Source organism: Psychrobacter immobilis, assembly GCF_904846065.1.
Classification (GTDB): Bacteria; Pseudomonadota; Gammaproteobacteria; order Pseudomonadales; family Moraxellaceae; genus Psychrobacter; species Psychrobacter immobilis_H.
This window is the reverse complement of sequence record NZ_CAJGZV010000001.1, coordinates 2,364,531-2,422,201: the sequence shown is the minus strand read 5'-3', so window position 1 is coordinate 2,422,201 and position 57,671 is coordinate 2,364,531. Positions and strand designations below refer to the sequence as shown.

Here is a 57,671-nt window from a genome sequence, read left to right as displayed (position 1 = left end):
GGCCACTTGCTTGTCAAACTCTCTTTTCACATACCATTTAAAGCCAAGGGTACGAACCAGTAAATAAATGACGACTGAAACTAGCATCAGCCAAAAGATAATGGTTGAGTAGCCTGTCACAAAAACCAACCCTGCGATCGCTAGTACCACGGTTACCGCCATAATGATCCATTCTTTCATTTTGATACTTTTTAGACCGAAAGAAGGGCTGGCACTGGCAAATAGCTCGTATTGTGCTTGGTGAAATTCTGCCTCGGTTAGGTTTAAGGCGACAGGTTGTAGCGTATAGGGGTACAAGGCCATAAAGGTTTCTCAAATACTTGTATTGAAAGTGTTGGGTTTAAATCGACAAAACGTAGCAGCTACGTCGTACTTGGCTAGAAGTCGAATAAAAGGTATGCGCTTATCTTACCGAAAAGTACCCCTAAATGAAACATATAAGCCGCTCTGTTCGTTGATAGAGGTGATATTAATGGTTTTAACAAAGATGGGCGAGGCTTATTGAGGTAAGCTGAACTTTGAGAGATGTATTTAAAGCAAATATAACTGGCTACGGATAATGAAAGTAATAAATGAAAATTCAATCAGCAGAGGTCAAAACATGGTCAAATCTGCTGTGTCTTGGTATTATAGCGGCTATCACTTATTTTGATAAAATCAGCCCCTTTAAAAACAGTATCTTTAAAAATAACACTTTCGAACCTCTTCCTCACTTCTAGCGTTACAGGCAACTATTATGATTGATCCAAAACTCTTACGCGGCGATTTAAGCGATTTACAACAGCAACTGGCCACTCGTGGTTATGCACTTGACATAGATTTTTGGCAAACGGTTGAGTCAGAACGTAAATCTTTGCAGATCAAAACCGAAGAGTTGCAGTCGAGCCGTAATGCGGGTGCTAAGCAAGTGGGTGCTTTGAAAAAATCAGGCGAAGATGCCAGTGAGCTATTGGCTGAGATGCAGAATGTCAGTGGTGAGATTAAAACAGCCGAAGACGAGCTGCGCACTCTACAAGAGCGTATCAACAAAGCTGCTATGCAAATTCCAAATATTCCAGCAGCTGATGTGCCAGTGGGTACGTCAGAAGATGATAACGTAGAAGTGCGCAAGTGGGGCACGCCTCGTACGTTTGATTTTGAAATTCAAGATCACACTTATATTGGCGAGACACTTGGTATGCTCGACTTTGAAGCCGCGACCAAGCTGACTGGCAGCCGCTTTAATGTACTAAAAGGACAGTTGGCACAAATGCATCGCGCCCTGATTCAATTTATGCTCAATACCCATACCATGAAGTACGGCTATCTTGAAACGTACGTGCCTTATATTGTGAATTCAGACAGCCTAAAAGGTACGGGGCAGTTGCCTAAGTTTGAAGATGATTTGTTTAAGCTCAAAAATCATACAAACAATGAAGACATGGATTTTTATCTTATCCCTACTGCCGAAGTGCCAATGACCAACTTGGTACGTGGCGAGCGTTTGGATATTAGCGAGCTGCCACTTAAGTTTACCGCGCATACGCCTTGTTTCCGTAGTGAGGCAGGCTCACATGGCCGTGATACTCGTGGTTTGATCCGTCAGCATCAGTTTGAAAAAGTTGAGATGGTCAATATTGCTACCGCTGAGCAATCTGATGATTTATTAGAAGCAATGACTGGACAAGCCGAATATATCTTGCAGCAGTTGAACCTACCATACCGCACCGTTCAGTTATGTACGGGTGATATGGGCTTTGCAGCACAAAAGACCTATGACATCGAAGTATGGTTACCGAGCCAAGATACCTATCGTGAAATCTCAAGCTGCTCTAACTGCGGTGATTTCCAAGCGCGCCGTATGGGAACACGTGTCAAAGATGGCAAACAAACCAGCTTGGCACACACGCTAAATGGTTCAGGCTTGGCAGTGGGTCGTACACTATTGGCAGTAATGGAAAATCATCAAAACGCTGACGGTAGTATCACGATTCCAGAAGTATTGCGTCCGTTTATGGGCGGTGCTGAGACTATTTCAGTTTAATATCTATATTGCTTGTACTAGCTGTGAGTTACTAAGATGACTCACAGCTTTTTAATATAGGGTGGTTTGATAAAACTGATATGAATAATTATTAAACACAAACGATTCTGTCATACCATTTCTTGGCTAGCCTCATAGCAAATATGTTAATATTACACTTTGATTTTATAGTCTATAACTTAGGGACGCATTTGGCGTCCTTATGCTTATACTCCTTTGAGTAAACTCTCCTCTTAGCCCAATACTAGGACACTCTATGCCAGCTCCAATTAGCGAACGTAAATTAGCCAATGCCATCCGTGTACTGTCGTTTGATGCGGTTCAAAAAGCCAACTCTGGACATCCAGGCGCGCCAATGGGTATGGCCGATATTGCCGAAGTTTTGTGGCGCAAGTTTTTGAAGCACAACCCAACCGATCCACAGTGGCACAACCGTGACCGCTTTGTATTATCGAACGGTCATGGCTCGATGCTTATTTACTCATTGCTGCATTTATCTGGTTATGACGTCAGCGTTGATGATTTGAAAGGTTTCCGTCAGTTGCATTCAAAAACTCCAGGTCATCCTGAGCTTGGCTATACACCAGGTGTTGAGACAACTACTGGTCCACTAGGTCAAGGTATCGCCAATGCCGTTGGTTTTGCAATTGCAGAAAAAACTTTAGCCGCGCAGTTTAATCGTGACGGCCATAACATCGTTGACCATAATACCTATGCGTTCTTAGGCGATGGTTGCTTGATGGAAGGTATCAGTCATGAAGTTTGCTCATTGGCTTGCACGTTAGGTCTTGGCAAGCTGGTCTTCTTCTATGATGACAATGGTATCTCTATCGATGGTAATGTCGAAGGCTGGTTCACAGATGATACGCAAGCGCGTTTTGAGTCTTATGGCTGGCAAGTTATCAAAGTAGATGGTCATGATGCTGATGCAATCACGCAAGCAACTGAACAAGCGCTAAAAGAGACTGCTAAACCAAGTCTACTGATTTGCAAAACCACGATCGGTGCAGGTAGCCCGAACAAGCAGGGTCTAGCAGCCAGTCATGGTGCTCCGTTAGGTGATGACGAAATCGCTTTGACTCGTGATGCATTGTCTTGGAAGCATGCCCCGTTTGAATTAGATGATGAAATCTATGAAGCATGGGATGCTAAAGCCAAAGGCGACGTCCAACAGAAAAACTGGGATGCTGATTTTGACGCTTATAAGAAAGCCTATCCTGAACTGGCGTCTGAGCTATTGCGTCGTCTAAATGGTGATCTGCCTGCTGACTTTGATAGCCAAGCACAAGCCTATATTCAGCAAACGCAAGAAGCGGGTGGCGATGTTGCTAGCCGTAAAGCCAGTCAAAACGCCATCAATACCTTACAGCCCTTATTACCAGAATTACTAGGTGGTTCAGCGGATCTGGCTGGCTCGAACTTGACGCTATTCAAAGGCGCTAAAGGCATCGAAAAAGACGCTGATGGCAACTACATCTATTATGGTGTACGTGAGTTCGGTATGACCGCGATTGCTAATGGCATCGCATTACATGGCGGCTTTATCCCTTACGTAGCAACGTTCCTAATGTTTATGGAATATGCACGTAACGCAGTACGCATGGGCGCATTGATGAAACAGCGCGTTATCCATGTCTATACGCATGACTCTATCGGTCTGGGTGAAGATGGCCCAACGCATCAGCCAGTTGAGCAATTGACTAGCCTACGTACTACGCCAAATCTACGCACATGGCGTCCGTGTGATGCGACTGAATCTGCAAGCGCTTGGGTAGAAGCCATCAAGTCTGAAAACAACCCGTCAGCGTTAATCTTTAGCCGTCAGAGCTTGCCACATCAAGCACGTGATAGCAAGCAAGTAGCGAACATCACCAAAGGCGGTTATGTACTTGCGAAAGAGCAAGGTGAGCTACAAGCCATCATCATCGCGACTGGTTCAGAAGTCGGCCTAGCGATGGAAGCTTACGAAACGTTGAGCGCAAATGGTGTTGGCGTCCGCGTGGTCTCTATGCCATGTGCTGAGATTTTCGTTGAGCAAGATGCTAGCTATCGCGACGCCGTATTGCCTGCCAATATCCGCGCTCGCGTCGCAGTAGAAGCGGCGCATGTAGATTACTGGTACAAGTTCGTTGGTCTAGATGGCAAAATCATCGGTATGACCACTTATGGCGAATCTGCTCCTGCAGATCAGTTATACAAAGAGTTTGGTATCACTACCGACGCTGTGGTTGAAGCGGTAAATAGTTTGGTGTAATAAACCTAACTTAGTTAGCGTTTAAAAAAAAGAGCTACCGGAGAAATCTGGTGGCTTTTTTTTATGGTTGAATTTTAGTTTTGGAGCTAATACTGTTTTATTATAGCCATAAATTCAATTATAGTTAACATACTTTAAAGCTTACATTATTGGGGGTATTATGATTTGGCTTATTTCTATTGGTATAATTATTTTATTACTTTTTTTATATCAGGCTTATGAAAATAGCAGGAAAGCAGCAGCTGAGGAAAAATTGAAGATAAATTTCAATATTTTTTTAACAAATAACTATAAAGATATTGAATATGCAAGTTTCGCTTTGGCTAAATATTCTCAAGGTGGAATGTGGACGACTGGTTTATCGGTTGATGACGTTTATATCAACAAGGCAAAACACCCAAAAATTAAAAAAGTCATAGATGATTCTGAAAAATCAGGATTTGGAAGTTACTGGATTTGTAAAAAATTATCCTCAGAAGCTATTAAAATTAGAGATAAATCTTTTAAGAATTTTCTAGAAAATAATGGTCATGATCTAGAGGAAGCTATTAGCTACCTAGTATCTATTCGAGAGAGCTTTGTAGGAGGAGTTTGCCATGCATTTGAAATTGAAGAAGCTACAAAAAATTGTGAGATAATTACACAGCTAGACTTAAAAGCAAGTAATGGAGTATTTCCAAATGAAATGCTATACGATTATATCGAAAGGTTAACTAACGAAAAATTAGAGATGATGAAAATTGAGAATGACGACGAGTTTAAAGTTTTTGTTAATCAATAAGGCATAATGAATGTAGGTCTTGCTAAACGCACCACATAAACTAATTGCTATTTCATGATAAAAGTACCAAAAAATCATGGATTAGAGGAAAGTTATTTACAGACTTAACCTGGATGTAATATTTATAAAAAATTTTTACTATATAACTATAAAAATAAAATTATAGTATATAAAACGGTACGACAAATTAGCTAAATGCTATGATTTGTCGTGTTATTGCACTGGGATAAAACCATGTCACTCAATCTCACATCTTCTAAGACAACAACATGCTAAATTACACTGATTCTATTAACTCGCAAAAGCCATTCCTTACGTCTAATCAACCGACTGTTGAAACAGTAAATGTGCTCTTAACGTTAGATGATTTCTTTTCTAACATGTCAAAAAAGGTGAGTTCTAATGAGTTAGGTGATTTGACCAAGCGTCATGATTTTATATATGAAAAAGAGCTTCGTGACTGCAATCTTGATTATTCACTAAATAGTCTCAAGCGAATTGATGAGTGGTTGCTAACGGTTAAAAAAAGACTGCCTGACTTTACAGAGCATCGAATATTTTCTTCAGAGTACTCGCTGCACAATAGCTCGACTATTGAGATATTGAGCTACTATTTAGGTGAAATCATTGGACGAGCTCGTAGAGAAGCCCCAGTTTGGTACCCTGATGCAAGCGATCATTGTATAGGGGATCAGACCGCATTGACTAAAAACATGTTTGTCGAGTTTGATAGTGATATCCAAGGTTTGTGTGATTTTTTCGTTCCTAAGCAAGTGATTTACCAAGCATTGATAATAGCTAGTGACGATGGGGCATTACAAGACCAAACAATTTGGCAAAGTGTGTTGGAGTTAGTTCCATCTACTATATTAAGTAATACAGATTTAAATCAGCCTTTGCCACCCGTACCCACTATGGAGTTGAAGTTTGATAGAGAGATTGAATTTGCTAATTTAGATCGAGCGGATTTAGCTTACTTACAGATGATGCCTCCAAAATGGATGAAAGACGACGTTTTGTATGAACAGATCAACCAATTGGCCAAGTTATATAAAACAGGCAAAGTAGTATGGGCTCATGTCGTTCAAGCAAATAAAATGCTATGGTCTTCTGATCAGGCATACTCTTGTCCTGCTGGAATAGTATACGATCCGACAGGGCGAACACCAGTTTCTTATCTAGCAGAAATTGCACATGAACTTTATACTTTTAAAAATACCATTCCTGATACAGATGATATAGAAATATTAAAGTATGCTGAGCACATAACTGACGAACATACTAGAATGCTTGGTTTTGACATCCCTAATAGCATTACGCCTTTACCACTAAAGTCTACCAGTCTGTTCGTTTGGCGATTACATTTACCCAATGGTATTTTGCAAAGCTCATTTCCTATTTTAATCAGTGATGAAACAGCTGAGGTTACTGTACTTCCTGCCAAGTTTTGGGAGCAAGCTTATTATGATGAATGGATTCAAGACAGTTATTTTGAAGAAGATATGTATTACGGCGTACGAAAACTTTATGAGAGTGACAATTCTTGGAAAAAGTATGAGAAGCACCTTCGGCCACAAGTGACTGAGCTTATTGATGATATTCCGAGCTTAGCTAATAAAGCATCTTTTAACAGTTATAAGCCTACTTCAACCGATATGGACTTCGTTACAGAATCGATTCAACAGAATTTTGCAGAAGCAAAACAAGAAAGTACAAGCTTCATGAAAATTGTCATTGGCGTAATTATATTTATAGCTGTCTTATATGGGTTTAAGTTCTTTACTTAATAGATATCAACCTAATGAATTATTTTTTGAGAAAGCCACCATGTCCCTAAAATCTAGCTTCAAAGGATTCTTAGGCAAGACCGTTATCAACGTTACCATGTGGCTAAAGCTTGAAAAAGACATCTATAATCCGAAATCAAAAAGTATAAAGGCTGGACACAAAGATGAATATCGTGCATCAAAAAGTAGCTATCTATAACAATAAAATTAAAGAAAGTGCTGAGTTAATATTTGAAAGCTATTCGGCTTCTTCTGAAAATGTTGGGCTAACTCTTGTATTGGCTGAATTTGGTAGGTATCAATTTCAAGGCATTGATTTTTATAAAGCTTTATTCGGACTAAGGGCACTATTAGAGCCTAAAAACATCGTTATATGTATTAATGGATGTAGATTAGATTTTGTGTGCTCAAGTATGGGTCAGCAAATGTCACGAGGACAAGTTGGCTATATAATTGAAATGGGAAAGCAAGGTACTAACCGAGTTAGGACTTTTGACCATTGTGATGATCTAGATAAATTAACCACAGTAAATAAGCAAATGGACTATATCAGACAATGGAGTGAGTCGTTAAAAGGTTAGTTTATTGGTTATATTAAATGAATGTTTGATGTGAGTGCCAATATCCGTGCTCGCGTAGCAGTCGAAGCGGCGCATGTAGATTACTGATATAAGTTCGTTGGTCTAAATGGCAAAATCATTGGTATGACCACTTATGGCGAATCTGCTCCTGCAGATCAATTATATAAAGAGTTTGGTATTACGACTGACGCTGTGGTTGAAGCGGTAAATAGTTTGGTGTAATAAACCTAACTTAGTCAGTATTTAAAAAAAGAGCTGCCGGAGAAATCTGGTGGCTCTTTTTATTGGCTAAATAATCAGTGTATTCATAGTGCTATTTAGTCCATAATTAAACAAAATAGAGTACGGAATAATTATGAACTGGGATTTATTGAGTATTTTTATCACGGTCGGCTTGGCACATTTCCTTGCATTATTGAGTCCAGGGCCGGATTTTGTATTGATCGTAAAGAGTGCGATTAAAAATGACAGTAAAGACGCAATAGGGGTTGCACTTGGTATCACCTTTGCCAATTCAGTGTACATTAGTCTATGTTTAATTGGTGTTGGCTCAATTTTAGCCGCCTCTGCACCTATTATGATTACGCTAAAAATTATTGGTGGATTGTTTTTAATGTACCTTGGGATACAGGCGTTACGCGCACGAAAAAATGCGTATGACCAGTTTCAGGTAGCCCAATCAGCCCATTCAAATATACCTAAGACAACTTTTTTAAAAGAATTTACTGCAGGGTTTTTGTCAGGAATATTTAATCCTAAAAATCTACTCTTTTATCTCAGTTTGTTCACGGTAGTGTTGACACCAGAAATAAGTTTTGTATTCAAATTGGGCTTAGGCATTTGGATGACTGTTGTGGTATTCGCATGGGACACTGCCATCATATTTCTATTGTCGACTCGCAAAGTACGCGCTAAATTTACCCAAGTTGCTTATTACATCGATAAAGTTACAGGGGCGTTGCTTGGCGTCATTGGTTTAACTATCGTCAGAACAGCAATTGCAGATCGGTAATTTTAACCAAAAGTAATTAGTATATTGATATTGAACGTTATTTATTTTTTCATAACCACTTTCAAGAAAAAAACCATGTCCCTCAAATCCACTTTCAAAGGCTTTCTAGGCGAGACCGTTATCAATGTCGCCATGTGGCTAAAACTTGAAAAAGATGTCTATCACCGATTAAACGGTATTACCTTGCCAAGAGCCAATGGTGGCAGTACCCAAATCGATCATATTATCGTCTCCATATACGGCATCTTTGTCATCGAAACCAAAAACTATAAAGGCTGGATATATGGTAGCGAGAAGCAAAAGCAGTGGACGCAAGCTTTCCCAAATGGAAGTAAATTTAAATTCCAAAATCCATTGCGTCAAAACTACTTGCACATTAAGACGCTCGCAGATTTATTGGGCTTGGAGCTGAGCTACTTCCATTCGATGATTGCTTTTATCGGGAAGTGTGAGCTAAAAACTCGTGATGAGTTGCCCGAACACGTATTGACAGGTGGGATGGTCTCTTATGTGAAGAAGAAACAAGATGAGATACTGACTGAAGACGAGGTCAAGTCTATCGTTGAGCAGATTAATAGCAACAGATTCAGCAAATCTTGGCGCACCAATAGAGAGCATAAAGCCTATCTAAAAGACAAGCATAGCCTCTCAAACAAACAGCCTAGCAGTAACTCCACTGATAAAACAATTGCTAAAACTGCCAGTAAGCCTACACTCGAGCCAGTAATAAAAGAAACCGCTAAACGAGCCACGCTGAAAAGCCGAGAAGTGCTGCGATGGTCGGGTCAGACTGAGATTGAATCTAGCGAGTTACTAACTGAGAGTCTGAATATTCAGCAGACAAATACACCATATAATATTGCCGATAAAGTATTTCTTACACCGTTTGAGGTTGTAGAGCTTGAATTAGCAACGAGTTCCTCTGCGACAGGTGAGGCGACAAACCATACAGCTTATTTGATTCAAACACCAACCTGCCCGAGATGTAACGGTAAGATGATCAAGCGAGTAGCAAAAAAAGGCCTGAATCAAGGTCGGGCCTTTTTTGGTTGTAGCAAATTTCCTAAATGTTGGGGCGTGGTGAATATTGATTAGTCGTTAATCATTTTAACCTTAGTCACCTTAACCATATATTTCTTCCAAGCGTAAACAAGCAACCAATCGACCGTCCCATTCGCGCAGTTGTGGCTCTACTTCGCTGCATTGCTGCTTGGCATAGGGGCAGCGTTTATGTAGGGCGCAGCCACTTGGTGGATTGAGCGGGCTTGGTAGCTCACCTTGTAGCGTTAAATCGTTCTTATGACCATTTACCGTTGGTGCAGCAGCCAATAGAGCGATGGTATATGGGTGTTTTGGTGCATTATAAATTGCTTCTTTGGGTCCGTGTTCGACAGCCTGACCTAAATACATGACCATCACATCATCAGCGACGTGTCGTACGACGGACAAGTTATGCGAGATAAAGACGTAAGCAGTATGATACTCATCCTGTAAATCCATAAATAGATTCAAGACTTGTGCCTGAATGGATACATCGAGCGCAGAGGTAGGCTCATCAGCGACGACAATTTTAGGATTGAGCATCATGGCGCGGGCGAGGGCAATACGTTGGCGCTGACCCCCTGAAAACATATGTGGATAGCGGCCAGCATGTTCGGGGCGCAGACCCACATTTCGCATCATCTCATTGATTTTGTCACGCTTGTCGTCTTTAGACAGTTTGGTATGGATATCCAGTGGTTCAGTCAATTGATAGCCAATGGTATGGCGTGGGTTGAGACTGCCATAAGGGTTTTGAAACACCATTTGGATTTCGGTACGCAGCTCTTTGAGCGCTTTTCTGCTATAGCCAGTGGTGACTTCATCATTGATAAATAGCTCGCCATCAGTAGGCTCTTCGATGAGTGTGAGCTGGCGGGCAAGGGTAGATTTACCGCAGCCTGATTCACCGACGACGGCTAGCGTCTTGCCAGCCTCAAGCTCAAACGACACACCATTCAATGCTTTAACGTAAGCTTTTGCTTTACCCAACCCTTGCGATACTGGGTAGTGTTTATGTAGATTGTCTGCTTTCAGGACCACTTTATTACTCATACTTGTGACTCCAAGGTAGCAGCGTAAGAGGTAGAGTTGCGAGAAGAAGGATCAGAATGAATACAGCGCACTTTGCCATTAGGAGTATCCAATATGGGCGGCGGTACTTCACAGGCAGGCTCTTTGTACGGGCAGCGAGGAGACAACAAGCAACCACTTGGACGATCATATTGACTGGGTACGACTCCGGGTAAGCTGTTCAGACGGTCTTGACCGATAGCCAGCTCTGGGATGGCTTGTAGCAAGGCCTCCGTATAAGGGTGAGCAGGCTTTTGAAAAATCTCCGGCACGGTACTGGTTTCGACCACTTGTCCGGCATACATGACCGCGACATCACGCGAGTTTTGCGCGACCAAACCCAAGTCGTGGGTAATCAGTATCATCGCCATTTGTTTTTCGCGTTGCAATCGGCTTAGCAAGTCCATGATTTGCGCTTGTACTGTGACATCGAGCGCGGTGGTAGGTTCATCGGCGATGAGTAGTTTGGGCTCACAAGCAATTGCCATCGCAATCATAACTCGTTGACTCATACCGCCTGATAACTGATGTGGATAAACCTTGAGGCGGTTTTTGGCATCGGGCATTTCGACCAGCTCTAGCAGCTCTAGGATACGCGCCTGTACGGCTGAGCCACGCAAGCCTAGATGCTTACGTAATACTTCGCCCAGTTGCATCTCAACCGTGAAGCTTGGATTTAGACAAGACATCGCATTTTGAAAGATCATTGAGATGTCTTTGCCAATGATTCCGCGTTTTTCTTTTGCTGACATACTGAGCATGTCTTTATCATCGAACATAACGCGCTTGGAACGGACAGTTGCAGAGGGTGGTAGTAGCCCCATCAGTGCCATCATAGTGACCGACTTACCTGAGCCAGATTCACCCACGACTGCGATGACTTCGCCTTGTGTAATCTTTAACGACACATCATCGACTGCACGAAAAGCGCGCACACCTTGCCCGAAAGTCACTGAAAGATTTTCAATATCTAACAACAATGGTGATTCTTTTTTTGATGCGTCATTCATAGAAGTGTGAGTGGTAGGCGTTTTAATTAATGGTTCAGTCATCTTAGGTCACCTGCTTTAATTTGGGGTCTAGCGCATCGCGTAGGCCATCACCAGTCAAGTTAATCGACAATGCGGCTAAGAAAATAGCGACACCGGGCCAAATAGCGAGCCAAACATTACTCTGAATATACTGACGTGCTGTACCGAGCATCGCGCCCCATTCTGCATCGGGTGGCTGAACACCAAAGCCTAAGAAACCAATTGCACCTGCTTCTAAAATAGCAGACGAGAAAATCATCGTCGCCTGCACGATGAGCGGTGCCATACAGTTGGGCAAAATGGTGATAAATAACAATCTAAGCACACCAGCGCCCATCACTTGCGAGGCGATAAAGTATTCACGCTGTAGCTCTACCATCGCGGTAGCACGAGTCAAACGAATAAAAGGTGGCGTACAGACCAGTGCAATCGTAATGATCGTATTGGTCATAGAAGGTCCTAAGATAGCGGCAATGATGATCGCCAACAGTAAGCTCGGATAAGACATCAAAATATCATTGACTAGCATGACGGCTTTGCCCCAAACCTTGGGCCAAAATGCAGCACTAAGTCCCAATGAAACACCGACTAACATGGCAAGAGTCGTCGCGCTCAGACCGATAAATAGAGAATAACGCGCGCCATACATCACCCGAGACAAGGTGTCTCGTCCAGCATCATCCGTGCCTAGCCAAAACATGGTATTGCCGCCATCCAGAAAGGCAGGCGGCAACTGCTCTTGACCAGTAAATAACTCGTAAGGGTCATGGGGCGCAATGGCAGGCGCAAGGATGGCAATAATGACCATCAATGCTAGTACAATAAAACCAAGCACCGCGCCTTTATTTCGGCAAAACGTCGATAAAAATAGCTGCCAAGATGACGGCGGTGTGGCGGCCATAAGATTGACATCAGAGGGAAGAACAGAAGGCTTCATGAGCAGTTCCTATAGTGGCTAGCGCGTTGAGAAGGTTTAGATTGTTGTTCCTAATAATCACCAAGATAATAATCATTAAGAATTTGCTAAAAAATCCTGCAATCGCTAATCGTCACTATTTATAATATGAGTATTTATCAATGTTAAATTAAGAAGTATGTCGAATACGCGGATTGATAAGACCATACAAAATATCAATAAATAAACTAACTAAAATCAGGGCGGTGGCGACCAATAAAATACCGTTTTGCACAATAGGATAATCACGAGTGAAAAACCCATCGAGCAGCCAATTACCAACACCTGGCCAACTAAAGATAGTCTCAGTGATAATAGCCCCCGCGAGCAAGGTCGCCATCTGTAAACCAATCACAGTCACCACAGTGATTAAGGCATTACGCATGACGTGTACCAATATCACACGGCGCGGCGATAGGCCTTTGGCGCGCGCTGTACGCACGTAGTCCTCATCTAACACCTCTAGCATCGCCGAGCGTGTCATGCGTGCAATCATTGCGAGTGGTATGGTCGATAAGGCAATAGACGGTAGGATAAAGTGTTTGACCACATCCCAAAATGCGCCAGGTTCTCCTGATGTTAAAGAGCCAAGTAGCCATGATCCATATAAAGGTTTGACGTCTAAAAACTGCGCGACAGATATGACACCGGCGACAGGCAACAGGCCGAGATAATGGGCGAATATACCAGTGAGAATAGGCCCCAATAAATAGATGGGCATAGAGTAGCCAGCCAGCGCCCCTGACATTAGAGTGTAGTCAATCCATGTACCACGTCGTAGCGCGGCAAAGATACCTAAGCTCACACCGACAACACTGGCAATGACAATGGCACACAAAGCCAGCTCTAAGGTTGGTACAAAATGCGCAAAGAAGTCTTGTAATACCGGAGTACGAGTACGAAAGGATTGACCAAAATCACCGGTCAATATTCCGGTTAAGTAATCCCAATATTGAACAATGAGGGGTTTGTCTAAGCCTAGTCGCTCTAGGGCACGAGCATGTAGCTCTGGATCGACCATACGCTCACCCATCATAATCTCGACGGCATCTCCAGGGACGAGCCGAATTAGGGTGAATGTCGATAGCGTTAAGCCAAGATAGACAGGAATTAGAATGGCAATGCGACGCAAAATATAAAGTAGCATGGGCTGCTCAATTCAATAGTTGTGGTTCAATCGTTTGAGATCGATGAGTAGAATGTTGGCAGAGATGAGAGAGTCGGTGACAAAATGCTTAATAAGGCGCTTAATTCATATAAATACGGCTGGAGCAGAGTGTCTGACCCAGCCGAATATAAATTAAACAATCATGCATGCATGTCTTACCGGACGTCATCAGCTCAGGTTATTCAACCTTTACACCATCGAAGCGTATTGAGCCAAGCGGACTAATTTTATAATCGACGACGTTTGGTGCGGTGAATACCGTGACCACCGAATGCGCCATTGTCGTCCAAGGCAGCTGCTCTTTGAATATCTGCTGAGCTTGTACATAGTCGTTGACGCGCTCATCCTGATTGGTAATCTGACGGGCGTTAGTCACCAAAGTGTCAAAGTCTTTATTACACCAACGTGAGTAATTATTACCACCGACCGCATCACAAGATAGTAGCGTACCAAGCCAGTTATCAGGATCCCCATTGTCACCAGTCCAGCCCGCTAGAATGACATCAGGCTCACCTTTAGCAGCGCGGTTTAGATACTCGCCCCATTCATACGTCACAAGCTTGGTATCGACACCAATTTTTGCCCAATCTGCTTGTAGCATTTCAGCCATGAGTTTGGCATTAGGATTGTACGGGCGTTGAACGGGCATATACCATAGATTAATGGCAAGTTTGTCCGCGCCTGCTTCTTTTATAAGGGACTTGGCTTTTTCCACATCGTAAGGCGCATCTTTGATAGATTTGTCGTAACCCCATTGTGTGGGCGGCATAGGATTGGTGGCTTTTAATCCTTCGCTTTGATAAACCGCATTGATAATAGCGTCTTTATTAATTGCCATGTCTAATGCTTGGCGAACCTTAAGGTCGCTAAGCTTCGGTTTTTCAACGTTATAGCCGACATAGCCGACGTTAAAGCCAGGTTGATCGAGAACGGTGGCCTTCCCAGATTTTTTGACAGAGTCAATTTCGGCAGGTTTTGGATAAGCGGACACATGACATTCGCCTGCTTGCACTTTTTGGGCACGAACTGCTGAATCTTTGGTGATGACAAAGACTAGATTATCAATATGAATATCATCTTTGTTCCAGTAGTCTGGATTTTTGGTATAACGAATTTGCGCGTCTTTTTGATAAGAAGTAAAGACGAAAGGTCCTGTACCAACGGGTTTGGTGTTGATATCAGCAGCATTACCAGAAGCCATTAACTTTTCTGCATACTCAGCAGAATCGATATAAGCGAATGGCATCGCTAGGTTCTGTAAAAATGGCGCATTGGTTTCGCTTAGGGTGATTTTGACGGTAGAGTCATCAACTTTTTCGATATTGGAGATAATATCAGGTAGCCCCATACCGACCGAATAGGGGAACTCAGCAGGATAGGCTTTATTAAATTCAAACTCTGGATTGGTGATACGCTCTAGAGTAAAGACAATATCATCTGCGTTGAAATCACGGGTTGGGGTAAAGTAATCGGTCTTACCATATTTAACCCCTTTACGTAGGTTAAAGGTATAAGTCTTGCCGTCTTCACTAATATCCCAGCTTTCAGCTAAGGCTGGCTGAATCTCAGTACCATCTCTTTTGAATTCTACTAAGCCGTTGTAGATGGGAAAGGCGCTCGCATCAAAATCTGTACCTGCAGTGTATTGTGCTGGATCGAATCCAGCTGGACTACCTTCTGAGCAATAAAGTAAGGTTTTGGCTGCTTTAGCATCTGAGCTGGCAGCAGATTCATCGGTGGTTTTGTTGTCGCCGCTACAGGCACTGATGCCTAGAATAACTGTCGCCAACATCGTCAGTTTGAAGAGTGATTTTTGCATTATTACATCCTATGTAATGATAAATAGTCGCCAATATATTTATAAGATCGTTTTTGACCTATAAATATAATGAGCGTGCTTTTAATTCCCTTTAAAGCAATTGTTTATATCGTGTTTTTGATATGCAAAATAAAAAATATTTCAGGTTGTATTAACCATTATTCAGATTTGCAAAAAATACCGATATAAATAAGTGGTTTAAATATACTCTGTTCAACAGTGGTAATGCAAGACATCCGTAAGCTAATTTGATAGAAAACGTTCTGTTTTACTATCTTTATTGCCGAATTTGTTAGGGTCTCTCCTTATTTTAGAAATGCTGATAAAATAACCACGAAAAAACAAAGGTTAAATTTTTATATAATTCGCTTATTTTCATTTTATTGAATATAAAGTTTTAATAGATAAGTTTCTTAAATAAAAATACTAATTATAAGACGCATATCTTCCCATGTTTTATGGCGTGATTCGTTCAATATGACTGTGATTTGCTTTGATAAGATCTGCGAGTTTTTCGGCAATCATAATCGTTGGTGCATTGGTATTACCGCTGATTAAAGTTGGCATGATTGAGGCATCGATGACCCTTAAGCCATTTACGCCGCGTACTTTTAATTGCAAATCGACGACTGAATTGCTGTCTGAACCCATACGGCAAGTGCCGACAGGATGATAAATGGTATCTGACTTGTTGCGGATATAGCCGAGCATACCGTCTTTTTCGATATAGGGGGCAGGGTAGTCTTCAGTAATATATTTGGCAATGGGGGATTCTTGCATGATGGCGCGCGTACGCTCCGCGCCTGCAATCATATATTCCACATCTTTTGGGTGCGAGAGGTAGTTTGGATCAATCAATACCGCGTCTGAGGGGTCGGCGGAGTCCAGTCTGACCGTACCGCGGCTTTCAGGGCGTAGGTAGCAACTGTGACAAGAGACCGCAAAGCCACGTCTGAGATCACGACCGTGCTCAATCACGCGGGATATGACAAAGTGCAGTTGGGTATTTGGCCACTCTTTTGGATCATCACCGACACTAAAGAACGCGCCCGCTTCAGCATAGTTGGTAGACAAGATGCCTGTACCATCCTTTCTCCACTGCCGAATACTTTTGGTCAATGTCGAAATCGTCGCCATACCAATACCGATGACGTCAGTGGTATTGACCTCGTAATCAAAAACGACGTCCAAATGATCTTGTAGATTACCACCAACATCGGGCGCATCTACCACGACGTCGATGCCATGCGATTGTAGATGCTCAGCAGGTCCAATACCTGACAACATCAGGACTTTGGGTGAGCCAAAAGTGCCCCCAGATAATATCACTTCATGACGCGCCATAACCGCATGCTCGACGCCATCTTTTTCATAAGCGACACCAACGGCTTGTTTGTCTTCAAAGATGACGCGGTTGGCTTGGGCGTGGGTGATGACGGTCAGATTTGATCGGTTTTGTACTGGATGTAGATAAGCCGCTGCCGCAGAGCAGCGTTGACCTTGTTTTTCGCCATGAAAATGGGTGACTTGATATAGCCCTGTACCGTCTTGCTTTTCGCCATTAAAATCTTGATTATGATCTAAACCATTGGTGATGGCGGCTTCTACGAATGCTTTGGAGATATCACGCGGACTCAGTAAGTCACTGACATGCAGCGGTCCGCTATCACCATGTAGCTCGCCGCTACCATGAATATTATTTTCTGCTTTGATAAAGTAGGGCAGTACATCATCAAATCCCCAGCCTTCGCAGCCTTGCTCAACCCAACGTTCATAATCGAGCGCACTACCACGCGTATAAATCATGGCATTGATCGCAGATGAGCCACCCAAGCATTGACCACGTGGTTGGAAGCCACGACGGTTGTTCAGATGCGCTTGCGGCGTAGTTTGAAAGCACCAATTATTCAGTTTCAGCGGCTTGCCTGGGACCATCAAAATCAGTCCGGCAGGGACACGGACAGCAAGGTCTTTGCCTTCACCACCATATTCTAATAAACAGACACTAATGTCTGAGTTTTCTGTTAATCGGCTAGCAAGTACGCAGCCAGCTGAACCACCACCAACGATGACGTAATCAAATTTTTTATCAAATTCCATTTTACATTCCTTCTAGCATCCATGCTTAGTAAAACGTGCTCGTTAAAACGCGTTTATTGAAATAGGGTACGCATTACAGTATCTATTATTTTGCTGGAATAATAAAATAAAAATGACTAAGGGGTGTTTGTCGATCAGCATATGGCATGGCAAAACAATACTAGGTCGTTAAAACGCTGGTGGATGCTATTTAAACTTATACAGCACATATCTCTGAACGTACGATAAAGCGCTTACCTTCTGGTATTTCAAGCGAAAAACTGGCTCCGCGTCCATCGACCACATCTATCGTTAGATCGGTATGTTGCCAGAGCTTATGCTGAGCTTTACCCATATAAAATGGACAGCCAACCAGCTCGCCGATGAGTACGTCTTGTCCGCCTACTTTAAATTCGCCCAATGGATAACACATGGGTGAACTGCCATCGCAGCAGCCGCCTGATTGATGAAACATCAGCTCACCGTGCTTAGATTTTAGTAAGTCGATTAATGCTTTGCAAGACTCTGTCGCTGTGACGTTCATAATGATTTCCCTATCGTTAGACCCGAACGGATGTCTTTCATAATCATACTGAGTAGAAAATAAAGGGTCGCATCATATTCACTCACATCATTTATCATATGTGGTTGAAAGTGATACGACCCTTTACTAATGATTACTCTAGCCAGTCATTGAGACGGTGTTACGAATCTCAAAATATCATAAAGCATGCGGCTACATAATGGTTACTACATACTATAGTCAATGACAATACGACCTTCGATTTTGCCATCACGCATACGATCAAAGATATCATTGATATTTTCTAGTGGCTCAGCGGCAACGGTGGCTTTTACTTTGCCTGCTGCTGCCATGTCTAGCGACTCTTGCAAGTCGAGACGCGTACCAACGATTGAGCCACGAATGGTAATACCGTTTAAAACAGTATCAAAAATGGATACTGGGAATTCGCCCGTTGGTAGACCGTTACAGACCAAAGTACCACCGCGTCGTAACATGCCCAACGCTTGATCAAAGGCTTTTGAAGATACCGCTGTCACGAGCGCACCGTGAGCACCGCCGATTTCTTTTTGTAGATATTCAGCAGGGTCAGTATTTTTCGCATTGACAGTGACTTTGGCGCCCAATTTTTTAGCGAATGCCAGTTTTTCGTCATCAATATCCACAGCAGCAACGTTCAATCCCATCGCAATGGCATACTGAACTGCCATATGCCCCAAACCGCCGATACCTGAAATGACAACCCAATCGCCTGGCTTGGTGTCGGTCATTTTAAGACCTTTGTAGACCGTGACACCTGCACATAACACTGGTGCAATTTCAATAGAGTCAACGCTTTCAGGAATGATACCGACATAGTTGGCATCTGCTAGGACGTATTCTGCAAAGCTGCCGTTTACCGAGTAACCAGAGTTTTGTTGGCTTTTGCACAAAGTTTCCCAACCACCTAAGCAATGGGTACAGTGGCCACAAGCAGAGTAGAGCCAAGGAATACCGACTCGGTCGCCTTCCTTGACATGAGTGACACCTTCGCCAACGGCAGTGATAAGACCAACGCCTTCGTGGCCTGGGATAAACGGTGGGCTAGGTTTGACTGGCCAATCGCCCTCAATGGCATGCAAATCGGTATGACAGACACCTGATGCCTGCATTTTTACGACAATTTGACCAGCACCTGCGGTTGGAATATCTACTTCTTCAATTTCTAAGGGTTGTCCGAATTCATGCAGCACGGCCGCTTTCATTTTATTACTCACGTTGTAACTCCTTGTCATCGTTCTTTACATTAAGATGCTCGGCGAGCATCGAGGTCGCACTTTACGCTTTTGCCATAAAGTGCTTTGAAAAACAGAATTAAAAGAAGCCCATTGCTTTAGGACTATAAGAGACCAGCATGTTTTTGGTCTGCTGATAATGGTCTAGCATCATTAAATGGTTTTCGCGGCCAATACCAGACTGCTTATACCCACCAAACGCTGAATGCGCAGGATAGAGATGATAGCAATTCGTCCAAACGCGGCCAGCTTTAATGCCACGACCGAAACGATAAGCACGAGTACCATTACGCGTCCAGACACCAGCACCAAGACCATATAAAGTGTCATTGGCTAGCGCCATCGCTTCTTCATCGTCTTTAAAAGTGGTGACAGCGAGTACAGGGCCAAAGATTTCTTCTTGGAACACACGCATATCATTCGTGCCTTCAAAGATAGTCGGCTGCACATAATAACCGTTTGCCATATCGCCATCATGCTTGGCAAGTTCGCCACCGACTAAGACTTTGGCACCTTCTTTTTTACCAATATCAAGATAAGATAGGATTTTTTCTAACTGATCTGAGCTGGCTTGCGCGCCAATCATAGTATCAGTATCGAGCGGGTTGCCCATTTTAATGGCTTTCACGCGAGCGATACAGCGTTTCATAAATTCATCATAGATGCTTTCGTGTACGAGGGCGCGTGATGGGCAGGTACAGACTTCACCTTGGTTTAGCGCAAACATGACCAAACCTTCAACCGCTTTATCTAAGAAGTCATCGTCTTCATCCATAATGTCAGCAAAGAAGATATTTGGACTTTTACCGCCCAGCTCTAGTGTTACTGGAATGATATTTTCACTGGCGTATTGCATAATTAAGCGACCAGTGGTGGTCTCACCCGTAAAGGACACTTTATCGATACGCGGGTTGGAAGCGATTGGCTTACCGGCTTCTACACCAAAGCCGTTAATGACGTTTAGTACGCCTTTAGGTAAAATATCCGCCGCGCCTATGACGTCAAGCATGTATAAAACAGAAGCTGGCGTTTGCTCGGCAGGCTTGAGGACGATACAGTTACCCGCAGCAAGGGCTGGGGCAATTTTCCAAATCGCCATTAGAATAGGGAAGTTCCAAGGAATGATTTGACCGACGACGCCAAGGGGCTCATGGAAATGATAAGCGACGGTATCTTCATCAATTTGACTAATGCCGCCTTCTTGTGCGCGGATAACGCCCGCAAAATAACGCAAATGGTCGATGGCGATTGGGATATCAGCGGCGAGAGTTTCGCGAACTGGTTTACCGTTTTCATAGCTTTCAGCGATAGCGATTGCCTCTAAATTGGCTTCGATACCGTCAGCAAGTTTGAGCAACATATTAGAGCGATCAGTGACACTGGTTTTGCCCCATGCGTCTTTTGCGGCATGAGCGGCATCTAGCGCTGCTTCAACATCGGCAGCTTTAGAGCGCGCAATCTGACAGAAGGTTTTACCATCGATTGGACTTGAGTTGTCAAAGTATTCACCATCGATTGGCGCGACCCACTCACCATTAATGAAGTTGTCATATTTTTTGCGGAATTGAACAGGACTATTTTCAGTATTGGGATAGGCGTATAACATTAACGACTCCTTGTTGTGTATTATGGCTAGTTAAGAACAAACGACTTAAGCATAAATATTTGGCCATCCTGACCAAGCTATGACCCTATCGTACTGAGCTTTAGCGATGAGCGATAATGACTTTTTATAATGATATATTTCGTATCGTATAACTTTAAGTTATGTGGCTTATCAGGGTTAAAGTCGTCCGCGAAACGGATGTAGCTGTTATAATTGTTGGCAGCTTTTTCTCTTATTATTTGCTCTTAAGCTGTTTTTCTTATTACTATTAACTTAATTGGTTTAGATATATGCGTCAATCTTCTGCTCTTGATATCTTAAAAACGGGTCAAAATGTCTTTTTGACTGGCTCAGCAGGTTCAGGTAAGACTTATACTCTTAATCAATATATCGACTATCTGCGTGCGCGCCGTGTGCCTGTCGCCGTCACTGCGAGTACCGGTATTGCTGCCACACACATGAATGGCACAACGATTCATAGCTGGTCCGGCATCGGTATCAAAGATGAGTTGAGCGACCGCGACTTGACCACCTTATCACGCAAGCAGTTTTTGGCAGACCGACTAAAAGACACCGCGGTATTGGTCATTGATGAGATATCGATGTTGCATGCTAAGCAGCTCAATTTGGTCAGCCAAGTACTCAAGCATGTCCGAAAAAATGACAAGGCGTTTGGTGGTATTCAGGTAGTCGTCGCAGGAGACTTTTTTCAGCTGCCACCGATTGGTAGTAAGGGTGAAACCAACCGTGAAAAATTTGCCTTTATGTCGGAAGCGTGGCTTGATGCCAAGTTCCATATTTGCTATCTGTCTGAGCAACATAGGCAGGTTAGTGAAGCGGCAAATGGCGGGCTTGATTTGGACGATATTCTCAACCAAATTCGTCGTCAGGAAGTCACTTTTGAATCGATTGCCGCATTAGAAGCAACCTTTGATCAAAATGTCGATATCAAACGTACCCGTCTTTATACCCATAATCTCAACGTTAATAGCATCAATGACAAAGAGCTTGCCGCATTAGATGGCGAGATGATGCGTTTTGAAGCTACCTCTACTGGTGATAGTAAATTGGTTGAGACCCTAAAAAAGACAGTTCGTACCCAAGATGATTTGGTATTAAAAGTCGGTGCCAAGGTGATGTTTATTAAAAACAATACCGAACTTGGCGTCTCTAACGGCACCATGGGTGAGCTGATTGGCTTTGCTGCTGTCAAAATTGATGATAGCAAAGACAGTAGTGACGATTTAATCGAAGACGATAGTGAAAGCATTGCAAATGAGAATGATAAGAATATAAAAGGCAAAGGTAAAAAGACTACCAAAGATAAAGAAAAAACAAAATCTAAAAAGCCAACGACGCAAAAAATGCCCGTGGTTCGGCTCAATTCAGGGCGTGAAGTCATCGCTGAGCCTGAAGAATGGATCATCGAAGATGAGACCGGTGACGTGCTAGCAAGCTATGAGCAAGTACCGCTTTGTCTAGCATGGGCGATTACCATTCATAAGTCACAAGGCATGACCCTCGATGCGGCGGAGATTGACTTGTCGCGCACCTTTGAGCTAGGGCAGGGCTATGTGGCATTGTCACGGTTAAAGTCGCTGGCAGGTTTGCAGTTGCTCGGTATGAATGACATGAGTTTGCAGCTTGATCCGCTAGCACGCGGCGCGGACAAACGGTTTTTGGTGCTGTCAGAAGAAGCTGATGCCAATTATTCGATGCTTGATGAAGAGAGCATGACGCAGGCGCATGAGAAATTTATTTTAAAATCGGGCGGTACGCTGAGTAAATCAGTGATTGATGCTTATGCCACTTTGCAAAAAAAGCGCCGTGAGCAACAACAAGCGCAAATAGACAAGAAACAGAAACTGGGCAATCAAGTTTCTGATAAGTCAGACAGTACCTTGCTTGCGACGCGATTGTTATTAGAGGAGAGCTTGTCGATTGCAGAAATCTCGCAAGCCCGTCAGCTTTCACAATCGACCATCATGCGTCATATTGCTGACCTAAAATCTCAAGATCCAAGTCTCGCTTGTGATCATTTGCGGCCAGAGGATGAGGTGATGACGGCGGTTGGTAATGCCTATGTCGCGATTAAAGTCGCCAATAATCCAAATGATTTCAATGATGATGGCAGTATTAAATTGCGTCCAATATTCGATCATCTTAAGCAAAGTATTGATTACAATGCCATTCGTTTGGCACTGATTTTTATAACGCCCTAATACTGAATGGCGTCTTGATACTGAGTATGACAATTCAGGGTTAAAGCATTCACCAAAGCCATTTAGCTTTTATATAACAATCCCTAGAGCCGATTAACGACTTGTTGGTTTTGTTTCATTGTAGCGCTGACTGTGTAGCGCTCAATTTTTATCCCTTTATAGCGATATCTTTTTATGCCTGATTTTTCGAGAGCCACCTACCAATTAACGTCTGACCCAGTAGCAGCAGCAGCGTTTCATGCATCTAGTGAGCACACACAGCCACTGAGGGTTGCTATCAATGGTTTTGGACGTATAGGGCGCAACGTTTTGCGGGCATTGCTAGAGCGCTTTGAGGTATTAGGCCGTGCGATCCATGTCGTGGCAATTAATGATTTAGCCCCTGCTGACATTCTGTTGCACTTATTAAAGTTTGACAGCACGCATGGTCGCCTAAGTCGCCTTGGGGTCAGTGCTGATATTGTGGCGAGTAGCAACGATGAAGCGAGCGATGACGGTAACAATAATAGCGCCACACAGCTTTGTCTGACAAAAAACAATTATACCTATTGTATCAATTTATTCTCAGAACCTAACCCTGCGCAGTTGCCTTGGCAGGCGCTGGGTGTCGATGTGGTACTAGAGTGTACCGGACATTTTCGCTCTTATGAGCAAGCACAACTGCACATCGTGGCTGGCGCGCAGCAGGTGATTATCGGTGCGGCACCATTCGATGATGTCGATGCTTGTATCGTTATGGGCGTTAATACTGATGAGCTAACACGTGAGCTGCCGATTATATCGAGCGTTTCTTGTACCACGCAGGCCTTGGTTCCCTTGATTGCGACGCTTGATACCGCATTTGGGGTAAAGTCAGCGATGATGACGGAGATTCATGCTGTCACCGCTGATCAAACAGTGCTTGATCAAGCCCACCGTGACCCAAGACGCGCGCGCGCGTCTGGTTATAACATTATTCCAACCACCTCTAGCAGTATCGCGGCGACAGAGCGTGTCCTACCTGCTATGGTAGGCAAGATAAATGGGCATTCGATACGCGTACCTACCATTGATGTAGCGGCTATTGATGTGACTTTTGTTTTTGATACGCCCGATGTGTCTGTCGAGGCAGTCCGCGAGGCACTCAAATCTGCCAGTCAGGCACATTTGCGTGACATCATGGCTTATACGGATGAGCCACTGGTCTCTAGCGATTTTATCCATCAGACTGAGTCTTTGATCATTGATGGTCAGCAGCTCATGCAAGTGGGTAGTCAATACAAGGTTTTTGCATGGTATGACAACGAATGGGGTTATGCCAATAGACTACTAGATATGTGTCTGCATCTGGCTTCTCATAAAAAACCTATCGTCAATTCTCTATAAAAAAGTGACCGCGTTAACCTTGCTTGAAGTATTACATATACATCTGCACGCAGTTGCCTTGACTCTCTTTTAAACTGAATCGACGATAGCATCAAAATAATTTAAATTCGTGCAATTAATTGCTTGCATTCTCATGTTATATCGCTATAATAATGCACAAATGGAGACGTGGCAGAGTGGTTGAATGCACCGGTCTTGAAAACCGACAAGGGTTTGTAGCCCTTCGAGAGTTCGAATCTCTCCGTCTCCTCCAAATTCGAAAGTCGCAATCATTATTAATGATTGCGGCTTTTTTTGTTGCATTTTTATTTTATATCGCTATAATAGTCCACCAATGGAGACGTGGCAGAGTGGTTGAATGCACCGGTCTTGAAAACCGACAAGGGTTTGTAGCCCTTCGAGAGTTCGAATCTCTCCGTCTCCTCCAAATTCGAAAAAAGCCCTAATCAGTGATGATTGGGGCTTTTTTTATGCTGGATATTTATCCTATAATTTTATAAATACTCTGCAGCACTTTTTTATTTCATTAGCGACTCATCAAACTTAATTTCCTGCCCATTCTCCAATATCAATGTGCCTTTACTGATCATGATGGTCAAGTCTTTGGTGTTTTTAATGGCACGCATAACGTTGATGTCTTCAATACTGCTCTCGATGATGATCTTGCCAGACTGCTCTGGTTTAATAGGCGGGTCAAACTGTGTTAGTGGTACGTTAAAGCTTTTGCCCTGCGCCAAGTTAGCATCTTGCATGGTCAGTGTGCCCTTAAAGCTTCGAATGGCGACCTTGCCGTGATTAGAGAGCATAAACTGCAGTTTTACTTGATTTAAGCTGTCACTATCGCTGGTTTTGACTGGTAGTAGAGCGACAGGATAGTTCTGCGCATTGGCACTATAAGCTGGCTGGCTGCTGACGATGGGGCTTTTTTTACCTGTTGGATTGTTTGGATGTAATCGTTCGTATTCACGCTGTTGCACAAGGGCTTGCTTGATAGTGGTACGCGGCATCGCCCCCGACTCATAGGCACCGCTGAGTTTCATTCGCAACATGTAGCGGCTGAGTAATTGCTGCTCAGATTGAGGCAACTGCTCAAAAGTGGTGCCGAGTTTTTTCTGCCACTGATCTGAGTTGGTCGGTATGGTTTTTTTGGTTGGATCCGCGGTTGGCTGTGAGCAACCAGAAACGATTGGTAGTATCGCTAAGGCAATCGTCAATAACAAAGCTTTATTCAAGCGTTGATGTAAACTCGCCATCGTACACCTCCTTAAAAATCTTTATGGATAATAAAGAATGACAACAGAATAATGAGCGTTTTCTTAATATACCTCGTTTGATGAGAGGTTGTGTTTAATTATCGCTAAATGCTGTATCGCAAGCAAAATAGGTATATTTTTGTTATATGACAGCAAAAAAGGGCAGGAGACGTACTATTTATAATAAGTTCTGACAAGCAATCATGATCGGTATTTTTATTCACAATAGCTATTTTTATTACGCCCACAAAAAAAAGACTGAGTGCCGTTAAGCAAACTCAGTCTTTTTTATTAACAGCAGTAACAGCTAACGACTGTTTGAATAGTTAGTCATGAGCTTGGTCATTTTCTTGCAGCTCAGATAGTGAGTGAGTAATATTATTATTGTGGGTCACAACAATAGCCTCATCAATAATACGCTGGCTGACCCCGCGTTTACGCAGGCTTTCGATGAACACCTCATCATGGGCTAGGGTGTAGTCTTGATGATCGCGGTCAAGTCCTTGGCGAATATATAAACGAATAAGCCCTTGGATGCGTTTAAACCCCAACTCTTTTGAAGTGGCTTCTAATAGCGAAATCATCTCTTCAGACAAACGAATACTGATCGGGCGCATGATTTTTTGCGGATGATCAGAAAACTTATTTTTCACACGTACAGGTATCATAATAAACCATTATTTTTAGTGAGTAAGAGTGAAGCACTCAGACAAAAATTAACCCAATCAAAACTATCTTTACCATACAACAAAAACGCCTAAAAGAACACCGTAGCCATGCCAATCGCACTAGGTCATGTCCTCAATTCAATCGATTAACCTCTAAATGGGATAAAAATGGCTAAATTTTGCCAAACATCGTCAAATAGCTTATTAATATCTCGATATTATTTGCGCTACTGTCTTTGTTTGGCGGCAATTTATCTCATTTTTGTCACCACTTTTAAAATGAGGACACGCCCTAAGATTGCGGCTATCCTCTTAATTGAAAACGGCAACCATAAAAAAACCTTCATCAAATAATGATGAAGGTTTTTAGTATATGGCTCTCCAACCTGGGCTCGAACCAGGGACACACGGATTAACAGTCCGTTGCTCTACCAACTGAGCTATTGGAGAATAAGTTGGTATAACGATAAGTTAGATAAGCGCTATTGCTTGTCTTGTTTGCGTTATGTGGGGCACATTTTAGCCAAGTTGTTATAGGCTGTCAACCTTATTATGCCATTAATTATAAATATTGTTGTTAACTGTGAAAAATAACCAGTAATCCCTTATAAAGCGGGCTGTTTTGGCAAATTTTGACCGCTAAAATATTATTTTTTGACTAGGGCGTGTCTTCAATTCAATCGATAAATCTCTAAATGGGCTAAAAATGGTCAAAACCCTTATTTATGTAAGTTGGATATAAAATCTAGCGCTAATTTGATTAGACAAGTCGGCTATCTTTTTGAATAGTAAAACAATCTGTACCTCCCTCGAAACAAAAAAATCAGAAACAGCCCTTCACATGGCTAGAATATTTCTATAGAATACCGACCGTATGGTTTCTTTAATGTATATACATTATTAATATGTGATCAATCTGAGACAGGTAACCTAATTATGAGTCCCACCACTATTGCCTACGGTTATCTAGCCATCGCCATTATTTGCGAAGTGGTTGGCACGACCTTTTTAGTCAAGTCAGAGCAGTTTACGCGTTTGGTGCCGACCCTGATTATGGGTGTGCTTTATGCCATCTCGTTTTACTTATTAACACAAACCATCAAAACCATACCGCTTGGTATTGCTTATGCACTATGGGGCGGGTTGGGGATTGTGCTGACATCGCTCGTTGGCTTAATATTTTTTAAGCAAAGTCTTGATGCGGCAGCTGTGGTTGGTATCGCTATGATTGTGGGCGGTGTCGTGGTGATGAACTTATTCTCTAATTCTGTGGTGCACTGATATGGAAATGGAAAACGCTTACAAACGTAAAAAACAGCCCGAAGTTGTCCGTCGTGCGCTACTAGATCAGGCAGCGCGAATCACGTTAGAGCAGGGCTTATCAAAAGTGACCTTTCAGGCGGTCGCTGATGCGGTCGGGGTGACCAAAGGCGGGGTGATGCATCATTTCACCACTAAAAATGCACTCATCCTTGAAGTGTTTCATGATGCGATGGCTAGGTTTGAGGCAGAAGTTAATCAAGCCATGGCAGAAGACCCTGTGCGTTATGGCTCTTTTACTCGTGCCTATATCAATGCCACGATTAGCTTAGGCGAAAAGGGGCAGGAAGAGCTCGATAGTCAAGCAACCTTATATGCATTGATGCTAGGCGATAGCGAGTTACGTGAGTTGTGGGCCAAGTGGGCAAATGCGCAATTAAAGAAACATCAAGCAACCGACAATACCGAAACATTATGTATGGTACGTCTGGTGGCTGATGGTATTTGGCTCTCTGATTTTTCAGGCATTAGTATCTCAGATAAGACCTCTATTCATAAGCGTTTGATAAAAATGACGCAACCTGAGAATGAATAAAATACTGTTCTTAAATGATTGATCAAAGCAGCTTTTTTATTAAAAAAGCATTGAAAGACAGGATTGTAGCAATAGGCTATATAAATTTATTTTAAACATTTAACCCATAACGACATCATTTAGCATTAGCTTGTTTATAAGGCTTTTGCTAGTCGTTAATAGGAGCACCGCATGACAGATTCAAAAACAGACCTAAACAACTTAACAGACATCATTGATTTAGAGAAGGTTCAAACTGCTTATATTAATGGCTGTTATTTGGCTGTCGATGACTCATTAACCACCTTTGAAGACATCAATCCAGCCACGGGTGAAGTGTTAACTACCGTTCAGCAAACGACCAGTGAGCAGATTAATGAAGCGGTAAAAGCAGCACAAAAAGGTCAAAAGGTTTGGGCGGCGATGACGGCGGTTGAGCGCAGTCGTATTTTGCTAAAGGCGGTTGCGATATTACGTGAGCGCAACGATGTACTCGCGTTACTTGAAACCAAAGACACGGGTAAAGCGCTCTCTGAAACCAAATATGTCGATATCGTGACTGGTGCTGATGTCGTTGAGTATTATGCAGGACTTGCGTCGATGATTGAAGGTCGTCAGATTCCATTGCGTGATACTAGCTTTGTCTATACTCGCCGCGAGCCACTTGGCGTCGTCGCAGGTATCGGTGCGTGGAACTATCCTATTCAAATCGCGATGTGGAAGGCAGCACCAGCGTTAGCCGCTGGTAATGCGATGATTTTCAAACCATCTGAAGTCACGCCATTGACTGCATTAAAGTTAGCGGAAATATTGACAGAAGCGGGCTTACCAGACGGCGTATTCAACGTTGTGCAAGGCGATCATAAAGTCGGCGAAGCATTAACTCAGCATCCTGATATCGCAAAGGTATCGTTTACTGGCGGTGTACCAACGGGTAAAAAAGTGATGGAAAGTGCCGCATCTTCGTCGCTCAAAGACGTGACCTTGGAGCTTGGCGGTAAGTCGCCCTTGATTATATTTGATGATGCGGACATCGATACCGCCGCTGATATTGCGATGATGGCGAACTTCTATAGCAGTGGTCAAGTCTGTACCAATGGCACGCGCGTGTTTATCCCTAAAGCCTTACAAGCCAAGTTTGAAGAAGTCATATTATTGCGTGTCGAGCGTATTAAATTGGGCGATCCGATGGACGAAAATATTAATATGGGTCCATTGGTCAGCTTCCCACATATGGACAGAGTGCTTAGTTATATTAAGCAAGGCAAAGAGGGCGGCGCGCGTCTATTGACGGGTGGTGAACGTATCACGACAGGTGAGCTTGCCAATGGCGCCTTTGTCGCACCGACGGTATTCACTGATTGCAGCGATGACATGACTATCGTACGCGAAGAAATCTTTGGTCCAGTGATGTCGATATTGACTTATGAGACTGAAGAAGAAGTGATTCGCCGCGCCAATGATACCGAGTATGGCTTGGCAGCAGGAGTCGTGACCGCTGATTTGACCCGAGCGCATCGCGTGATTGCACAGATTGAAGCGGGTATCTGCTGGTTAAATACGTGGGGCGAGTCGGCTGCACAAATGCCAGTGGGTGGTTATAAGCACTCAGGTATTGGCCGCGAAAACGGCATTGAAGCCCTTGAGCATTATACGCAGACCAAATCTATCCAAGTAGAGCTTGGTAAGTTTGAATCGGTATTTTAAGCAGTTGTATTGTGAGAGCTTTAAATCGGTAAGGCTGAATTATTAGGACTAATTTGTCCTTTTGGCACCGCCTTACTGATATGAAATGATGGATTTTTTAATATTATGGAGCGTTTTATGACATCAACCACACCTGAATATGACTACATCATCGTCGGCGCAGGCTCAGCAGGCAATGTGCTGGCCACCCGTTTGACCGAAGATGCCAACATTAAGGTGTTGCTGTTAGAGGCGGGTCGTCCAGACCATCGCTTAGACTTTCGTACGCAGATGCCAGCAGCGCTCGCTATGCCGTTGCAAGGTACTACTTATAACTGGGGTTATAAAACCGATCCTGAGCCCTATATGAACAACCGCGTCATGGATTGTGGTCGCGGTAAAGGGTTAGGTGGCTCGTCTCTGATTAATGGGATGTGTTATATCCGTGGTAATGCCTTGGATTTTGACGATTGGGCGAAAATCAAAGGTTTAGAAGATTGGACCTATTTGGACTGCTTGCCGTATTTCAAAAAGTTAGAAAATCGCGATGCTGGTGAAAATGACTATCATGGCGTTGGTGGTCCCGTCGAAATGACCACTTCAAAGCCAGGGGTCAATCCGCTGTTCCAAGCCATGATCGAAGCAGGCGTGCAAGCAGGCTATCCAAGCACGGATGATTTAAACGGCTATCAACAAGAAGGCTTTGGGCCGATGGATCGTTTTGTCACGCCTAATGGTCGCCGAGCTTCGACTGCTCGCGGTTATCTCGACCGCGCCAAACCGCGTAGCAATATCACCATTTTAACGGGTGCATTGACTGACGTGATTTTGTTCGATGGCAAGCGCGCTGTCGGCGTTAAAGTCGCCCATCAAGGTCAAACCAAGAATTTTTACGCGTCTCGTGAGGTGATTGTTTCATCAGGTGCGATTGCCTCGCCGCAATTATTGCAGCGCTCTGGTATTGGTCCTGGTCAATGGCTTAAAGATTTGGGTGTCAATGAGATTTTAGATTTACCGGGTGTTGGTAATAATCTACAAGACCATTTAGAGCTGTATATGCAGTACGAATGTAAGTTGCCAGTGTCGATTGTGCCTGCCAATAAATGGTGGAATAAGCCAGCCATTGGTGCCGAATGGTTGTTCAATGGCACAGGACTTGGCGCGTCAAATCAGTTCGAAGGTGGCGGTTTTATTCGTACCGATGAGAAATTTACCCATCCTAATATCCAGTACCACTTCTTGCCATTAGCAGTGCGCTACGATGGTCGTAGTGCCGTGAAGTCGCACAGTTTCCAAGCGCATGTGGGCTCATTGCGCTCGCCAAGTCGTGGTCGCGTCAAGCTGACCTCAAAAGACCCAAGCGTGCATCCGAGCATCTTGTTTAACTATATGTCTCACGACCAAGACTGGCACGAGTTCCGTGCGGCAATGCGCATCACCCGTGAGATTATGCATCAGCCAGCGCTCGACCCTTATCGTGGTCGCGCCATTGCGCCAACCGATGACTTGGTGACTGATGCTCAGCTAGACGAATATGTCCGTAATCATAGCGAAACGGCTTATCATCCGTCGTGTACCTGTGCGATGGGTGAAGGTAATGATTCGGTGGTCAATGGCGAAGGGCTCGTACATGGTATCGATGGCTTGCGCGTCGTTGATGCGTCGATTATGCCAAATATCATCAGTGGTAATCTAAACGCGACCACCATTATGCTTGCCGAAAAAATCGTCGATAAGATGCGCGGCAAGCAGCTACCACGCTCGACGGTAGACTATTACGTTGCCAATGGTGCACCGCTTAGAACTGAGCCGATGCGCGCATATGGCTCTGCTGTCTAAGCGACTGATGAACTATTTATTCAATAATCATATAAGAGAATCTCATCAAAAAGACCTTTCCACGCAAAGGTCTTTTTCATCAGCGCTAACGTATTAAGTATTTTTAATACTGTTGTGGCTGCCTTTGATTGTCATTTAAATTTTTTATTTACATCACAATTTTTATTTATTGGTACTGCTTTGTGCGTCATACAGTCATCAAGTTATGACGGACAAATCAATATCAGACCCTGTTTAATTTACCTATTGAGGTCTTTTATGTACAGCTCGCCATCAAAAGATGCGACGAAACCCCTGACTCTAAACAAGACGGTTTTTTTAGGTTCAGCTATTATTTCTATTTTATTAATTATCTGGACGATTGCGTTTCCAGATTATAGTGAGGCACTATTAAGCTCAAGCATGGCATGGGTATCAGAGAGTTTTGGCTGGTATTACATGCTGGTGGTTGCCGCTTATAGTATATTTGCACTATTTGTTGGTTTTTCTAAATACGGCGATATCAAGCTTGGGCAAGATCACGAAAAAGCCCAGTTTCCTTTCCTAGCATGGGCCGCGATGCTGTTCTCTGCGGGTATTGGTATTGATTTACTGTTCTTTGGTGCCTCTGAGCCATTGATGCATTATTTGACGCCGCATACGGGGCTGGAGCCTGCCAGTGCAGAAGCGATGCGCGAAGCACTGTCGCAAACTTTTTTACATTGGGGTCTTCATGGTTGGGGCATTTATGCCTTAATCGGTATGGCATTGGCGTATTTTGCTTATCGTAAAAACATGCCACTCGCATTACGTTCACCGCTGACACCTATCTTTGGCGAGCGCTTAATCAAAGGCTGGCTTGGTGATGGTATTGATACCTTTGGCGTCGTCTGTACCTTGATGGGTATTGCCACTAGCTTAGGTATTGGGGTATTGCAGGCCAATGCCGGCTTAACTCATGTTTTCGGTATCGAATCTAGCAAAATGGTGCAGAGCCTGATTATCTTAGGCGTGGTTATTGCTGCCGCTATTTCTGCCATGACCGGCGTTGAAAAAGGCGTACGCCGTTTATCTGAATTTAATATGCTATCGTCGATATTGCTACTATTGGCCATATTGGTACTGGGTAATACGGTTTATTTGCTCAATACCTTTACTCAAAATATTGGTCAATACTTTCAGACTATTATTTTTAAAACCTTTGATGTCTATGCCTATGACGGTACTGCTGGTGCTGATTGGAAATCAGGCTGGACAATATTTTTCTGGGCATGGTGGGTTGCTTGGGCACCCTTTGTAGGATTATTTATCGCGCGTATTAGCCGTGGTCGTACTTTGCGTGAGTTTGTATTTGGCGTGATGTTTATTCCGCTTGGTTTTATTTTTGCCTGGTTCTCTATCTTTGGTAATTCAGCGATAGACTTGGTTGCCAATGGTGCCACTGAGCTTGGTGAAATCGCCGTTAATGACGCCGCGATGGGTATGTTTGCCTTGTTTGAATACTTCCCTTATAGCGATGCTTTTTCATTGGCAGGTGTGGTTATTGGTTTAGTATTCTTTGTGACCTCAGCGGACTCAGGCGCGTTAGTATTAGCGAACTTGAGCTCACGCGGCATGACCAATGATACCGACGCACCTGTTTGGTTGCGTCTGTTTTGGGCAGCAGCAACAGGTCTTATCACTTTAGGACTATTATTTGCTGGTGGCTTTGCGTCATTGCAGTCAGTATCTGTGATTGCTGGTTTGCCATTCTCGCTCATTCTTGTGCTCTATATGATGTCGATGTGGAGATCATTAAAAGAAGAAGGTAATAAACGTAAGGCCAGTACGATTGGTACGGCTAATGTGCTTGATAGTGGTAAGAGCTGGAAAGCACGCTTGCAACGCATTGTCAGTTTCCCTAGACATGCACAAGTTGAACGCTTTTTACAAAATGTGGTTAGACCTGCCATGACAGAAGTTGAAAAAGAATTTGCGGCAGGCGGTCTAAAAACTTCTTTGGACATCCGTAACCCTGAACATATCGGACAAGATATAGATGAAGGCATGGATGAGAGTAGCGGTCAAATAGATGGTCTAAAATTACGGGTTGGACACGGTGATGAAGACGACTTTATTTATGAAGTGAATTTGATCAAAGCGGAGCGTCCTAACTTTACATTGAGCACCTCAACTAAGAATGCAGAGTACTATTATCGTGCCGAAGTGTTCTTAAGTGAAGGCTCGCAAGAGTATGACTTGGTTGGTTACTCCAAAGAGCAAGTGTTGGTCGATATCTTAAATCAGTACGAGCGCCATTTGCAGTACCTACATTTAGAGCGTTAATTGATTTATCAACACGTCCTGAATATTTAAGTAAAAACACTTAAGTAAAAATATCGTAACAAACAACCCCATAAGTTGAATGCAGCTTATGGGGTTGTTTTATGAAAAATAAAATCAGTAGATATAGGGTAAAATATATAAAGATACGTTTCGGATTATCAGTTTCGAAATATTAGCAAAGGATAAGTTTGTGACCACATTAAAGTACATCGCTCATTATTCTGAGCAAGTTCAGACCCAAGCGGCATTGCTGATTAGCGATGGTAAATTGGGCGCATATCTAGAAAAAAAGTATCCCACTCAGCACCAAATAAAAAGTGATAAGGCGCTTTATCAGTATATCAATGAGATAAAAAATCAATATATGCGCAAAGTGGGACAGCTATCGAATGTCAGTTATAGCAGTAAATTAACAGTCCTCAAACATGCGCTAGGTATTCATACCACCCAGTCTCGCATACAGGGCAGTAAGCTGAAATCGCACAACAGCATCACCGTGGCGAGTTTGTTTCAAGAAGCGCCGCCTGAGTTTTTACGCATGATCGTCGTGCATGAGTTGGCGCATTTTAAAGAGCATGAGCACAACAAAGCTTTTTATCAATTATGCTGTCATATGGAGCCAGAGTATCATCAGTTTGAGCTTGATACGCGGTTGTGGTTGCACTGGCGCGAATTGAGTTGATCGCAGTGCTGTATTCTTTTCTTCTCAAAATGAGGACACGCCACAGATTGTATTTCTTATCATAACTTTCTTATCATAAATAATATTATACCTTTTATTAATATATTTTAGTGTATAATTTAATAGCGATGATTTTAATGATTGTTGATAAATGGAGAAGATGATGAAACGGATAGTTGCTACTGCACTTGCTATAAGCGCCGCCTCACTGATGGTTGGCTGTACAGCGACCAATGCTATGTCACAAAAGAGTGACGTCATTCCTGATATTAAAAAACCGACGCCATCGGTGTTAATAAATGTGACATCAGAGGATGCTCAAGTGCAGCTCATGTCTATGGTGCTAACTATGCAATCCGTGCAGCAAGGTGCCAATACTCGAGTATTGCTCTGCGGTCCAGCCGGTGATATGGCACTCCGTGACGCACCCAAAAGTGTGACCACAGCACAACCGCCTAAAAATATGAGCCCACAGGGTTTGATGCAAATGGTCATGAAGAATACCAATACCAAGGTTGAGGTTTGTGCACTTTATCTACCAGGTAAGGGTATTGACCAGTCGGCACTGATTGACGGCGTGAGTGCTGCTGATCCTGCTGACATCGGGGCGTTAATGGTCGATCAAACCACCAAGATAATGAGCTTTTAAGCAGATAAAAAATGATTAGTAGTTTGATGAATAAAAAGGGTGTGATATCGACTATCGCATCCTTTTTTTGTGTCAGTCATTTTGGCTAGTGGAATTGCGTTATAATCCCAGCTAAGCACTGTTTACCAAGTAATATTCGCCAAGTACTCTTGGCTGAAAAACAAGTACCATAGATCCTAATTCATAAAAGGTTATGAGCAATGATTAATACCAAAATTTATAAAGCAATTTATACTTTAGCTGAAGAGTTATTGGAAGCTGATCGTATAGGCAATCAAGCAGCATTTGATGGGTTTTATGCCGAATTAGAAGCCATTTGTAACGATAATGAAAATACCGATAAAGACCATCCAGAACAGTGGGAAACATTGGCTGACTTTACCGAAGATTTAGACGAAGCCTTAGTTATTTATGACAAGGCCTTAGCCAAAGCGACTGCGATTAATTCGAAAGACCACATGTCATCGATTGCCTTTTCTATGGCGGTTCTACAGATCGAAATGGGTGAAAAGGATGCGGCTATTCTAAATCTACAGAATGCCAAAATTACGGCTAATAAGATTGAAGATAAAGAATTTAAGGTTGAGATAGACGAGCTGCTTACCAAGTTGTCGGCTGAATAATCTCAATACTGAATAGCTTCAATTAAGCAGGAATGATTTGTTATGCAAAACCTACCTATTGCAATCATCGGTGGTGGTTTGAGTGGCTTATATGCAGCGTTTTTGTTAGAGCAACGAGGCATCGATTATATATTGCTTGAGGCGCGTGATAGATTGGGCGGGCGCATCGCTGTTGCGAAATCATCAGTAGATCAGAATGCTAGTAGTCAAAGTGTCGATAATGAAAAATCAAACGATGGCTTCGACTTAGGGCCATCATGGTTTTGGCCAGAGTATCAGCCGCAGTTAAGTAGTGTTATTGAGGCGTTAGATTTACCACGTTTTGCGCAGTTCGAGGATGGCGACATGATGGTGGAACGTGCCGCCAATGAGTTGTCTGTTCGCACCCAAGGCTATCAAAGCTCGCCGCCTTCTATGCGCCTTGTAGGTGGTATGGCCTCCTTGACTGACGCTCTGTATGCGCGCTTAAATCCTAAGCGCATCATGACGGGTCAAGTGGTTGAGCACTTGACCAAAATGGACCAATATATCGAAATACAATGCAAACTTAACGCTGAACAAGTGACAGCCAGTCAGTTACCTATTTATCGAGCGCAGCATGTGCTCCTTGCGCTACCGCCTCGTTTGGCGGCGGCTAATCTTCTATTCGAGCCAGCTTTACCACAGGCGTTGATAACAGAATGGCAAGAGACCGCGACATGGATGGCGCCACATGCCAAATATGTGGCGGTTTATGATTCACCCTTTTGGCGCAATCAAGGACTATCGGGTTCAGCGCGAAGTGCAGTAGGACCGCTTACTGAGATTCACGATGCGTCCTTGGTAGAGGGCAAAGGTGCATTATTTGGCTTCTTTGGGGTTCCTGCTCACGTCCGTCAAAGCGTCTCTGAAACAGAGCTAAAAGCCCATTGCCGAGCGCAGTTGGTACGTTTATTTGGCGCACAGGCAGAGACGCCAACGGCTGAGTATCTGAAAGATTGGGCGCAAGATTCATTGACCGCGACGCCTGCTGATGCCAGTGGTGCCGCTCAACATGCTGTCGCACCGACCGCCAAGCCAAATACAGGGGTATGGCAAGACTGCCTAACGGGTAGCGCTAGTGAATGGTCAGAGTCATTCCCCGGTTATATTGCTGGTGCTATCGACGCAGCACATAAGGCGGTACAGGGTTTAGATTTAGGTTTGTCTGATGAGCTATCGTCATCAGCGTCACCATCCAATGGGATAGTTGATGAGTGAGTCTTTAGAACAGCAAGCTTCTCGCAACACCAGCACATGGCTCATCCCTTTTTCTTGCTTGTTAGGCGGAGGAGGTCTGATTGGTATTTCTACCAATTTGGCAAAATATGCTGGTGAGATAGGTATTACACCACTGGCATTTCTCTTTTGGTCCATCACGGGCGCTGCTGCTATTTTATTGATCGTTGCATTCATACGGCAAGAATTACCTCCCTTAAATGCGCGTAGTTTTGAATACTATTTTGTGGCCGCGCTCATCAGTGTTGCTGGCTCTAATTTACTACTGTTTTCAGCTATTCCACATGTGGGTGCAGGTTTCGTCGCGCTCATTATCTCGCTTCCACCATTGCTGACTTATCTTGGCGCATTGGCACTGAGGATGGAGCGATTTAATATCGTCCGTGCTTTGGGTGTGGCCGCGGCGCTTCTTGGCGCAGGAGTATTGGCAGCACGTAAGTTTTCGACGCCAGACGCCAGTACTTCTTGGATTTTGATCGCGCTTTGCGGTCCAGTATTATTGGCTATTGGTAATATATATCGCACCTTACGCTGGCCTGATAAGGCATCACCTAGTGCACTCGCGCCAGGTATGCTAGTCGCGGCGTCGCTGTTGCTGCTGTCATTTAGTGTATTGCCTAATTTTTCAGTCAAAATGCCGCTAGACTGGTTGCCGCTAGGTTTGATTGGCATACAAGCCGCCGTATTTGCGGGTCAATTCTTATTGTTGTTTTTATTACAAAAAACCGGCGGTCCTGTTTTATTAAGTTTATTAGGCTCGGTCGGCGCAGTTGTCGGTGTGCCAGTGGCTATTTTTTTGCAGGGTGAGATGCCGCCAGAAGGGCTGTTTTTGGGTGCTTCATTGATCGCACTGGGCGTTGGTTTGGTGACATGGGGCGGGGTGAAAATGGCGACCACATCGACAGAAACTACGTAAAGATGACCATTAGGATATAGCGCTCATAAATACGCCAACCTATAAACTAATGACCCTACTAGAGCATATGTTTGCACTGCAACTATCCAAAAATGTAGCTATGTAGAAATGCCACTATGCGACCCTCACAATAATCATTTTTTTATCTAATCCAACTTCACAAAACCTCGTTAAAACGTAAATATTACCGTCACTGCCAATCTATGATTTAGCTACAATCATTTTAGCAATCAGCATGGCTAGGTATGAGTGTTCAACAGGGCATCATAATTGGTTACGATTATCTCAAATCAGTTTTTGTGAGTAACACAAAAAAGGAGTATAAATATCGTGGTTATTCCTATCATGGATTAGGGCGATGCATGCAGCCAAGCGTTATCGATTGTTAAATAATGTCACGATTGTTATTAGTATTATCGGCGTAGCCATTGCTTTATTAGACAGTGGTTTCACGCTGCCGATGTGGTTACAACAGGTTTTCCATATTTTTTATCTGGCGATTATTTTTTTAGGCTTTGTTGTGACTGCAGGGCGTTACCTCTATAGCAAAAAGCCGCTGACCCTAAATAAAGTCGCCGTCTTTGACTTACTGACCAGTATCGCGATTGTTATCCTATTGGCAGCACATTTCACTGATTTGGTGCGCTCTGGAATGTCGGTCGCTGTTGATGGCTTTGTTGCCATCAAAATTGCTGTCTTTGTGACCTTCATTCGTGAAATATCTGACCACGATTTTAATCTCAATCGTACCTTTCTAAACCCTGCACAGTTTTTTATCTTAAGCTTCCTGTCATTGGTATTGGTCGGTGCATTGCTACTGATGATGCCCAATGCAACGACGCAGCCGCTGTCTTTCATTGATGCGCTCTTTACCGCGACCAGTGCTGTCTGTGTGACTGGTCTCATCGTGGTAGATACGGCGACTTATTTCACAACTTTTGGGCAAGTCATTATCATGGGGCTGATACAGATCGGCGGCTTGGGTATTTTGACCTTTGTGACATATTTTAGTTATTTCTTTAAGGGCGGTGTCAGTTATGAGACGCAGGCGAGCATCAGTGAGATGTCTTACATGCGCGGCATGGGTGATGTGGTATCGACCCTCAAATCCATCCTATATGTGACGTTTGCCGTTGAGGCAGTGGCTGCGGCACTCATTTATATCAGTATTTATGACATACCAGATATGGATTGGTCTGAGCAGTTATTCTTCTCTGTTTTCCATGCGATTTCTGCTTTCTGTAATGCTGGATTTTCTACATTTAGCGCTGGCATGTATGATGACGCGCTACGTTTTAATTACCCATTACAACTGATTATCGCCACGACCTTTATCTTTGGTGGCATGGGTTTTGTCATTGTGGTCAATGTGTTGCGTTATTTGCGTGATCGTGCCGAGCGCCTGATCTATCGCCATGATCAGCGTTATATTTATCGACCGTGGTTGCTCAATATTAATAGCCGCATAACCTTGATTACGACGGGCGCTTTATTGTTGGTAGGTCTCATCGGTGTGATGATATTTGAATATAACAATGTGCTGGCAGACCATCGCAGTTTTTTCGGTAAGCTTGTCACAGGGCTGTTTACTGCTGCCACGCCGCGAACCGCAGGATTTAATACCATCGACATGGGGGAACTCGCGTTTCCCACGATTATGTTGACGATATTTTTGATGTGGATTGGTGCCTCGCCAAACTCGACGGGCGGTGGTATCAAAACCAGTACGTTTGCGATTGCCTTGTTAAATACTTTGAGTTTGGCACGTGGTCAGACCAATGTTGAGGTCTTTAAGCGGCAGATTGCTGACATCTCGATTCGCCGTGCATTTTCTATTATGTGGCTGTCTTTATTGGTCATCGGTATGGGGGTGACGCTCATCAGCTATGATCAACCAGAGCTTGATTTAATCAAGGTGGTTTTTGAGTGTTTTTCAGCTTACAGCACGGTGGGATTAAGTCTGAATTTGACGACAGAATTATCAGATTTTAGCAAAATGGTGGTGTCAGTCATTATGTTTGTTGGGCGTGTCAGCATGTTGACAATCTTTATTGCCCTACTTAAAAATAAACGCCAACGCAATTATCGCTATCCAACTGAAGAAATCACGATCAATTAAATGGTCGTAAATAAGCCATTTCATCATTAAAAATACTGAAAAAGGTTAATAAGGTTATGAAATATATCATCGTAGGGTTAGGGAACTTTGGCTCATCGCTAGGCATGGCGTTGACCCGTCAGGGGCACGAAGTGATTGCCATTGACAGCAGCATGCAAAAGGTTGAGGCGTATAAGGAAGTCATCTCTCATACCATCTGTATGGATGCTACGGATGAATATACCGTCAATGGTTTACCGATTGTCGACACCGATATCGTTATTGTCGCAATCGGTGAAGACCAAGGCGCAAACGTCATGGCGACGGCATTATTTAAAACTCTCAAAGCAAAACGTTTGATCAGTCGCAGTATCAATCCACTGCACGAAAAAGTGTTGCAAGCTATCGGTGTGGACGACCTTATTCATCCTGAAAAAGAGGCGGCCAATCGCTGGGCCAAACGGCTGTCGCTACGTTATTTCGTCGACTCGTTTGAGCTGAGTGATCATTTCAGTATGGTAGAGATTAGCATTCCCAAGTCGTTGATTGGTCAGACCGTTGACGACTTGCAGTTGGAGCAAAAGTTCAATATTCGATTGCTTAGTACCCTGCGCTATGAGTATTATGAAGACAGCTTTGGTCGTACGCAAAGTAAGCCTAGTATTAAAGGTTTGGCGGCGCCTGAGCAAGTATTGCAAGATAAAGACGTATTGGTCATCTACGGTGCTAACAAGCATATCAACGAGTTTCTGCGTAGTGTCGGTGTAAAAATCAAATAAACATTTGCAACAGCCGTGACATGAAAAGGCAAAGGGGAAACTTATGAGTAAGCGCACTATATCCATCTTGTTGCTTGCGACGATGGCATTGTTGTCAGGCTGTGACCAGACGCCGCAAGACCCGAACGTGTTGTATTCAGAAAAACATCAAGACCCCATTCAAGAGCTGGAGATGACAACAGCGGTTGATCGTAGCCAGTTTGCCTATAAACAAACCTTTTATGTGCCCATTTATTCTGACATCTATACCGATAGAGACAATCGTAAAGTCTTGCTATCAGCGACTTTGAGTGTACGCAATACCACACTAAAAAAATCACTGTATATCAATAAAATTGACTACTATGGCACTGATGGAACCTTTATAAAATCCTATTTAAACAAACCGATTGAGCTTCCAGCAATGGCCACGCTCAATTATATCGTCGAAAAAGAAGAGGATAAAGGCGGATCGGGCGCCAACTTTATCATCGAAGTCGAAGGGATAGACGAGACGGTCAAGCCTGTCATTGAGGCGGTGATGATTGGTAATTTTAGCAATAAAGGCTTCGCATTTAGTACAGAAGGTACGCCAGTGGTGCATTGATTAAGGATAATAAAATCCAAGGAAGGGATATGTCTGCAACCAAAGAAGAAATTGTCGCCTTTATGGCGTTAGAGTTTCCACAAACCAAATGTGTCATCGAGGCAGTCGGTGACAATCGCTCGATCTTATCACACGATATTGGTATCAATGAATTGCGTCCCGGTGGTACGGTCTCTGGACCAGTATTGATGAGCATCGCTGATGTGGCTCTCTATGTGGCGATACTTGGTAAAATAGGTATTGTGCCCTTAACGGTGACGACGAGTTTGACCATTAATTTTTTGCGCAAACCCTCAGCAGAAGCACGTATTATCGCTGAATGTACGTTGATGAAAGTAGGTCGCACGCTAATCGTTGGCGAGGTTGCGCTTTATTCTGAAGGCTCTCGCGATATGGTGGCTCACGTAGTTGGCACGTATTCCGTACCGCCTCAGCACGTTTAGCTATTTTTAGCCCAGATTTAAAATGAGGATAGACCCTAAAAAGCAGTGCTATAAAAATTAATGTCATAAAATTAACGCTGATAAGGACTGCTACTGTTTGGTTGCCTCGACCTGAATGTTTAAGTGAAGGTTTTTAGTAACGCCAAACCACGCATATTTATCGATATTCCATTTGGTGCGATCAATCATCGCCGTAAAATCCCCACCACAAATATCTTTTTTGAGCGTGGGATGTAGATAACAGTCAAACTTAGTCGCTGTTAAGCTAATAGGGTGGGTTTCGCCATGCAGCGTTAGATGACCGTCTACTTTTGTGACCATTGGGCGTGATTTGCCTTGGCTAAAATACCATTTGTTAGAATCAAAGCGTGCCAATGGAAAGCGCTGCATATCAAAGAAGCTAGGGCCTGTCAAAGTCTGGTTAAATGCTTTATTTCCCGTATTTAGAGAGCTGATCGGAATGACCAAGGAGATATTGCCAGTTTTTAAACTTGAGTCATATTGCAGTTGACCTTGGACATTATAAAAGCCGCCCGCAGTGGCAGGGGATTGGAAGCGTTCAATGGCAAAGCGCACATGGGTGCCAGCAGGATTGATGGTATAACTGGCGGCATGGCTGCTATGTGCAGCGCTTATTATTAATAATGGCAGTGTCAATGTCAGTAAAGGGTAGAGATGTAATCTTTGTAGAATAAAAGATAGGATGCTCATAGCTACATTCCTTTGCGGGCTATTGATAAATAAAGAACGTCGTCGATGAGCGCAATCCATGCTGTTACTCAATGTTAAGTCAGGCAGTAATAACTATTTATACACGCCACTCTCAACTTAAACGACGTCTTGGTTTTACTAGCCTTGATTTAATTTTAAGAAAGCGACTGATTTTAATATGTTTAAAATCAGTCGCTTATGGGAATAAGCTGAGGGTGGCGTATTTATACATTATTTATCAAATACTGAGTAGCTTTGTTTTTATAAGAATATCATTGTCAATTTGGCTATTATCCAACAGCTAAGATTGGGTTTTCGACGATTTTTGAAAGCTTGCCGCATCAGGTTTTTTGCCATTAGCATTGATACTGTTGGCTTTATTCGCTGCGGGGTATTTAAAAAATAGCGTTGCAAGTGCGCAGGTTATGGTCAATGACAGTAGCATCGATACTAATGTATGACTAAAAAAGTGATCACCAAACAGCATCTTATACAGTCCCATCGTCCATCCTACGACCGTGACTATTTCAAATATTCTATAGCGAGACTGATGCAGAGTAGGTAAAAATGCCAAGCCATATAGAGAAAATCCGGCACTGGCATGAGCCGCTGGGAAGCACTTGGCAGGCGTATTAGCGACTATATTTTGCCAAATATTTAGATAAGGCAGGTTGCCACCAAACAGTATTAAATGATTGGGGCAACTGACATGAGTCACACCTTTGAGTAGCGCAATCATACTGGGAACGGCAATTAAAACAAGCAGTAGATAACTTATTTCACGCGTGGGTAAAGGCGTGAGCCGTTTATCGTACTTAGTATTTTTTATTACCAGATTGATATCTGAATCCTGTTTATGTCTCAAAATTAGAACGGCTATGAGATAAATGCCAAGCAAGATGAGTAGCAATTTAGGCAAGTCATAAAAAATAAAGGCAAAAGGTTGTGTGCCTTTTTCTAGTAGCCAGTGTCCATTAGTATAAAAAAGCTCACTAATATGAATGTCTAATTGGCTATGTTCAAACAACAGTGTCGCTATGATGGTCAAACATAGGAGTTTAAGCCAGACTCCATTGGCTGAATATGTTTTCAAAATACAACACTCAATAATGCCATCATCCACAAGATAAATAGCAGTAGTAATGCCAAAAATTGTGCCGCAGAGCCAACATCTTTGGCTATCTTTGCCAGTGGATGCTTGGCGGTCGATGTGTGATCGACACTGGCTTCGATTCCAGTATTAATGAGTTCGACAATTAATGATATGAAAGAAGTGACGACCAGCAGCATTTTGACGCTGATAGTGAAAGGGCACAATATAATAGCCATGAATAATATGAGATTGAGCCAAAATACTTGTCGAAAAGCCGCCTCAAATTTGTAAGCTGCGTTAAAGCCGTCCAGAGAGTAACCAGCGGCTTTTATAATACGGTAAAATCCTGTTTTACCCTTGGCCTCACTGGCATAGCTATGGGGTAGCAGTTGTTTTTTGCCTGTTATTGGGCTTAAACCCCCACCACTCGTCGACTGGTTTTCAAGATTAATAGGATTTGCTTTATTCATGTCAAATGCTTCACAGTCTATTAATATCAAGGTATGCGATAAATTTTAATTATTTAACCATGGTCGAATGTTCAACATGCCCTAAGTATAAGCGGGCAGGCATTAAGAAAACGTTAAGCTTTTTTAAAATAGAGATATTCTCTAATGATAATTGATGATAAAGGTGCTGCCACCTAACGGATTGACTTGATGAGTAAGCTGCCAGCCCATATGTGTCATGATGCGCTGTACGATACTGAGTCCCAAGCCTGTGCCTTCTACTGGATAATGGGCGTCAGCTGCCGATAACGATTCTGTATCTAATGAGATGTCTTTATACTGCTGCTCTAGACGCTCAAATCTCTCATATAGCAGCGGCATCATCACCTCAGGAATACCTAGACCAGTATCAGTGACGGTGATTTTTTCAGCATCGATAGTGATGATGACCTCACCCTCATCGGTGTACTGAAACGCATTTTTTATCAAATTACCCAGTGCCATTTTTAGCAGTTCAGGTCGTACGTGTGCGACATACAGCTGTTCTGCGACTATTTTACAAGTGACTGACTTATGGCGAAGCAAGTAATTTAAGCGCTGTACTTCATTTAACGCGATGTCATTGATAGACATTGGCGGTGCATCCAGTTTTTCAGGAGCACGAGACAGCAATAATAAGGCGCTGATAATCTCCGAGGTTTCTTTGGCGGTCGTACTGATACGAGTGGCAAATGCGCTCAAGTGAGGGTCGTTTTCTAGTTGTGAGGACAATACTTCTGATGCCCCCATGATAATCGTCAAAGGCGTACGCAGCTCGTGACTGACATCACCAGTAAATAGCTGCTCGCGTTTGAGGTACTGCTCAAGTTTGTGGTTTTTTTCATCGATTGCGCGTGCTAACACGCCAACCTCGGAGGGCAGATGCGTCAATTCCGTCAAGTTGCGATGATCTGTTTCTACGGCTTGTTTTAAGTCTAATAAAGGTTTAATGATTTGCTTGGAGGACAGCGATGAGAATATCGCTGCAATCAATAAGCTCAAAATGACCGCTACTTTTAGGGCGTTGGCAAATATGTCTTCTAAATGCTCAAATATGGCCAAAACGGGGTAATTCCCCATCACCATTTCAGTGTTTTCTAAGTAGGTTAAAATGTAGTTTTCTTTGTCTTTTTTATAATTAAAAAAATGTAACTCTGTTGTCGATTGACCATTTTCAGTGGTGACGGTGACGGGAATCTCTTGTACGGTTTGGGTGGCCAGTTTTTGCAGATTGCTCGGTGCGTTATCGAAGCGATAAATTTTAATACCCGGTTCAGCGGTATAAATAGGCTGATCGCCTTCTTTTTCTTGGCTAAGCTCTAACTGTTGCAATAAGCGAGCTTTGACCAGCTGTTGCTCCATTCTGACTTCTGCATACATGAAAATACTGACGAAAGTGGCACACAGTAATAGGGCAAATAAGAAGTAGGAGAGTCGAAACTTATTGGCGATGGAGTCGATATTAAACATGGTGTTTACTTCGTTGTGAAAGACGTTGTGAAAGTCAAATAAGGACATCAGCCGATGATTTTTTAGGCTTTATCAGGATCAATAATCTGATAACCGACACCGGGCAACGTGACTATCATGATTTTATCGAACGGCTTATCGACCTGCGCACGGACCCCGTGCATGTGAGTGCGCAGTGCATCACTGCTTGGTACGTCTTCGCCCCACACCTTTTCTTCCAGATCGGTTTTGCTAACCACGCGCGGCGCCGCACTCATCAAGGTATGTAGTATTTTGAAGCCTGTTGGTGTGAGTTTTAGCGACTTACCTTCACGTGTAATCGTATGCTCACTATGATTTAAAGACAATGTGCCAACAGTTAAACCATGCTCAAAATGATCATCTTTATGTCGGCGTATGAGAGCCTTAATACGAGATTCTAATTCCACCAATGAGAAAGGCTTAACCAGATAATCGTCAGCGCCACTATCGAATCCTGCCACTTTATCTAAAATCGTATCGCGAGCGGTCAGCATCAATACTGGCGTTTTGTCATGCAGCTCTTCCCTGAGTTTTTTGCACAGTTTAGTGCCGTCCATACCCGGCAGCATGACATCTAACAAGATGACGTCATATCGATTATTCGATGCGAGCGCTAAGCCACTAATGCCATTATGGGCATTGTCTAGCTCAAAGCCTTTCGGCTCAAAAAAAGCATAAATATTGGCGACGATATCGGGATTGTCTTCAATGATGAGTATCTTGTACATGAGTATTATTACCTAAAAAGGCGGAGCGATGATAAAGAATTCAATTATCCACTTTAAAAAAGGTGGGTGCTGCTTTGGTTTCGTCAGTGGTGATACCAAAAAACTGAAGCAAGGTTGGCGTAATAAAATCATGTGATACGGGTTGATCAATCATGTTAGCTAGGCTACTGTTAGCAATAGTGCTGCTATCAATAGTGCTGCTATCAATGCCGTTGCCAGTCGGTGACCAAATAATCACTGGCACGTGCTTTTGTGCATTTGGCGCAATAGCGTATGGCAGGCCATGCAAGTAAATATTGTTTTCGCCCAAACTTTCTCCATGATCACTAATATATACCATCACCACTTCATAATCTTGCTCATAGGGTTTTAAGGTGTCGATCACACTATTTAAAAAATAATCTGTATAACGAATGGCATTGTCATAACCATTGATAACTGATTGGTTGTCGCATTTTGATAGCTCATTGGTCATACAGACGGGCTGATATTCTGCATAATCTTTAGGGTAACGCTTAAAATAGGCGGGTCCATGATTGCCCATTTGATGCAGCAAAATAAGTGTGTCTTTAGGTGTCTCTTTCTGTGAGCTGCCTGACTTAACCAGTTTATCAAAACCATCAAGCATGCCTATATCTCGACACTCAATATCACAATCTGGATTGAGCGCGGTTGTTTTATAATCCTCAAAAGTTACGCGGTCAGCCACCCCTTTGGCGCTAGAGTTATTGTCTCGCCAAATGACATTGACGCCTTGCTTGTGTAGCGTATCGAGCACGTTTTCATTATAGCTAGCGCTATCAGGGTCATAATTTTTTCTATTGGTGTAGCTAAACATGCAGGGTACTGAATAGGCGGTGGATGTGCCGCATGACGAGGCGTCTTTAAAGCTGTAGATGTCCGATTGTTTTGAAAGCAAAGGTGTGGTGTTGCGCTCATAACCGTTTAAGCCAATATGGTCAGCGCGAACGGTTTCTCCTACTACAAATACCATCAACTTAGGTCTTACAGCGCTGTTGCTAGTGTTGCTAGTGTTGCTAGTAATGCTGCGTTTTGCATCTGTGGCATGAGGGATTAGCGTATCGGGACGACGGCGCTCAGCGATATAATCAGTACCCAGTCTGATGACAGAATAAACAGGGGTAATAGGATTGACATAACTACGGACTATTTTGTGCTGGCGAAAAAAGCTGGCGTATTGGTCACCAAATGGTACCAGACACATCGCTATCAGTACGATAGATAGTAATAGGGTGACTGATTTTTGAAGGGTTGCTTGTTGCCAAGATAATCGCTTTAGACGAATGTTACCAATCATGAAAGCAGGTACTATACCTAGTAAAAACAGGCGAATAAATAGACTGGGCGCCATTAATCCCATGGCTTCTGCTTGATCGGTTTGTAAGCCGTTAATGAGCATATCACGATTAAATATCGTCCCGTAGGCGTCGGTAAAGTAACCACAGATAGCTGCAATCAGCACCATTATGATGAGCACTACTTTTGCCGTTGAGCGATAACACAGCAGTGACAACACCAACCACATCAGCCCAAATAATAAGCCTGTGATGGAAAAAATAAAGCCCGTGTTTGTGCTAAATGAATAAACGCTGAGTACTTGCTCAAAAAAGCCAATATTCGCTGACGCTACTAAGTAAAGAGAAACAACTATGATCAGATGATTGAAATTGATCTCACGATCATAGAGCTTTCTCAGGGAGCGGCTTTTTTTATTGGCTTTGGGCGCATCGATTTTGGCGGCTTGAGATATTGACATACAAGTACTTCTCAACAGGATGGTAAGGAGTGTAATGCCTTACAGTAACAAGTACGCTGTTAAGAAGATGTTAAGGTGGTTGAATTCAATAAGATATTAGGACATATCAATAACCTAAACGATGACACATCCTAATTTAAACCTGTGCGAAAGAGCGTGCCAACGATAACAAAGGCGACAGAAAACAAAGTGACTAATATGATATTAATTGAAAATCCTTTCAGGGTCTGAACAGACAGTCTGGGTATTCGATAGAAACGAGCGTGCAGGGCAACCAGAACAGTCATTAGCAATAATAGTAATTTGAGACTAATAAGAATACTAAAATCATTATCAAGTTTAAACCATGCAGCAATGTTGGGTAATAGCTGGTAGGCCATCCAAAGACCAGTGATTATTTGCAGCACCAAAGCTGGCATTCCAACCCTCTCAAACAGCTGCTCAAATTGCATCAGACCATCAATATTTCGGGATGATAGCGCTTTTGGTAATACCACCAAGGTCAAAATGAGGTGACCGCCTGTCCAGACAGTAGCGCTTAACAAGTGTAGTATGAGTATATAGTTAAACATAGATAACAATCCTTAAATGCCACTGACATAGGGCTTTATGTCGATTAACTGAGGTACTTAATCATGAAACGCGTCGCACAATTACAACCATTATCTCGTCAACATCATCTAGGTCTAAATCTATCTCGCCATGCTAAAGAGTGTGCTGATGAACCTAACGTAATTGCCGAGCATTGGCTAAATATCACGTCTTATATTAACGAGATGCAACAGCATTTTCAGATTGAAGACAATCTAATGGCTCATGCCTTACAGCCTCATAGCAGCTCCAAACCTGAGGTGGCATTGGTACTAAATACACTTGATGCGCAGCACAAGTCCCTGCATGCACTCATGGCAGAGGTTCGAGATTTGCCGCACTCTCAAAGCAATCACGTCACCGTTGGACAAGTCAAAAAACTCGCCACCTTGCTATATGATCATATTCGTTTTGAAGAACGAGAACTGTTTCCTATCGTTGAGCGCTATCTGACAACAGAAGAATTAGAGGCTATTTATGATGCCAGTCCAGACAGTATTAAACGCTCCGATGAGAACCGTTAGAGCACATTTTTTATCAAAGTTGTCTTACTCTATAGCGAGATATCCTGCGTCAGAAAAATACTGCTGTCCAGTAGGTGAGCGCAGATAGTTTGAAAAATCTGTCGCGGCAGTAGTGTCACTAATCACCAACCCGTCTTGCAAAATAGGAGGATAAGCGTCTGGCGCTAACGTATAGAACTGCTCAGGCGTGGCTTTAATCGCTGTCAGTTGTGATTGAGCGACAAAGCCATAATCGACATTACCAGTGTGCGCATATTGAAACGCTTGCCCGATATTTTCAGCTTGAATAATGCGACTTTGCTCAGTGAGAGTGTCAAAGATATTTTGTGTTTGTAGATAGGCTTGTGCCGACTTGCCATAAGGGGCGAGTTCTGGATTGGCAATGGTGATTTTGCTATCAGACTCAGACATCAATAATACGTTTAAGGTAGTAGGATTGAGTTCTTTAAGGGATTTATTAACACTATATAGTGCCAGTTGACCTTGAGTATAAGTAAACGGCTCGTGGGTTGTTTTGTCAGCAGAGTTGGCGTCATCTAATTTATCTTTGACCAGCTTGGCAGGAAATTCTTGATTGGCGGACAAAAATAAATCATAAGGTGCGCCAGAGGCAATCTGTGCATATAGTTTACCTGAAGAAGCATAGCTGACCTCAATTTCTTGCGCAGGCAAGTTTTTATCCATTTGATAGCCCGCAATAATCTCAGGCAATACATCTGATAAGTTGGCAGCCGCTGCGATGCGCAGTGTTTGACTCTGCTCAGTGGTGTTATCGACATCTGATTGGACTGGCTGAGTGGTTTGCTCTTTGCTACAAGCGGTTAGCGTTAATACTAAGCAAGCTGATGATATGGTTATTAATTTAATCATTATTATAAAACCTTCTTATTATTGCTCGCCAGTGTCGCTCACTATTATTACTAAAGGTTAGCTATCGCTTTGAGTAGCCATTATTACCCATTATTACTAAGCCATTTAGATGAATCATCTTGGTAATATTCTTGCTTCCAAACTGGAATGTCGGCTTTAATCGTATCCAATATCCAGCGACAAGCATCAAAGGCAGGATAGCGATGGGCGGAAACCACGCCAACCCAAATAGCGACATCACCAATCTCTAATGCACCGATACGATGAATGGCAATGGCATGGGTAATCTCAAAGCGCTTTTTGGCTTCTTCAATAATGGCGCGACCTTGATTGATGGCAAGGTCTTCATAACCATAATAGGTCAAACGATTGACGCTACTGGCATTATTATGATTGCGTACCCGCCCTTCAAAGCAGACAAACGCGCCGCAACTGTCATTATCAAGGGTGCTTTTAAGACGACTTTCATCAATATTGGTATCTAACAGCGCAAAACCATCACGTTCAGCGATGAGGTACGCCTCATCAATGGTACGTTTAATGCTCATCGATTGACCGTGTACATTGTCTGTCATAACCATTTTCTCGTATTATTTTTAAGATTCTTAGTGATACAAATGATATTTAAATGGTTTTAACCACCAGCCACTGGGGTGATAAAAACCACACTATCACCCTCATAAATCTCATCTGTCCACTTAGCAAAGTAATCATTTACTGCCACGCGTAGCTCCGACTGCGGACGACTAAAGCGATGCTTTTGGCTCAGCTGTTCATACAGCTCGGTCAATGAAGTTGACTGTGGCACAGTGACTGTTTCTTCATGACAATTGGCTTCATCAGCTAAGCTAGCGAAATATAAGACGTTAATATTCATCATGGTATTTATCTCTGAATCTGTATTGCTTTCTATTAAAGTGCTCATAGCAATCTCCCTTATTTATGAACTGCTTAACTTTATAGTTTTCAAATTACTTTCAGGCATGTTGATAGTCGGATTTACCGCCGGTTTTTTTCATGAGATGGATATTATCAATCACAATGTCATGTGAGATGGCTTTGGTCATGTCATAAATGGTCAAGCAAGCGACACTGACAGCGGTTAATGCTTCCATTTCTACCCCAGTTTTATGGGTGACTTTAACCGTGGCAGTCACAGTAACGCTATGGTTTGCATCATCGTATTCAAAGCTTAAGCTAATTTTATCTAAGGGCAGAGGATGGCAAAGTGGAATCAGGTCATGGGTGCGTTTGGCAGCCATGATACCGGCAATATGAGCAGTTTGGGTGATGCTACCTTTTTTGGTCATACCGTCCGCTGCTTTGATTTGCTTATAAATGTCCGCGGGAAAAACCACTTGTCCGCTTGCATGTGCTTCTCTGGTGCTCGCTGTTTTGCCACTCACATCGACCATGGTGATATCACCGTCGCTATCTAAATGCGATAAGCCGGATTGATTGTTTTTATTATTGTTGTTTACTTGGTCGCTATTCATTTTCATTTCTCTTAAATGGTCAGTTTTTCTGAAAGCTAGTTTCTCTCAATAAACCTTTTTATAAGTCGTTTAGTTTATAAGTTATTTAAAGCTAAACAGGCATGCTCAAAATCTTTAGGCGTATTAAAATTGGTCAAATACTGCCAATCTCTTGCGAAAGGGACGGGCTGCACAATTGGCTGAATAAACTTCATTACTTGCCGCTGTCCATCGTCAATATAATCCTTTAAATCAGGTTCAATACTTAAACGATATAAACCTAATAATGGATATAAATGGCTGTCATCGGTTAAACAAATGACAGATTTACCATCAGCCTGCGTGGTATAAGGTTGCAGTTTTTGCCATAAATCGCTGATAGGAATCAAGCTATCACAGCTAATGACCAGCAGCCAAGATTGCTGCCAGTTTGCCTCTTTCGTTAATGGGTTTGAACTTGCCAAACGTTTTAATGATTGTAGCGCTGCTTCAATCGCTACCAACGCGCCACCGGTTTCAATCGATTTATTATGATTACTAGAAAATTCATTGCTAGAGATGTTGTTAACCGAAATATTATCAACCGAAAGATAGTCAGCAATATGAAAAATTGACGACTGTGGTTTTTTCTTAGTCAAATCTGCATGGATGCTAAAGCCACGTCCATTGTCGGCAATCATAATAGGTAGATCGCTCATCATCGCGGCACTTAATTCAAGCGCTTGTCTGACATGATAATCAAGCAAACGCTCACCTGTTGGTAAGATAAGCTCAGCTTTTGGCGATCCCATACGCTTGGAGGCGCCGCCCGCCAAAATAACGATACCTACTAAGCGATTGCATTTATCTACTTCGATTAATCTATCTGCAACATCGACCATGAATCAATCGTGACCTGGATTGGTGCGCATAAAGTGCGGCACAAAGTTACAAGGACGCGTGCGGCTATCGAGCTGCTCTTGTAAGATACCTTCCCAAGCAGTGCGGCAAGCGCCTGATGAGCCGGGTAAGCAAAAAATGCCCGTGCCATTTGCCATACCAGCCACAGCGCGAGATTGAATCGTCGACATGCCGATATCGTCTTTTGAGATTAAGCGGAACATTTCACCAAAGCCATCGACCGATTTATCAAATAATACGCCAACCGCCTCTGGCATACTGTCTCGGATATAAAAGCCAGTACCGCCAGTGGTGATAATAGCGTGCACATTTGGGTCGGCAATCCAACCGCTGATGACGGCTCTGATCTTATAAATATCATCAATAATCAGCTGACGATCAGCCAGCTGATGACCTGCTGTGGTCAGTTGGTCAACCAAATACTGCCCTGAGGTATCTTCTGCAAGAGTACGACTATCAGAAACCGTTAAGATGGCGATATTAAGCGGGGTAAAGGGTGCTTGCAGCTTACTCATGAATAATCCTTAATAAATACGCTTGTTATGGAAATAGAAGTTTTTATTATTGATACATTATTGATTTTATCCACCAATCATCGACAAATTATTCATCATGCCGCTGTTTGATTCATGAAGATGATGATGTTCAGGTTTGATTGGCATAAAGCTATGGAGGGTATTAACAAGTCCTGCGACATCATCTTGTTCCAGATGCTGACGAATATCGTAATTACCTTGGTCAAATAGGCATAAATGTACTTTGCCTTGACTGCTAACCCGTAAGCGATTGCAGCTATCACAAAAATGAGCAGCGTAAGGGGCAATCATACCAATACGACCTTTATAATCTGGATGGCTGTATTCTATCGCTGGACCATCGTTGCTGCCACGTATATGGGTTTGCCAGCCATTTTTTAATAAATAATTGGTAATAATATCGGACTGTGCATGCTGCGCAAAAAATAAATCGCTATTATCACTGGTCTGCATAAATTCAATAAAGCGATAAGTGACCGCTCTGTTTTTGATGTATTCGATGGCATTCATCAAATTTTCAAAAGCAGTCTCAGCCATTAAGATACTGTTTATTTTTAGCTTAATATCTGTGGTTGCCAGTAAGGTATCCATATCAGCCAGTAATTGTGGCAACATATCAAAGCCAGTCATTTTATGGAAGGTTGCGGCATCAAAGCTGTCCATACTGATATTAAGCTGATTCAGTCCAGCCGCTTGCCAGTTAGCTAAGTGCTTACCAAGCTTATACCCATTACTGGTCATGGCAACCGTTTCAATGCCTTCGGTATTTTTGATGGTTTTAATAATATCTACCACATCACGGCGTATAGAGGGTTCACCGCCAGTAATTCTGACTTTTTTAGTGCCAACTTCGGCAAAGCCGCGGATTAACCTGGCAATTTCAGTGACGCTAAGCTCGTTTTGTGGGGGTTTGCCTTGATAGCCATCTGGCAGGCAATACTCACAGCGAAAATTACAGAAATCAGTAATCGATAGACGCAAATAGGTGAGACGTCGTGCGAAACCATCGGTTAATGGTTGAGAGAGCGTGACCGGAAAATACGTCGACGTGCTAGCAGCTTTCGTCGCAACGTTCGATGATGAGTCACCATCAAAAATAACGGGTGCAGCGGCAGGCGAATACAATTGCGCATTACCTAGGGTAGGGGCAAGATGGTTCATAGATGATTACCATTAATATTAAGTATAGTGTGTACTTTTAGGCGTTGCCTCAGGTTGTGAGTGGGAAGTTCTATTTAAACACGATTATGACAGCTTGCTAGCAAATAACCATTCACCGTAAGTGACCCAAAAACTACCACTAAAGTAGTAGATGCTACTTGGTTATGATTTTTAAAATCAACATACGCCCCAAGCAGTTTCTCATGATTCATGGCTAATCAACAGTATAAAGAATGATTAACTGTGTAACGCTTTATACCATTGATTAGTCATGCAGCTTTTTAGCTATACCGTTATTAATGATGCAATTATTTAGCTTTTTAGCTATTATTCAGCGATGCAACCAAGGGAAAGGTTGCACTTTTACGGTTTCACCAGCGGCTACATTGCCAGAATCTTGTGCCAAGACAATAAAACAATTGGCATGGCTTAGTTGTTTGATACGGTGCGATTGTTGCTTGGTAAAGCTTTCAACTTGGAAATCGCCAAGTTCGTTTTGGGATAATATGCCTCTTTGAAAATCCATCCGTCCCGCTGATTTTTTGATATCATTTTTAAGCGTTGCAGTGAGACTTAACTGCATGGGTCGCTCTTGTGGCGCAGCGCCTGCCATTTGCCACAAGGCTGGGATCACAAATTGTAGGCTACCAACGATGGTCGATAGCGGATTGCCGGGCAAGCCGAAATATAGCACGGGCTTGGCAAGATCTTTAGTCAGCTCGCCAAAGACAAATGGCTTACCGGGTTTCATCGCGACTTTATAGTGGTTAATCTGCCCAAGCTGCCCAATGACAGTGGTTAAAAAATCATAATCGCCAACCGATACCCCAGCCGTAGAGATAAGGACGTCACACTCTTGCATGGCTTGGGTTACGGCGGCGGTGGTTTTATCTAAGTCATCTGGGATAATGCCATAATCACGAATAGTAATGGGTAAATCAGCGAGTAAGCTTTTTAGGGTAGGCGTGTTCGAGTTATAGATTTGCGCCAAACTCGTCAGCTCATTGCCAATGGCCACTAGCTCATCACCGGTTGCGAGTACACCAACGGTTAAAGGCTGATAAACATTGACTTTATCGAGCCCTAAATTAGCCAATAGGCTGATATCACTAGGATTTAAGCGTTTACCTTTTAATAAAACCACTTCGCCAGCTTCAATTTCTTCGCCTTGTTTACGGATATTGTCATCATGCTTAGCGTCTTTACTTAGAGTGATGGCATAAGGCTGTGATTTATCAATGCTGCCTTTTATGGCGGCAAAGTTGGTGTTCTCTTGCATGATGACCGTATCGCAGCTATCAGGAACGACCGCACCGGTAAATATACGCACCCCTTGTCCTGCTGAAATGTCGCCACTATAAGGACTGCCCGCTTGTGATTCACCCACGATATCAATCGTGCTGTCTGCTGAGAGTAGGCTGTCTTTAGCGATCGCATAACCATCCATCGCCGATAGATTTTGTCTTGGTATTGCAAAAGGCGAGACAATATCTTCTGCCAATATATGATGACGGCTGTCTAATAAGTCGTAGCTTGCGACCGCTCTTTTATGTAGCGGATAGTCGTTAGTATTATAAGCTTCTATGCGCTGCTGTATTTCAGAGATAAGTCCTGCAACCGTAATCATAAACGTCTACTCATTTTATTAATATTGAACTGTGTTATTGATATTGAACGACACATAGCATAAAAAGGGTGTTGTATCACAAGAACCTTTATACCATAGCAGCTACTTTATAACATAAGAATTAAGTGACCGACAGCGGACTGCTTAGCCGCGGAAGATATTCTCTTGCTCAAGCGTCATCTCGATACCTTGGATATCAGCCTCATGCGCTAAGGTAAACAAGTAATCGCATAATGATTGGTGAAAGGCTTGTTGGCTCAATTTGTTATGGATCGCAGGGCTGACTTGCTCATAAGTCATCTGTATCCCAGGTTCTTTATTGAGCACCTCAACGATATGAAAACCGTAACGGCTTTCGATAGGGCTTGGCGCAAGTCCTTTATCGAGCTTAAATAATACACCTTCAAATTCTGGTACGGTTTGACCTTTGCTAATCACACCCAGTTCGCCACCTTGCTCTTTTGAAGGGCAGGCCGAATGTTGGCGTGCTAACTGGATAAACTCGGCATCAGGATTGGCGTTATTTTTGATTTGTTCGATAAACTCGTACGCGGTTTTTTTAAGTTTTAAGCGCTCATCACCATCTTCAGGCGGGCATGCCAATAAAATATGGCGTACGGTCATAATGGGGTCAGTCTTAAAGTCAGTCATATTCTGCTTATAATAGCGCTCACAGGTTGCCATATCTGGCATCGTTGCTTGAACGTTTTTGTCTATTAAAGTAGAAATAGCTTGCTCTTCGTCGTTTTCCCATGCCGCTTCATTAAGGCTTGGCTCATCTAAAACCGCCAATCTCAGTAATTCGCGCACTACTAAGGCTTGCGTCGCTAAAAAGACGGCGTCTTCTTTGTTTTCTGCTGGATGATATTGCAGCTCTTGGGCGATATTGGTTCTATCTATCATCACCCCATTGACCGTCACTGAGGGCAGCTCATCACGGCTAGAGGCAATCAGATTTTTATGGTTGCTGCGCTCTTCCGCCATTGCTTTTTCGATGAACTCTTGGTCAGAATGCGGTTTTTGCAAATCAGACAAGGTTGGCATTACTCTAAGAATATCATCACCGCGACCAGTAGGGGTGTGATCGGCATGACTGTGATTATCATTACCATTGCTGTGATGATTACCACTGTGCACATGAGCGTTTTGGTTGGTCGCATGGTCGGCTGGATTGTAGGTACTGACAGTCATGGCTTTGCTCCACTAAGGATTCTGGTAATAGAAATTCTAAAATATAGGGCGTGTTGATTCATCGTTAAAGGTAGGGTAAAGAGCAGTATCTAGGTGAGGATAGGGTTAAAAACGCCGTTCCATTTAGATACTGCTATATAGCCTTACTGAGAGTTCTTTTGTCTGACAATTTGATAGCGACGCCCGAAATACCAAATTGGCGCGCTAATGATATGAATAAGCCGTGTAAACGGAAATATCGCAATCAGGGTGATGCCGAGCGCCATATGCAGCTGATAAATTAAGTCAGTTTGCTCAAT

Annotated in this window: 53 protein-coding genes, 3 tRNA genes and 1 pseudogene (2 of these 57 cut by a window edge); 27 read left to right on the top strand and 30 right to left on the bottom strand. The window is 43.1% G+C overall.

Annotation, left to right across the window (positions count from 1 at the left end; genetic code table 11):
- Window positions 1-303, bottom strand: the start of a protein-coding gene (locus tag JMW64_RS10000) for a YcxB family protein (protein ID WP_055125130.1). Its footprint begins 357 nt before the window's first position; the window shows 303 of its 660 coding nt (coding positions 1-303); it begins with the start codon at window positions 301-303; its stop codon lies off the left edge, out of view.
- 433 nt (window positions 304-736) lie between these two features.
- On the opposite strand from JMW64_RS10000, the gene serS reads away from it, so the two are divergent.
- The 8 genes and pseudogenes from serS to JMW64_RS09960 all read left to right on the top strand — a co-directional run bounded on the left by serS (window position 737) and on the right by JMW64_RS09960 (window position 9,533).
- Window positions 737-2,023 carry a serine--tRNA ligase gene (gene serS / locus JMW64_RS09995; protein WP_201502673.1) on the top strand — a complete coding sequence of 429 codons (1,287 nt, stop codon included), beginning with the start codon at window positions 737-739 and terminating at the stop codon, window positions 2,021-2,023.
- A gap of 256 nt (window positions 2,024-2,279) precedes the next feature.
- On the top strand, window positions 2,280-4,277 hold the full coding sequence (gene tkt / locus JMW64_RS09990; protein WP_201554528.1) for a transketolase: 1,998 nt from the start codon (window positions 2,280-2,282) through the stop codon (window positions 4,275-4,277).
- Between the two features lie 160 nt (window positions 4,278-4,437).
- Window positions 4,438-5,058 carry a hypothetical protein gene (locus JMW64_RS09985; RefSeq protein ID WP_201554526.1) on the top strand — a complete coding sequence of 207 codons (621 nt, stop codon included), beginning with the start codon at window positions 4,438-4,440 and terminating at the stop codon, window positions 5,056-5,058.
- A gap of 269 nt (window positions 5,059-5,327) precedes the next feature.
- The gene (locus JMW64_RS09980; protein ID WP_201554524.1) at window positions 5,328-6,845 is read left to right on the top strand and encodes a hypothetical protein; all 1,518 of its coding nucleotides are present in this window, start codon (window positions 5,328-5,330) and stop codon (window positions 6,843-6,845) included.
- 164 nt (window positions 6,846-7,009) lie between these two features.
- Window positions 7,010-7,426 carry a hypothetical protein gene (locus JMW64_RS09975; protein ID WP_201554522.1) on the top strand — a complete coding sequence of 139 codons (417 nt, stop codon included), beginning with the start codon at window positions 7,010-7,012 and terminating at the stop codon, window positions 7,424-7,426.
- Window positions 7,427-7,462: 36 nt separating this feature from the next.
- Window positions 7,463-7,648 (top strand): annotated as a pseudogene (locus tag JMW64_RS14205) (transketolase-like TK C-terminal-containing protein); the annotation flags it as partial.
- 133 nt (window positions 7,649-7,781) lie between these two features.
- Window positions 7,782-8,438 (top strand): LysE family translocator, encoded by a 657-nt coding sequence (locus JMW64_RS09965; RefSeq protein ID WP_201554521.1) that lies wholly within the window; start codon window positions 7,782-7,784, stop codon window positions 8,436-8,438.
- A gap of 75 nt (window positions 8,439-8,513) precedes the next feature.
- Entirely contained in the window at window positions 8,514-9,533 is a 1,020-nt protein-coding gene (locus tag JMW64_RS09960) for an NERD domain-containing protein (protein ID WP_201554519.1), read from the top strand.
- A gap of 27 nt (window positions 9,534-9,560) precedes the next feature.
- Here the strand turns inward: JMW64_RS09960 and JMW64_RS09955 are convergent, their stop codons facing one another.
- The 9 genes from JMW64_RS09955 to exaC all read right to left on the bottom strand — a co-directional run bounded on the left by JMW64_RS09955 (window position 9,561) and on the right by exaC (window position 21,005).
- Window positions 9,561-10,532 carry a peptide ABC transporter ATP-binding protein gene (locus tag JMW64_RS09955; RefSeq protein WP_201554517.1) on the bottom strand — a complete coding sequence of 324 codons (972 nt, stop codon included), beginning with the start codon at window positions 10,530-10,532 and terminating at the stop codon, window positions 9,561-9,563.
- Window positions 10,529-11,602, bottom strand: coding sequence for an ABC transporter ATP-binding protein (locus tag JMW64_RS09950; protein ID WP_265089807.1), 1,074 nt, complete (start codon window positions 11,600-11,602; stop codon window positions 10,529-10,531). The genes JMW64_RS09955 and JMW64_RS09950 overlap by 4 nt, the downstream gene beginning before the upstream one ends.
- A gap of 1 nt (window position 11,603) precedes the next feature.
- Entirely contained in the window at window positions 11,604-12,518 is a 915-nt protein-coding gene (locus tag JMW64_RS09945) for an ABC transporter permease (RefSeq protein ID WP_087814459.1), read from the bottom strand.
- 148 nt (window positions 12,519-12,666) lie between these two features.
- Entirely contained in the window at window positions 12,667-13,683 is a 1,017-nt protein-coding gene (locus tag JMW64_RS09940; RefSeq protein WP_045453107.1) for an ABC transporter permease, read from the bottom strand.
- Between the two features lie 199 nt (window positions 13,684-13,882).
- Window positions 13,883-15,523, bottom strand: coding sequence for an ABC transporter substrate-binding protein (locus JMW64_RS09935; RefSeq protein ID WP_060491626.1), 1,641 nt, complete (start codon window positions 15,521-15,523; stop codon window positions 13,883-13,885).
- A gap of 456 nt (window positions 15,524-15,979) precedes the next feature.
- On the bottom strand, window positions 15,980-17,623 hold the full coding sequence (locus JMW64_RS09930; protein WP_201554516.1) for a GMC family oxidoreductase: 1,644 nt from the start codon (window positions 17,621-17,623) through the stop codon (window positions 15,980-15,982).
- Window positions 17,624-17,819: 196 nt separating this feature from the next.
- Window positions 17,820-18,146, bottom strand: coding sequence for a DUF779 domain-containing protein (locus JMW64_RS09925; protein ID WP_060491624.1), 327 nt, complete (start codon window positions 18,144-18,146; stop codon window positions 17,820-17,822).
- A 206-nt stretch (window positions 18,147-18,352) separates the two neighbouring features.
- Entirely contained in the window at window positions 18,353-19,381 is a 1,029-nt protein-coding gene (gene adhP / locus JMW64_RS09920) for an alcohol dehydrogenase AdhP (RefSeq protein WP_201554515.1), read from the bottom strand.
- 97 nt (window positions 19,382-19,478) lie between these two features.
- Window positions 19,479-21,005 carry an acetaldehyde dehydrogenase ExaC gene (exaC, locus tag JMW64_RS09915; protein WP_201539987.1) on the bottom strand — a complete coding sequence of 509 codons (1,527 nt, stop codon included), beginning with the start codon at window positions 21,003-21,005 and terminating at the stop codon, window positions 19,479-19,481.
- Window positions 21,006-21,295: 290 nt separating this feature from the next.
- Here exaC and JMW64_RS09910 point away from each other — a divergent pair, with 290 nt between their 5' ends.
- The 4 genes from JMW64_RS09910 (at window position 21,296) to JMW64_RS09895 (ending at window position 25,019) form a co-directional block, all read left to right on the top strand.
- Window positions 21,296-23,227 (top strand): AAA family ATPase, encoded by a 1,932-nt coding sequence (locus JMW64_RS09910; protein WP_201554514.1) that lies wholly within the window; start codon window positions 21,296-21,298, stop codon window positions 23,225-23,227.
- 174 nt (window positions 23,228-23,401) lie between these two features.
- Window positions 23,402-24,592 carry a type I glyceraldehyde-3-phosphate dehydrogenase gene (locus JMW64_RS09905; protein ID WP_227694169.1) on the top strand — a complete coding sequence of 397 codons (1,191 nt, stop codon included), beginning with the start codon at window positions 23,402-23,404 and terminating at the stop codon, window positions 24,590-24,592.
- 162 nt (window positions 24,593-24,754) lie between these two features.
- Window positions 24,755-24,845, top strand: a tRNA-Ser gene (locus JMW64_RS09900).
- 83 nt (window positions 24,846-24,928) lie between these two features.
- A tRNA-Ser gene (locus tag JMW64_RS09895) sits at window positions 24,929-25,019 on the top strand.
- 91 nt (window positions 25,020-25,110) lie between these two features.
- On the opposite strand, the gene JMW64_RS09890 is transcribed toward JMW64_RS09895, so the two are convergent.
- From JMW64_RS09890 to JMW64_RS09880, 3 genes are all read right to left on the bottom strand, one after another.
- Window positions 25,111-25,845: a hypothetical protein gene (locus tag JMW64_RS09890; protein WP_201554513.1), complete on the bottom strand. Its 735-nt coding sequence runs from the start codon at window positions 25,843-25,845 to the stop codon at window positions 25,111-25,113.
- 326 nt (window positions 25,846-26,171) lie between these two features.
- On the bottom strand, window positions 26,172-26,513 hold the full coding sequence (locus JMW64_RS09885; protein WP_055125114.1) for a hypothetical protein: 342 nt from the start codon (window positions 26,511-26,513) through the stop codon (window positions 26,172-26,174).
- Between the two features lie 374 nt (window positions 26,514-26,887).
- Window positions 26,888-26,963 (bottom strand) — tRNA-Asn (locus JMW64_RS09880).
- Window positions 26,964-27,449: 486 nt separating this feature from the next.
- Between JMW64_RS09880 and JMW64_RS09875 the strand changes: the two genes are divergently transcribed.
- From JMW64_RS09875 to JMW64_RS09810, 14 genes are all read left to right on the top strand, one after another.
- Window positions 27,450-27,794: a DMT family transporter gene (locus tag JMW64_RS09875; protein WP_201554512.1), complete on the top strand. Its 345-nt coding sequence runs from the start codon at window positions 27,450-27,452 to the stop codon at window positions 27,792-27,794.
- Between the two features lies 1 nt (window position 27,795).
- Window positions 27,796-28,368, top strand: a complete 573-nt coding sequence (locus JMW64_RS09870; RefSeq protein ID WP_055125112.1) for a TetR/AcrR family transcriptional regulator — start codon at window positions 27,796-27,798, stop codon at window positions 28,366-28,368.
- A 171-nt stretch (window positions 28,369-28,539) separates the two neighbouring features.
- Window positions 28,540-30,054: a betaine-aldehyde dehydrogenase gene (gene betB / locus JMW64_RS09865; protein ID WP_201554511.1), complete on the top strand. Its 1,515-nt coding sequence runs from the start codon at window positions 28,540-28,542 to the stop codon at window positions 30,052-30,054.
- Window positions 30,055-30,171: 117 nt separating this feature from the next.
- Window positions 30,172-31,872, top strand: a complete 1,701-nt coding sequence (gene betA, locus JMW64_RS09860) for a choline dehydrogenase (protein WP_201554509.1) — start codon at window positions 30,172-30,174, stop codon at window positions 31,870-31,872.
- 258 nt (window positions 31,873-32,130) lie between these two features.
- Complete coding sequence (gene betT / locus JMW64_RS09855; protein WP_201554507.1) at window positions 32,131-34,176, top strand: choline BCCT transporter BetT; 2,046 nt, start codon at window positions 32,131-32,133, stop codon at window positions 34,174-34,176.
- 190 nt (window positions 34,177-34,366) lie between these two features.
- Window positions 34,367-34,858 (top strand): M48 metallopeptidase family protein, encoded by a 492-nt coding sequence (locus JMW64_RS09850; RefSeq protein WP_045447188.1) that lies wholly within the window; start codon window positions 34,367-34,369, stop codon window positions 34,856-34,858.
- A 160-nt stretch (window positions 34,859-35,018) separates the two neighbouring features.
- On the top strand, window positions 35,019-35,507 hold the full coding sequence (locus JMW64_RS09845) for a hypothetical protein (protein WP_201554505.1): 489 nt from the start codon (window positions 35,019-35,021) through the stop codon (window positions 35,505-35,507).
- 200 nt (window positions 35,508-35,707) lie between these two features.
- Window positions 35,708-36,130 (top strand): tetratricopeptide repeat protein, encoded by a 423-nt coding sequence (locus tag JMW64_RS09840; protein WP_201554504.1) that lies wholly within the window; start codon window positions 35,708-35,710, stop codon window positions 36,128-36,130.
- Between the two features lie 42 nt (window positions 36,131-36,172).
- Window positions 36,173-37,369 (top strand): flavin monoamine oxidase family protein, encoded by a 1,197-nt coding sequence (locus tag JMW64_RS09835; protein ID WP_201554503.1) that lies wholly within the window; start codon window positions 36,173-36,175, stop codon window positions 37,367-37,369.
- Complete coding sequence (locus JMW64_RS09830; RefSeq protein ID WP_201554502.1) at window positions 37,362-38,303, top strand: DMT family transporter; 942 nt, start codon at window positions 37,362-37,364, stop codon at window positions 38,301-38,303. The genes JMW64_RS09835 and JMW64_RS09830 overlap by 8 nt, the downstream gene beginning before the upstream one ends.
- 358 nt (window positions 38,304-38,661) lie before the next feature.
- Entirely contained in the window at window positions 38,662-40,422 is a 1,761-nt protein-coding gene (locus tag JMW64_RS09825) for a TrkH family potassium uptake protein (protein ID WP_201554501.1), read from the top strand.
- Window positions 40,423-40,478: 56 nt separating this feature from the next.
- On the top strand, window positions 40,479-41,180 hold the full coding sequence (locus tag JMW64_RS09820) for a potassium channel family protein (RefSeq protein WP_045447178.1): 702 nt from the start codon (window positions 40,479-40,481) through the stop codon (window positions 41,178-41,180).
- A 43-nt stretch (window positions 41,181-41,223) separates the two neighbouring features.
- Window positions 41,224-41,766 carry a DUF3124 domain-containing protein gene (locus JMW64_RS09815; protein WP_087814475.1) on the top strand — a complete coding sequence of 181 codons (543 nt, stop codon included), beginning with the start codon at window positions 41,224-41,226 and terminating at the stop codon, window positions 41,764-41,766.
- A gap of 29 nt (window positions 41,767-41,795) precedes the next feature.
- Window positions 41,796-42,209, top strand: a complete 414-nt coding sequence (locus tag JMW64_RS09810; protein WP_087814476.1) for a PaaI family thioesterase — start codon at window positions 41,796-41,798, stop codon at window positions 42,207-42,209.
- 90 nt (window positions 42,210-42,299) lie between these two features.
- Here the strand turns inward: JMW64_RS09810 and JMW64_RS09805 are convergent, their stop codons facing one another.
- The 7 genes from JMW64_RS09805 to JMW64_RS09775 all read right to left on the bottom strand — a co-directional run bounded on the left by JMW64_RS09805 (window position 42,300) and on the right by JMW64_RS09775 (window position 49,069).
- Window positions 42,300-42,920 (bottom strand): YceI family protein, encoded by a 621-nt coding sequence (locus JMW64_RS09805; protein WP_201554500.1) that lies wholly within the window; start codon window positions 42,918-42,920, stop codon window positions 42,300-42,302.
- Between the two features lie 301 nt (window positions 42,921-43,221).
- Window positions 43,222-44,013 (bottom strand): PAP2 family lipid A phosphatase, encoded by a 792-nt coding sequence (locus JMW64_RS09800; protein WP_227694166.1) that lies wholly within the window; start codon window positions 44,011-44,013, stop codon window positions 43,222-43,224.
- A complete protein-coding gene (locus JMW64_RS09795; RefSeq protein WP_201554499.1) occupies window positions 44,010-44,483 on the bottom strand; it encodes a diacylglycerol kinase in 474 nt (157 codons plus the stop codon). Before JMW64_RS09795 ends, JMW64_RS09800 begins: the two co-directional genes overlap by 4 nt.
- A 141-nt stretch (window positions 44,484-44,624) precedes the next feature.
- On the bottom strand, window positions 44,625-45,971 hold the full coding sequence (locus tag JMW64_RS09790) for a sensor histidine kinase (RefSeq protein WP_201554498.1): 1,347 nt from the start codon (window positions 45,969-45,971) through the stop codon (window positions 44,625-44,627).
- A 62-nt stretch (window positions 45,972-46,033) separates the two neighbouring features.
- On the bottom strand, window positions 46,034-46,720 hold the full coding sequence (locus tag JMW64_RS09785) for a response regulator transcription factor (protein WP_201554495.1): 687 nt from the start codon (window positions 46,718-46,720) through the stop codon (window positions 46,034-46,036).
- 40 nt (window positions 46,721-46,760) lie between these two features.
- On the bottom strand, window positions 46,761-48,497 hold the full coding sequence (locus JMW64_RS09780; RefSeq protein ID WP_201554493.1) for a phosphoethanolamine transferase: 1,737 nt from the start codon (window positions 48,495-48,497) through the stop codon (window positions 46,761-46,763).
- 131 nt (window positions 48,498-48,628) lie between these two features.
- Window positions 48,629-49,069: a CopD family protein gene (locus JMW64_RS09775; RefSeq protein WP_201554491.1), complete on the bottom strand. Its 441-nt coding sequence runs from the start codon at window positions 49,067-49,069 to the stop codon at window positions 48,629-48,631.
- A 63-nt stretch (window positions 49,070-49,132) separates the two neighbouring features.
- On the opposite strand from JMW64_RS09775, the gene JMW64_RS09770 reads away from it, so the two are divergent.
- Complete coding sequence (locus JMW64_RS09770) at window positions 49,133-49,612, top strand: hemerythrin domain-containing protein (RefSeq protein ID WP_201554490.1); 480 nt, start codon at window positions 49,133-49,135, stop codon at window positions 49,610-49,612.
- A 24-nt stretch (window positions 49,613-49,636) separates the two neighbouring features.
- On the opposite strand, the gene modA is transcribed toward JMW64_RS09770, so the two are convergent.
- From modA to narI, 10 genes are all read right to left on the bottom strand, one after another.
- Window positions 49,637-50,482 carry a molybdate ABC transporter substrate-binding protein gene (gene modA, locus JMW64_RS09765; RefSeq protein ID WP_201554489.1) on the bottom strand — a complete coding sequence of 282 codons (846 nt, stop codon included), beginning with the start codon at window positions 50,480-50,482 and terminating at the stop codon, window positions 49,637-49,639.
- Window positions 50,483-50,565: 83 nt separating this feature from the next.
- On the bottom strand, window positions 50,566-51,057 hold the full coding sequence (locus JMW64_RS09760) for a molybdenum cofactor biosynthesis protein MoaE (protein WP_201554488.1): 492 nt from the start codon (window positions 51,055-51,057) through the stop codon (window positions 50,566-50,568).
- Between the two features lie 59 nt (window positions 51,058-51,116).
- On the bottom strand, window positions 51,117-51,407 hold the full coding sequence (locus JMW64_RS09755) for a MoaD/ThiS family protein (protein ID WP_201554487.1): 291 nt from the start codon (window positions 51,405-51,407) through the stop codon (window positions 51,117-51,119).
- A gap of 52 nt (window positions 51,408-51,459) precedes the next feature.
- Window positions 51,460-51,978, bottom strand: coding sequence for a cyclic pyranopterin monophosphate synthase MoaC (gene moaC / locus JMW64_RS09750; RefSeq protein ID WP_201554486.1), 519 nt, complete (start codon window positions 51,976-51,978; stop codon window positions 51,460-51,462).
- 74 nt (window positions 51,979-52,052) lie between these two features.
- Window positions 52,053-52,838, bottom strand: a complete 786-nt coding sequence (gene mobA / locus JMW64_RS09745) for a molybdenum cofactor guanylyltransferase (protein WP_201554485.1) — start codon at window positions 52,836-52,838, stop codon at window positions 52,053-52,055.
- Between the two features lie 3 nt (window positions 52,839-52,841).
- Window positions 52,842-53,372: a molybdenum cofactor biosynthesis protein B gene (moaB, locus tag JMW64_RS09740; RefSeq protein WP_060491600.1), complete on the bottom strand. Its 531-nt coding sequence runs from the start codon at window positions 53,370-53,372 to the stop codon at window positions 52,842-52,844.
- A gap of 66 nt (window positions 53,373-53,438) precedes the next feature.
- On the bottom strand, window positions 53,439-54,554 hold the full coding sequence (gene moaA, locus JMW64_RS09735) for a GTP 3',8-cyclase MoaA (protein WP_201554484.1): 1,116 nt from the start codon (window positions 54,552-54,554) through the stop codon (window positions 53,439-53,441).
- A 331-nt stretch (window positions 54,555-54,885) separates the two neighbouring features.
- Entirely contained in the window at window positions 54,886-56,181 is a 1,296-nt protein-coding gene (locus JMW64_RS09730; RefSeq protein WP_201554472.1) for a molybdopterin molybdotransferase MoeA, read from the bottom strand.
- A gap of 144 nt (window positions 56,182-56,325) precedes the next feature.
- Window positions 56,326-57,225, bottom strand: a complete 900-nt coding sequence (locus JMW64_RS09725; protein ID WP_406947504.1) for a peptidylprolyl isomerase — start codon at window positions 57,223-57,225, stop codon at window positions 56,326-56,328.
- Window positions 57,226-57,515: 290 nt separating this feature from the next.
- Window positions 57,516-57,671, bottom strand: the 3' end of a protein-coding gene (narI, locus tag JMW64_RS09720; protein ID WP_045447153.1) for a respiratory nitrate reductase subunit gamma. It continues 570 nt past the right edge of the window; 156 of the gene's 726 nt are visible here — the last part of the coding sequence; the start codon falls outside the window, past its right edge; its stop codon occupies window positions 57,516-57,518.

Bases quoted from the DNA above. Each gene is read 5' to 3' on its own strand.
- serS (WP_201502673.1), top strand. From the start codon at position 737: ATGATTGATCCAAAACTCTTACGCGGCGATTTAAGCGATTTACAACAG.
- tkt (WP_201554528.1), top strand. From the start codon at position 2,280: ATGCCAGCTCCAATTAGCGAACGTAAATTAGCCAATGCCATCCGTGTA.
- JMW64_RS09985 (WP_201554526.1), top strand. From the start codon at position 4,438: ATGATTTGGCTTATTTCTATTGGTATAATTATTTTATTACTTTTTTTA.
- JMW64_RS09980 (WP_201554524.1), top strand. From the start codon at position 5,328: ATGCTAAATTACACTGATTCTATTAACTCGCAAAAGCCATTCCTTACG.
- JMW64_RS09975 (WP_201554522.1), top strand. From the start codon at position 7,010: ATGAATATCGTGCATCAAAAAGTAGCTATCTATAACAATAAAATTAAA.
- JMW64_RS09965 (WP_201554521.1), top strand. From the start codon at position 7,782: ATGAACTGGGATTTATTGAGTATTTTTATCACGGTCGGCTTGGCACAT.
- JMW64_RS09960 (WP_201554519.1), top strand. From the start codon at position 8,514: ATGTCCCTCAAATCCACTTTCAAAGGCTTTCTAGGCGAGACCGTTATC.
- JMW64_RS09955 (WP_201554517.1), bottom strand. From the start codon at position 10,532: ATGAGTAATAAAGTGGTCCTGAAAGCAGACAATCTACATAAACACTAC.
- JMW64_RS09950 (WP_265089807.1), bottom strand. From the start codon at position 11,602: ATGACTGAACCATTAATTAAAACGCCTACCACTCACACTTCTATGAAT.
- JMW64_RS09945 (WP_087814459.1), bottom strand. From the start codon at position 12,518: ATGAAGCCTTCTGTTCTTCCCTCTGATGTCAATCTTATGGCCGCCACA.
- JMW64_RS09940 (WP_045453107.1), bottom strand. From the start codon at position 13,683: ATGCTACTTTATATTTTGCGTCGCATTGCCATTCTAATTCCTGTCTAT.
- JMW64_RS09935 (WP_060491626.1), bottom strand. From the start codon at position 15,523: ATGCAAAAATCACTCTTCAAACTGACGATGTTGGCGACAGTTATTCTA.
- JMW64_RS09930 (WP_201554516.1), bottom strand. From the start codon at position 17,623: ATGGAATTTGATAAAAAATTTGATTACGTCATCGTTGGTGGTGGTTCA.
- JMW64_RS09925 (WP_060491624.1), bottom strand. From the start codon at position 18,146: ATGAACGTCACAGCGACAGAGTCTTGCAAAGCATTAATCGACTTACTA.
- exaC (WP_201539987.1), bottom strand. From the start codon at position 21,005: ATGTTATACGCCTATCCCAATACTGAAAATAGTCCTGTTCAATTCCGC.
- JMW64_RS09910 (WP_201554514.1), top strand. From the start codon at position 21,296: ATGCGTCAATCTTCTGCTCTTGATATCTTAAAAACGGGTCAAAATGTC.
- JMW64_RS09905 (WP_227694169.1), top strand. From the start codon at position 23,402: ATGCCTGATTTTTCGAGAGCCACCTACCAATTAACGTCTGACCCAGTA.
- JMW64_RS09890 (WP_201554513.1), bottom strand. From the start codon at position 25,845: ATGGCGAGTTTACATCAACGCTTGAATAAAGCTTTGTTATTGACGATT.
- JMW64_RS09885 (WP_055125114.1), bottom strand. From the start codon at position 26,513: ATGATACCTGTACGTGTGAAAAATAAGTTTTCTGATCATCCGCAAAAA.
- JMW64_RS09875 (WP_201554512.1), top strand. From the start codon at position 27,450: ATGAGTCCCACCACTATTGCCTACGGTTATCTAGCCATCGCCATTATT.
- JMW64_RS09870 (WP_055125112.1), top strand. From the start codon at position 27,796: ATGGAAATGGAAAACGCTTACAAACGTAAAAAACAGCCCGAAGTTGTC.
- betB (WP_201554511.1), top strand. From the start codon at position 28,540: ATGACAGATTCAAAAACAGACCTAAACAACTTAACAGACATCATTGAT.
- betA (WP_201554509.1), top strand. From the start codon at position 30,172: ATGACATCAACCACACCTGAATATGACTACATCATCGTCGGCGCAGGC.
- betT (WP_201554507.1), top strand. From the start codon at position 32,131: ATGTACAGCTCGCCATCAAAAGATGCGACGAAACCCCTGACTCTAAAC.
- JMW64_RS09845 (WP_201554505.1), top strand. From the start codon at position 35,019: ATGATGAAACGGATAGTTGCTACTGCACTTGCTATAAGCGCCGCCTCA.
- JMW64_RS09840 (WP_201554504.1), top strand. From the start codon at position 35,708: ATGATTAATACCAAAATTTATAAAGCAATTTATACTTTAGCTGAAGAG.
- JMW64_RS09835 (WP_201554503.1), top strand. From the start codon at position 36,173: ATGCAAAACCTACCTATTGCAATCATCGGTGGTGGTTTGAGTGGCTTA.
- JMW64_RS09830 (WP_201554502.1), top strand. From the start codon at position 37,362: ATGAGTGAGTCTTTAGAACAGCAAGCTTCTCGCAACACCAGCACATGG.
- JMW64_RS09825 (WP_201554501.1), top strand. From the start codon at position 38,662: ATGCATGCAGCCAAGCGTTATCGATTGTTAAATAATGTCACGATTGTT.
- JMW64_RS09820 (WP_045447178.1), top strand. From the start codon at position 40,479: ATGAAATATATCATCGTAGGGTTAGGGAACTTTGGCTCATCGCTAGGC.
- JMW64_RS09815 (WP_087814475.1), top strand. From the start codon at position 41,224: ATGAGTAAGCGCACTATATCCATCTTGTTGCTTGCGACGATGGCATTG.
- JMW64_RS09810 (WP_087814476.1), top strand. From the start codon at position 41,796: ATGTCTGCAACCAAAGAAGAAATTGTCGCCTTTATGGCGTTAGAGTTT.
- JMW64_RS09805 (WP_201554500.1), bottom strand. From the start codon at position 42,920: ATGAGCATCCTATCTTTTATTCTACAAAGATTACATCTCTACCCTTTA.
- JMW64_RS09795 (WP_201554499.1), bottom strand. From the start codon at position 44,483: ATGAATAAAGCAAATCCTATTAATCTTGAAAACCAGTCGACGAGTGGT.
- JMW64_RS09790 (WP_201554498.1), bottom strand. From the start codon at position 45,971: ATGTTTAATATCGACTCCATCGCCAATAAGTTTCGACTCTCCTACTTC.
- JMW64_RS09785 (WP_201554495.1), bottom strand. From the start codon at position 46,720: ATGTACAAGATACTCATCATTGAAGACAATCCCGATATCGTCGCCAAT.
- JMW64_RS09780 (WP_201554493.1), bottom strand. From the start codon at position 48,497: ATGTCAATATCTCAAGCCGCCAAAATCGATGCGCCCAAAGCCAATAAA.
- JMW64_RS09775 (WP_201554491.1), bottom strand. From the start codon at position 49,069: ATGTTTAACTATATACTCATACTACACTTGTTAAGCGCTACTGTCTGG.
- JMW64_RS09770 (WP_201554490.1), top strand. From the start codon at position 49,133: ATGAAACGCGTCGCACAATTACAACCATTATCTCGTCAACATCATCTA.
- modA (WP_201554489.1), bottom strand. From the start codon at position 50,482: ATGATTAAATTAATAACCATATCATCAGCTTGCTTAGTATTAACGCTA.
- JMW64_RS09760 (WP_201554488.1), bottom strand. From the start codon at position 51,057: ATGACAGACAATGTACACGGTCAATCGATGAGCATTAAACGTACCATT.
- JMW64_RS09755 (WP_201554487.1), bottom strand. From the start codon at position 51,407: ATGAGCACTTTAATAGAAAGCAATACAGATTCAGAGATAAATACCATG.
- moaC (WP_201554486.1), bottom strand. From the start codon at position 51,978: ATGAATAGCGACCAAGTAAACAACAATAATAAAAACAATCAATCCGGC.
- mobA (WP_201554485.1), bottom strand. From the start codon at position 52,838: ATGGTCGATGTTGCAGATAGATTAATCGAAGTAGATAAATGCAATCGC.
- moaB (WP_060491600.1), bottom strand. From the start codon at position 53,372: ATGAGTAAGCTGCAAGCACCCTTTACCCCGCTTAATATCGCCATCTTA.
- moaA (WP_201554484.1), bottom strand. From the start codon at position 54,554: ATGAACCATCTTGCCCCTACCCTAGGTAATGCGCAATTGTATTCGCCT.
- JMW64_RS09730 (WP_201554472.1), bottom strand. From the start codon at position 56,181: ATGATTACGGTTGCAGGACTTATCTCTGAAATACAGCAGCGCATAGAA.
- JMW64_RS09725 (WP_406947504.1), bottom strand. From the start codon at position 57,225: ATGCCAACCTTGTCTGATTTGCAAAAACCGCATTCTGACCAAGAGTTC.